The 57,671-nt window shown below is 67.7% G+C and carries 50 protein-coding genes and 3 pseudogenes (1 of these 53 running past the window's edge); 21 read left to right on the top strand and 32 right to left on the bottom strand.

The features are described from left to right. The 4 genes from NN4_RS11765 to pheS all read right to left on the bottom strand — a co-directional run. Nucleotides 1–441, bottom strand: partial view of an alpha/beta hydrolase gene (locus NN4_RS11765; RefSeq protein ID WP_147129954.1) — the 5' portion only. Its footprint begins 327 nt before the window's first position; only the first 441 of its 768 coding nucleotides appear in the window; its start codon is at nt 439–441; its stop codon lies beyond the left edge, outside the window. Nucleotides 442–474: 33 nt separating this feature from the next. Next, entirely contained in the window at nt 475–975 is a 501-nt protein-coding gene (locus NN4_RS11760; RefSeq protein WP_147129953.1) for a MarR family winged helix-turn-helix transcriptional regulator, read from the bottom strand. A 78-nt stretch (nt 976–1,053) separates the two neighbouring features. Beyond that, nucleotides 1,054–3,558, bottom strand: coding sequence for a phenylalanine--tRNA ligase subunit beta (gene pheT, locus NN4_RS11755; protein WP_147129952.1), 2,505 nt, complete (start codon nt 3,556–3,558; stop codon nt 1,054–1,056). A 48-nt stretch (nt 3,559–3,606) separates the two neighbouring features. After that, entirely contained in the window at nt 3,607–4,668 is a 1,062-nt protein-coding gene (gene pheS, locus NN4_RS11750; protein WP_107655320.1) for a phenylalanine--tRNA ligase subunit alpha, read from the bottom strand. Between the two features lie 231 nt (nt 4,669–4,899). On the opposite strand from pheS, the gene NN4_RS11745 reads away from it, so the two are divergent. Next, the gene (locus tag NN4_RS11745; protein ID WP_147129951.1) at nt 4,900–5,088 is read left to right on the top strand and encodes a hypothetical protein; all 189 of its coding nucleotides are present in this window, start codon (nt 4,900–4,902) and stop codon (nt 5,086–5,088) included. A gap of 182 nt (nt 5,089–5,270) precedes the next feature. Here the strand turns inward: NN4_RS11745 and NN4_RS11740 are convergent, their stop codons facing one another. The 4 genes from NN4_RS11740 to infC all read right to left on the bottom strand — a co-directional run bounded on the left by NN4_RS11740 (nt 5,271) and on the right by infC (nt 7,555). Next, nucleotides 5,271–6,068 (bottom strand): TrmH family RNA methyltransferase, encoded by a 798-nt coding sequence (locus NN4_RS11740; protein ID WP_147129950.1) that lies wholly within the window; start codon nt 6,066–6,068, stop codon nt 5,271–5,273. A 38-nt stretch (nt 6,069–6,106) separates the two neighbouring features. Continuing rightward, a complete protein-coding gene (rplT, locus tag NN4_RS11735; protein WP_107655317.1) occupies nt 6,107–6,487 on the bottom strand; it encodes a 50S ribosomal protein L20 in 381 nt (126 codons plus the stop codon). 100 nt (nt 6,488–6,587) lie between these two features. Continuing rightward, entirely contained in the window at nt 6,588–6,782 is a 195-nt protein-coding gene (gene rpmI, locus NN4_RS11730; RefSeq protein WP_135236040.1) for a 50S ribosomal protein L35, read from the bottom strand. Between the two features lie 59 nt (nt 6,783–6,841). After that, nucleotides 6,842–7,555 (bottom strand): translation initiation factor IF-3, encoded by a 714-nt coding sequence (gene infC, locus NN4_RS11725; RefSeq protein WP_186818372.1) that lies wholly within the window; start codon nt 7,553–7,555, stop codon nt 6,842–6,844. A gap of 350 nt (nt 7,556–7,905) precedes the next feature. Between infC and NN4_RS11720 the strand changes: the two genes are divergently transcribed. The 4 genes from NN4_RS11720 (at nt 7,906) to NN4_RS11705 (ending at nt 11,152) form a co-directional block, all read left to right on the top strand. Then, nucleotides 7,906–8,436: a DinB family protein gene (locus NN4_RS11720; RefSeq protein WP_147129949.1), complete on the top strand. Its 531-nt coding sequence runs from the start codon at nt 7,906–7,908 to the stop codon at nt 8,434–8,436. Nucleotides 8,437–8,438: 2 nt separating this feature from the next. Further along, the gene (locus NN4_RS11715; protein ID WP_147129948.1) at nt 8,439–8,780 is read left to right on the top strand and encodes a DUF1844 domain-containing protein; all 342 of its coding nucleotides are present in this window, start codon (nt 8,439–8,441) and stop codon (nt 8,778–8,780) included. Nucleotides 8,781–8,881: 101 nt separating this feature from the next. Further along, nucleotides 8,882–9,496, top strand: a complete 615-nt coding sequence (locus NN4_RS11710; RefSeq protein WP_147129947.1) for a TetR/AcrR family transcriptional regulator — start codon at nt 8,882–8,884, stop codon at nt 9,494–9,496. A 45-nt stretch (nt 9,497–9,541) separates the two neighbouring features. Then, nucleotides 9,542–11,152 carry an FAD-dependent monooxygenase gene (locus NN4_RS11705; RefSeq protein WP_147129946.1) on the top strand — a complete coding sequence of 537 codons (1,611 nt, stop codon included), beginning with the start codon at nt 9,542–9,544 and terminating at the stop codon, nt 11,150–11,152. 43 nt (nt 11,153–11,195) lie between these two features. On the opposite strand, the gene NN4_RS11700 is transcribed toward NN4_RS11705, so the two are convergent. Then, a complete protein-coding gene (locus NN4_RS11700) occupies nt 11,196–12,068 on the bottom strand; it encodes an alpha/beta fold hydrolase (RefSeq protein WP_147129945.1) in 873 nt (290 codons plus the stop codon). After that, entirely contained in the window at nt 12,065–12,496 is a 432-nt protein-coding gene (locus NN4_RS11695; RefSeq protein ID WP_147129944.1) for a helix-turn-helix domain-containing protein, read from the bottom strand. The genes NN4_RS11700 and NN4_RS11695 overlap by 4 nt, the downstream gene beginning before the upstream one ends. Before the next feature lie 108 nt (nt 12,497–12,604). Between NN4_RS11695 and NN4_RS11690 the strand changes: the two genes are divergently transcribed. Beyond that, complete coding sequence (locus NN4_RS11690; RefSeq protein ID WP_147129943.1) at nt 12,605–13,324, top strand: alpha/beta fold hydrolase; 720 nt, start codon at nt 12,605–12,607, stop codon at nt 13,322–13,324. A 407-nt stretch (nt 13,325–13,731) separates the two neighbouring features. On the opposite strand, the gene NN4_RS11685 is transcribed toward NN4_RS11690, so the two are convergent. The 6 genes from NN4_RS11685 to NN4_RS11660 form a co-directional block, all read right to left on the bottom strand. Next, the gene (locus NN4_RS11685; protein WP_147129942.1) at nt 13,732–14,523 is read right to left on the bottom strand and encodes an alpha/beta hydrolase family protein; all 792 of its coding nucleotides are present in this window, start codon (nt 14,521–14,523) and stop codon (nt 13,732–13,734) included. Nucleotides 14,524–14,584: 61 nt separating this feature from the next. Then, the gene (locus NN4_RS11680; RefSeq protein WP_147129941.1) at nt 14,585–15,361 is read right to left on the bottom strand and encodes a hypothetical protein; all 777 of its coding nucleotides are present in this window, start codon (nt 15,359–15,361) and stop codon (nt 14,585–14,587) included. 224 nt (nt 15,362–15,585) lie between these two features. Then, nucleotides 15,586–16,716 carry a helix-turn-helix domain-containing protein gene (locus NN4_RS11675; RefSeq protein ID WP_147129940.1) on the bottom strand — a complete coding sequence of 377 codons (1,131 nt, stop codon included), beginning with the start codon at nt 16,714–16,716 and terminating at the stop codon, nt 15,586–15,588. A gap of 709 nt (nt 16,717–17,425) precedes the next feature. Further along, nucleotides 17,426–20,464 carry an excinuclease ABC subunit UvrA gene (gene uvrA, locus NN4_RS11670; protein WP_147129939.1) on the bottom strand — a complete coding sequence of 1,013 codons (3,039 nt, stop codon included), beginning with the start codon at nt 20,462–20,464 and terminating at the stop codon, nt 17,426–17,428. A gap of 162 nt (nt 20,465–20,626) precedes the next feature. After that, a complete protein-coding gene (locus NN4_RS11665) occupies nt 20,627–22,738 on the bottom strand; it encodes an amylo-alpha-1,6-glucosidase (RefSeq protein ID WP_147129938.1) in 2,112 nt (703 codons plus the stop codon). A 190-nt stretch (nt 22,739–22,928) separates the two neighbouring features. Beyond that, on the bottom strand, nt 22,929–23,978 hold the full coding sequence (locus tag NN4_RS11660; protein ID WP_147129937.1) for a glycosyltransferase: 1,050 nt from the start codon (nt 23,976–23,978) through the stop codon (nt 22,929–22,931). Nucleotides 23,979–24,312: 334 nt separating this feature from the next. Here NN4_RS11660 and NN4_RS11655 point away from each other — a divergent pair, with 334 nt between their 5' ends. Together NN4_RS11655 and NN4_RS11650 are read left to right on the top strand one after the other, a co-directional pair. Next, entirely contained in the window at nt 24,313–24,948 is a 636-nt protein-coding gene (locus tag NN4_RS11655; RefSeq protein WP_107655305.1) for a response regulator, read from the top strand. Between the two features lie 9 nt (nt 24,949–24,957). Continuing rightward, a complete protein-coding gene (locus tag NN4_RS11650; protein ID WP_147129936.1) occupies nt 24,958–26,157 on the top strand; it encodes a sensor histidine kinase in 1,200 nt (399 codons plus the stop codon). A 104-nt stretch (nt 26,158–26,261) separates the two neighbouring features. Here the strand turns inward: NN4_RS11650 and NN4_RS11645 are convergent, their stop codons facing one another. Beyond that, the gene (locus NN4_RS11645) at nt 26,262–27,035 is read right to left on the bottom strand and encodes a sigma 54 modulation/S30EA ribosomal C-terminal domain-containing protein (RefSeq protein ID WP_147129935.1); all 774 of its coding nucleotides are present in this window, start codon (nt 27,033–27,035) and stop codon (nt 26,262–26,264) included. Between the two features lie 143 nt (nt 27,036–27,178). Between NN4_RS11645 and NN4_RS11640 the strand changes: the two genes are divergently transcribed. Next, nucleotides 27,179–28,885, top strand: coding sequence for a sensor histidine kinase (locus NN4_RS11640; protein WP_147129934.1), 1,707 nt, complete (start codon nt 27,179–27,181; stop codon nt 28,883–28,885). A gap of 143 nt (nt 28,886–29,028) precedes the next feature. Here NN4_RS11640 and NN4_RS11635 read toward each other — a convergent pair whose 3' ends face one another. Then, the gene (locus tag NN4_RS11635) at nt 29,029–30,219 is read right to left on the bottom strand and encodes a beta-ketoacyl synthase N-terminal-like domain-containing protein (protein ID WP_246180829.1); all 1,191 of its coding nucleotides are present in this window, start codon (nt 30,217–30,219) and stop codon (nt 29,029–29,031) included. 211 nt (nt 30,220–30,430) lie between these two features. On the opposite strand from NN4_RS11635, the gene NN4_RS11630 reads away from it, so the two are divergent. The 3 genes from NN4_RS11630 (at nt 30,431) to NN4_RS11620 (ending at nt 34,603) form a co-directional block, all read left to right on the top strand. Further along, on the top strand, nt 30,431–31,777 hold the full coding sequence (locus NN4_RS11630) for a diguanylate cyclase domain-containing protein (protein ID WP_147129933.1): 1,347 nt from the start codon (nt 30,431–30,433) through the stop codon (nt 31,775–31,777). A 12-nt stretch (nt 31,778–31,789) separates the two neighbouring features. Further along, nucleotides 31,790–32,107 (top strand): antibiotic biosynthesis monooxygenase family protein, encoded by a 318-nt coding sequence (locus tag NN4_RS11625; RefSeq protein ID WP_147129932.1) that lies wholly within the window; start codon nt 31,790–31,792, stop codon nt 32,105–32,107. A 207-nt stretch (nt 32,108–32,314) separates the two neighbouring features. Next, entirely contained in the window at nt 32,315–34,603 is a 2,289-nt protein-coding gene (locus NN4_RS11620) for a HelD family protein (protein ID WP_371865646.1), read from the top strand. Between the two features lie 125 nt (nt 34,604–34,728). Here NN4_RS11620 and NN4_RS11615 read toward each other — a convergent pair whose 3' ends face one another. From NN4_RS11615 to NN4_RS11605, 3 genes are all read right to left on the bottom strand, one after another. Beyond that, nucleotides 34,729–35,181, bottom strand: coding sequence for a universal stress protein (locus NN4_RS11615; protein ID WP_014983412.1), 453 nt, complete (start codon nt 35,179–35,181; stop codon nt 34,729–34,731). A gap of 483 nt (nt 35,182–35,664) precedes the next feature. Continuing rightward, complete coding sequence (locus NN4_RS11610; RefSeq protein ID WP_308633311.1) at nt 35,665–36,093, bottom strand: DoxX family membrane protein; 429 nt, start codon at nt 36,091–36,093, stop codon at nt 35,665–35,667. A gap of 94 nt (nt 36,094–36,187) precedes the next feature. Beyond that, entirely contained in the window at nt 36,188–37,081 is an 894-nt protein-coding gene (locus NN4_RS11605; protein ID WP_147129931.1) for a helix-turn-helix domain-containing protein, read from the bottom strand. Between the two features lie 73 nt (nt 37,082–37,154). On the opposite strand from NN4_RS11605, the gene NN4_RS11600 reads away from it, so the two are divergent. Beyond that, nucleotides 37,155–37,625 (top strand): VOC family protein, encoded by a 471-nt coding sequence (locus NN4_RS11600; protein ID WP_147129930.1) that lies wholly within the window; start codon nt 37,155–37,157, stop codon nt 37,623–37,625. 17 nt (nt 37,626–37,642) lie between these two features. On the opposite strand, the gene uvrB is transcribed toward NN4_RS11600, so the two are convergent. Continuing rightward, the gene (gene uvrB / locus NN4_RS11595; protein ID WP_246180828.1) at nt 37,643–39,835 is read right to left on the bottom strand and encodes an excinuclease ABC subunit UvrB; all 2,193 of its coding nucleotides are present in this window, start codon (nt 39,833–39,835) and stop codon (nt 37,643–37,645) included. Between the two features lie 474 nt (nt 39,836–40,309). On the opposite strand from uvrB, the gene NN4_RS11590 reads away from it, so the two are divergent. Further along, nucleotides 40,310–40,957 carry a ribonuclease FAU-1 family protein gene (locus NN4_RS11590; protein WP_147129929.1) on the top strand — a complete coding sequence of 216 codons (648 nt, stop codon included), beginning with the start codon at nt 40,310–40,312 and terminating at the stop codon, nt 40,955–40,957. A gap of 47 nt (nt 40,958–41,004) precedes the next feature. Next, nucleotides 41,005–41,529, top strand: a complete 525-nt coding sequence (locus tag NN4_RS11585) for a ribonuclease FAU-1 family protein (RefSeq protein ID WP_147129928.1) — start codon at nt 41,005–41,007, stop codon at nt 41,527–41,529. An 18-nt stretch (nt 41,530–41,547) separates the two neighbouring features. Here the strand turns inward: NN4_RS11585 and coaE are convergent, their stop codons facing one another. Next, complete coding sequence (coaE, locus tag NN4_RS11580; protein ID WP_147129927.1) at nt 41,548–42,750, bottom strand: dephospho-CoA kinase; 1,203 nt, start codon at nt 42,748–42,750, stop codon at nt 41,548–41,550. Between the two features lie 328 nt (nt 42,751–43,078). On the opposite strand from coaE, the gene NN4_RS11575 reads away from it, so the two are divergent. Next, entirely contained in the window at nt 43,079–43,291 is a 213-nt protein-coding gene (locus NN4_RS11575; protein WP_135236016.1) for a hypothetical protein, read from the top strand. 49 nt (nt 43,292–43,340) lie between these two features. Here NN4_RS11575 and NN4_RS46895 read toward each other — a convergent pair. The 6 genes and pseudogenes from NN4_RS46895 to NN4_RS11550 form a co-directional block, all read right to left on the bottom strand. Then, nucleotides 43,341–43,532 (bottom strand): annotated as a pseudogene (locus NN4_RS46895) (phospholipase); the annotation flags it as partial. 108 nt (nt 43,533–43,640) lie between these two features. Beyond that, nucleotides 43,641–43,727 (bottom strand): annotated as a pseudogene (locus NN4_RS46890) (twin-arginine translocation signal domain-containing protein); the annotation flags it as partial. Nucleotides 43,728–43,939: 212 nt separating this feature from the next. Continuing rightward, nucleotides 43,940–45,343, bottom strand: a complete 1,404-nt coding sequence (locus NN4_RS11565) for an MATE family efflux transporter (RefSeq protein ID WP_147129925.1) — start codon at nt 45,341–45,343, stop codon at nt 43,940–43,942. 5 nt (nt 45,344–45,348) lie between these two features. Then, nucleotides 45,349–46,413 carry a PLP-dependent cysteine synthase family protein gene (locus tag NN4_RS11560; RefSeq protein ID WP_147130035.1) on the bottom strand — a complete coding sequence of 355 codons (1,065 nt, stop codon included), beginning with the start codon at nt 46,411–46,413 and terminating at the stop codon, nt 45,349–45,351. Nucleotides 46,414–46,463: 50 nt separating this feature from the next. Then, a complete protein-coding gene (locus NN4_RS11555) occupies nt 46,464–47,813 on the bottom strand; it encodes an alanine racemase (protein ID WP_147129924.1) in 1,350 nt (449 codons plus the stop codon). Next, complete coding sequence (locus NN4_RS11550) at nt 47,804–48,781, bottom strand: ornithine cyclodeaminase (protein ID WP_147129923.1); 978 nt, start codon at nt 48,779–48,781, stop codon at nt 47,804–47,806. The genes NN4_RS11555 and NN4_RS11550 overlap by 10 nt, the downstream gene beginning before the upstream one ends. Nucleotides 48,782–49,051: 270 nt before the next feature. On the opposite strand from NN4_RS11550, the gene NN4_RS11545 reads away from it, so the two are divergent. Further along, nucleotides 49,052–50,185 carry a hypothetical protein gene (locus tag NN4_RS11545; RefSeq protein WP_147129922.1) on the top strand — a complete coding sequence of 378 codons (1,134 nt, stop codon included), beginning with the start codon at nt 49,052–49,054 and terminating at the stop codon, nt 50,183–50,185. A gap of 93 nt (nt 50,186–50,278) precedes the next feature. On the opposite strand, the gene NN4_RS11540 is transcribed toward NN4_RS11545, so the two are convergent. After that, nucleotides 50,279–50,968, bottom strand: coding sequence for a TetR/AcrR family transcriptional regulator (locus NN4_RS11540; RefSeq protein WP_246180826.1), 690 nt, complete (start codon nt 50,966–50,968; stop codon nt 50,279–50,281). A gap of 99 nt (nt 50,969–51,067) precedes the next feature. Here NN4_RS11540 and NN4_RS11535 point away from each other — a divergent pair, with 99 nt between their 5' ends. From NN4_RS11535 to NN4_RS11525, 3 genes are all read left to right on the top strand, one after another. Continuing rightward, nucleotides 51,068–51,754 (top strand): NAD(P)-dependent oxidoreductase, encoded by a 687-nt coding sequence (locus tag NN4_RS11535; protein WP_147129920.1) that lies wholly within the window; start codon nt 51,068–51,070, stop codon nt 51,752–51,754. A gap of 125 nt (nt 51,755–51,879) precedes the next feature. Continuing rightward, nucleotides 51,880–52,455 (top strand): hypothetical protein, encoded by a 576-nt coding sequence (locus tag NN4_RS11530; RefSeq protein WP_147129919.1) that lies wholly within the window; start codon nt 51,880–51,882, stop codon nt 52,453–52,455. A gap of 251 nt (nt 52,456–52,706) precedes the next feature. Beyond that, the gene (locus NN4_RS11525) at nt 52,707–54,908 is read left to right on the top strand and encodes an MMPL family transporter (RefSeq protein WP_147129918.1); all 2,202 of its coding nucleotides are present in this window, start codon (nt 52,707–52,709) and stop codon (nt 54,906–54,908) included. On the opposite strand, the gene NN4_RS11520 is transcribed toward NN4_RS11525, so the two are convergent. After that, the gene (locus NN4_RS11520) at nt 54,909–55,541 is read right to left on the bottom strand and encodes a TetR/AcrR family transcriptional regulator (RefSeq protein WP_186818371.1); all 633 of its coding nucleotides are present in this window, start codon (nt 55,539–55,541) and stop codon (nt 54,909–54,911) included. Between the two features lie 94 nt (nt 55,542–55,635). Then, entirely contained in the window at nt 55,636–57,117 is a 1,482-nt protein-coding gene (gene rpsA, locus NN4_RS11515) for a 30S ribosomal protein S1 (RefSeq protein WP_147129916.1), read from the bottom strand. Between the two features lie 245 nt (nt 57,118–57,362). Between rpsA and NN4_RS11510 the strand changes: the two are divergent. Then, a pseudogene (locus NN4_RS11510) lies at nt 57,363–57,671 on the top strand (SAM-dependent methyltransferase); the annotation flags it as partial.

The raw sequence follows: 57,671 nt of genomic DNA, 5'->3' as shown, positions 1-57,671 counted from the left end.
CGGATGCGCCTGGGCGAGTTCGAGCACGACACCGCCGCCGAGTGACTTCCCCAGGTAGAGAACATGATTCGCGTCGACACCGGGTTGCTCGAGCAGTACCCGGCGGGCCGCGCGGGCGTCCAGATAGGTGCCGTGTTCGGTGGGGCGGCCGGTGCTGCGCCCGTATCCGCGATAGTCGAACGCGAGCACATCGAACCCGGCCTCTACGAGCAGCGCGAACAGCGCGACCCGATCGCCGATATTGCCCGCGTTGCCGTGCGCGAACAGGATGTGGCCGACCGATTTCGGCGCGGGCAACCACCAGCCGTGCAGCGTTTCCCCGTCCGCCGTGCTGATCGACAGGTCGGTGTAGGCCATGCCGAGGATGGCCGGCGTCTGCAGGATCCGCCGATCCGGCAGATAGGTCAGCGCGTTCAGGATCGGACTGGCCGGATGTCGCATGATGTCGTTCTTACTCTCCCCCGACCGTTATGGTCACTCGACCCGCATGACTTTCGTGCTCTGCGGTCCGGCCGCATGGCTCGAGCCCGCGCCACCGATGATGCGCAGCAGCGTGCCGCGCAGCCGGGTGACCTCGTCCGCGCCGACGATCTCGTCCAGGTGCCGATCGAAACGCTCGACCACCGCGATGCCCGCGTCGACGACGGCCCAGCCGCGGGTGGTCAGGCGGACGAGGCGGGCGCGCCGATCGGCCGGGTCCACCTCGACCTCGACGTAGCCGTGCTGTTCGAGATGGCGAATCAGCTCGCCCATCGCCTGTTTGGTCATCCCGGCCCGCTCGGCGAGCGCAGTCTGCCGGGTGCCGTCTGGTTCGATCAGCTGGAAGACCGGCGCGTGCGCGGCACGCACGTCGGTGAAACCGGCGGCGGCGATGCCCGCGTCCAGTTCGGCCGCCAAGGTGCGTGCCGCGGCGGACAGCAGACTTCCCAGTGGTGCGGGGCGGTCGACCAACGGGTTAGTAAGGCGCTTGGCCATGCCTCTCCTTGCTTCCACCCCGGTTCTGCCACGCATGGAACTGCTGGCAACTCCATGCGCGGCAGGACGGTTCGAAGGCTATCCGCGCAGGACCGCGCCGACTGCATCGGCCGCCGCCGCTACCGCGGCGTCGCGGGCGGCGCTGGCCTCGTCCTCGGTGAGGGTGCGGTCGGTGGCCCGGAAACGCAGGGCGTAGGTGAGGGACTTGCGGCCCTCACCCGCTTGCGTGCCCTCGTAGACGTCGAACAGGGCGATGTCCTCGAGCAGGTCGCCGCCGCCGGTGCGCAGCGCCGATTCCACCGACGCGGCGGGAGTGCTCTTCTCGACACTGACCGAGACGTCCTGGAGCACCGCCGGGAACGGGGAAATCGTTGGGGCGGGGCGGGATTCGAGCAGCGGCAGTGCGTCGAGGTCGAGTTCGACGGCGCAGGTCCTCGGCGGCAGACCGGAGCGTTCCAGCACAGCGGGGTGCAGTTCGCCGGCGTGACCGACGACCGTGCCGTCCACCACCAGTTCGGCGCAGCGACCCGGATGCCAGGGCAGCTGCGCAGCCGGACGGCGTTCGATCGTGACACCCGCCGCGTCGGCCACCGCATCGGCGAGGGCGAAGGCGTCGGCGGCTTCGGCCTGACGGCCCTGCCCCCACGCACCGCGCGGCTCGCGGCGACCGGTGAGAACAGCCGCGACGTGCACCGGCTGCGCGGGCAGCGAGTCGATCAGGCCGGCGATCTGCTCGTCGGTGGGGCGACGGTCGACCGGCAGTGCCTCGACCGGGCGCACGTTGTCGCCGGGCAGCACCACCTGCGCGATGCCGTAGATGGTGAGGTCGCGGGCGCCGCGAGAGATGTTGCGGGCGGCCACTTCCAGGAGTCCGGGCAGCAGCGTGGTGGCCAGCTCGGCGCGCTCCACGTCGAGCGGGTTCAGCACCCGAGTGGTCGCGCGGCGCGGGTCGTCGGCGTCCAGACCCCAGGTGTCGAAGACGCCGGCGGGCAGGAACACCGGCGCGGGCACCTCGACGGCACCGGCGAAGGCCAGTGCGCGGCTGACCGCGCGGCGCCGCCGCTGGGTGGCGGTGAGGCCGCGACCGGCCGGCGCGGTGGGCAGCACGGACGGGATCTGCTCGAGCCCCTCCAGCCGCAGCACCTCTTCGACCAGGTCGGCGGGCTGGACCAGGTCGGGCCGCCAGCTCGGCGGGGTGACCGCGAGCTGCCCGTGGCCGGTGGTCTCGTCGACGGCGACCTCGACGGTGCAGCCGATCTGCGCGAGCCTGCGTGCGGACGTACCGGTCGGGTAGACGACACCGGCGACGCGGTCGGCCCGGTCGATGTCCATCCGGATCGGCGCCGCGGGCGGCACCGGGACGCGGACGTCGGTGAGCGCGGATTCGACAGTGCCACCGGCGATTTCGGCGAGCAGCGTAGCGGCCCGGTCGAGCGCGGCCACGTTGATCTCCGGGTCGACCACCCGCTCGTACCGCTTGCCCGCCTCGGACACCAGCTTGTGCCTGCGCGAGGTGCGGTAGACGAGCAGCGGGTTCCAGGTGGCGGCTTCCAGCACGATGTCGGTCGACTCCGCGCCGACCTCGGTGGTCGCGCCGCCCATCACGCCGGCCAGCGAGATGACGCCGGAATCGTCGGCGATCACCACGTCTTCGGCGTCCAAGGTGCGCTCGACCTCGTCGAGGGTGCGCAGCGTCTCGCCCTTGTTGGCGGTGCGCACCACCAGGCCGCCGGTCAGCTTGGCCGCGTCGAAGGCGTGCAGCGGCTGCCCCAGTTCCAGCATGACGTAGTTGGTGACGTCGACCGCGGGCGAGATCGGGCGCACACCGGACAGCAGCAGCCTGCGCTGTAACCACCAGGGGCTCACCGCATTCGGGTCGATACCGGTGACCCGGCGCACCGCGAAACGGGTGCACTGCGAGTCGGGCTCGAGCCGGACCGACCAGGCGTCCTGCTCGTCGTCCGCCAGCGTGCGCACGGCGGGATCGGCGTAGTCGAGGTCGAAGCCGCAGGCGAGTTCGCGGGCCAGGCCGCGCACCGAGAAGCAGTAACCGCGGTCGGGAGTGATGTTGAGCTCGATGACCGTATCGTCCAGGCCGAGCAGCTCGTTCGCGTCCGCGCCGGGCTCGGCGGTGCCCGGTTCCAGCACCAGGATGCCCGCATGATCCTTGCCGATACCGAGTTCGGCGACCGAGCAGATCATGCCGTTGGAGACGTGCCCGTAGGTCTTGCGCGAGGAGATGGCGAAGCCGCCGGGCAGCACACCGCCGGGCAGCACCACCACAACCAGGTCGCCGACGGCGAAGTTGGTTGCCCCGCAGACGATTTCCTGAAGGTCCGGGTTACCGACGTCGACCTTGCAGAAGCGGATCGGCTTCTTGAACTCGGTCAGCTCGGTGATCTCGGCGACGCGGCCGACGACCAGCGGCTTGTCGATATCGCCGCCGATCCGTTCGAGTTTGTCGACTTCTTCGACCTCCAACCCCACCCGGACGAAGCCCGCGTCGAGTTCCTCCGCCGTCACCGACCAGTCGGGGACGGTGCGCTGGATGATGTCGGTCAGCCAGGACTGCGCTACTCGCACTTGACGTTTCGCTCTCTCGATCGAAGGGTGGTCTCGGTGGGGGCCGGCTCAGGACCGGATGCCGAAGGGCAGCGTGAAACGCACATCGCCCTCGACGATGTCGCGCATGTCCGGGATGCCGTTGCGGAACTGCAGTGTCCGCTCCAGGCCCATGCCGAAGGCGAACCCGCTGTACACCTCGGGATCGATCCCGCTGGCGATCAGCACCTTCGGGTTCACCATGCCGCACCCGCCCCACTCGACCCAGCCCGCGCCGCCCTTCTTGTCCGGGAACCAGACGTCGACCTCGGCGGAGGGCTCGGTGAACGGAAAGTAGTTGGGGCGCATCCTGGTTCGGGTGTCCGGCCCGAACAGCGCGCGGGCGAACGCGTCCAGCGTGCCGCGCAGGTGCGCCATGGTCAGGCCCTTGTCCACGGCCAGGCCCTCCACCTGGGAGAACACCGGAGTGTGCGTGGCGTCGAGCTCGTCGGTGCGGAAGGTGCGGCCGGGGCACACCACGTAGATCGGCAGCTCGCGTTCCAGTAGCGAGCGCACCTGCACCGGGGAGGTGTGCGTGCGCAGCACCTGGCGCGAGCCCTCCGGCGCGATGTGGAAGGTGTCCTGCATGGTGCGGGCCGGGTGGTCGGGCAGGAAGTTGAGCGCGTCGAAGTTGAAGTGCTCGGTCTCCACCTCGGGACCCTCGGCGACCTCCCAGCCCATCGCGACGAACACGTCGGCGACCTGCTCGGAGATGACGGTGATCGGATGCCTGGCGCCGAACGGGTGCCTGCGGGCGGGCAGCGTCACGTCGATCGCCTCGGCCACCAGCACCGCGGCGTCCCGCTCTTCGAGCAGCGCCGCGCGGCGCGCCTCGAACGCCTCGGAGATCCGGGCGCGCGCCACGTTGACCCGCTTGCCCGCGTCGGCCTTCTCGGTCTTGGGCAGGCTGCCCAGCGCGCGCTGCGCCAGCGCCAGCGGCGCCTTGCCGCCGAGATGCTCGGTTTTCGCGACCGCGAGCGCGTCCAGGTCGGCGGCAGCGGCGAACGCCTTTTCGGCCGCCGCCGCGGCTGCGGCCAGTGCCTCCTCGGTCAGCGTCGCGTTCTGCTCGACTGCGTCGTTGTCGTCGGCCACGGTGGTTCGACTCTCCCCTGGGGATCGGTTCGCGGGCACGGCTCGTTCCCTACCCACATTGCTGCTGGTGGAATCCTATTGGATGCGTCATATCCGATTCACACGGATTCCCCGCAGCGCCTCCGGAACCCCGATTCACCACCTCGTAGCCGCGAAATTGCGACCATGGTCACAGCAGTACGGAATGTTGCCCGCGCGGGGCACGGCCCGAGAACACGGAGGTCCGGGGACATGAGGAGATCGAAGGCGGCGGTAACGGTCGGAATCACCAGCCTTGCCATGACGGTGAGCCTGCTGGTCATCACCCTGCTCGGCAGCGGGACGGCGGCCGCCAACCCGCCGGGACCGAACCCCTACGCGTGGCTACCGGCGTGGCTGCAGAACGTCATCTTCTGCGTCTTCTACGGCTTCTGCGGCTGAGCTCGCAGGAGGAAGCGCGGCCAGGCGCTCGAGCAGGGGCTTCGACGTCTTCCTGGCCGACGGGGAGATGCTGCAGGTGTTCCTGCACGGCGAGCGCGGACCCGGCGATCGGCGATGACGTGCGCGCTTCCGCAAGGTCTATCCACTGGTGTGCGGGCAATCAGACGTGTGCGGCTCAGTCTCTAGTTCGCGTAGCGCACACGGGAATTGGCGTACAGGCAAATGGCCGCCGCGGTGGCCAGGTTCAGGCTTTCGGCGCGGCCGCGGATCGGGATGCGAATGCGATGGTCGGCGCGCCGCGTCACGGCGGGATCCAAGCCGTGCGCCTCGTTGCCGAACAGCCAGGCGACCGGCCCGGCGAACAGTTCGTCGGCGTCGTCGAGATCGACCTCGCCGTCAGCGGCCGTCGCGAGGATCGTGATGCCTGCCGCCGCAATGGAATCCAGCGTTTCGCCGACGTCGCGATGCCGGGCGATCGGGACGTGGAACAGGCTGCCCGCGCTGGCCCGCACGCACTTGCCGTTGTGCGGGTCGACCGAGTCACCGGCCAGCACCACGCCGTCAGCGCCGACCGAATCGGCCACCCGGATGAGGGTTCCGGCATTGCCGGGTTCAGCCATCTCGACCGGCACGGCGAGCATGCGGGGCTGTGCCGCGAGCACGTCGGCCAGCGGCACATCGATCAGCGCACACACAGCGACGAGCCCCGGCGCGGTGACGGTTTCACCCAGCTGCTGGGCGGCCCGATCGCTGACCAGCGTGGTGCGCACCCCCATGCCCGCAGCACTGGCGACCAGTTCGTGCTCGCGGACCGCGGCACCGGCGGAGTAGAACAGCTCCTGCACCCGCCCGGTGTCCAGCGCGGCCGCCACCGAATTGGCACCCTCGGCCAGGAACAGCCGGGTCTTGCGGCGCTGCGCACCGCGGTGCAGCTTGACAGCGGAAACGACCCGTGGATTGCGCTCGGAGAGCGCGTCCACGGGTCGTTCCGAAAGGTATTCGCTTGTCACCCGGTGACTTACGCGGCGGGCGCGTTGACGTCCTGCGGGAGGGCGGCCTTGGCGATCGCGACGAGACCAGCGAACGCCTCGGCGTCGGAGACGGCGAGCTCGGCGAGGATCTTGCGGTCCACCTCGACACCCGCGGCCTTGAGGCCCTGGATGAAGCGGTTGTAGGTGATGTCGTTCAGGCGCGCCGCGGCATTGATGCGGGCGATCCACAGCTTGCGGAAGTCACCCTTGCGCGCCCGGCGGTCCCGGTAGGCGTAGGTGAGCGAGTGCAGCTGCTGTTCCTTGGCCTTGCGGTACAGCCGCGAACGCTGGCCGCGGTAGCCCTTGGAGGCCTCGAGGATGGAACGACGCTTCTTCTGAGCGTTGACGGCCCTTTTGACGCGTGCCATGGGTCAGTCCTTTGTCGATCTAGGGGGCGCATGCTGGCACCCGGAGATTGTCAGTTCGGTCGGCGTCCGGAATCCGGAACGCGGTCGCTGGCTAGGTCTCTCAGAGACCGAGCAGCCTCTTCACGCGCGGGACGTCGACGGACGCGACGGCCTCCGTGCCATCCAGACGACGAGTCCGGCGGGACGACTTGTGCTCGAGCAGGTGGCGACGGTTCGCCTGCTGGCGAAGCAGCTTGCCTCGGCCCGACACCTTGAATCGCTTCGAGGCGCCGCTGTGGCTCTTCATCTTCGGCATGGATTCCTCTAATCTGTCTCGTCCCGGCGGCCCTTGCGGACCGCCGGCTCTTATCGGTATTACTGCGGCGGGTCGGCCTGCTCGGCCGGAGCCGCGGCGGGCGCGCTGTCTGCGGTGGCGGCCTCGGCGGGCGCGGGGCTCGGCTGCGCAGCGGGCTGCTGCTGCCGCGGAGCTGCGGACTCCTGCTGTGCCTTCACTCGCGTCTTCGCACCCTTGTGGGGCGCGAGGACCATGGTCATGTTGCGACCGTCCTGCTTGGCCGAGGTCTCGACGAACCCCAGGTCCGCCACGTCCGCGGCGAGACGCTGCAGCAGCCGGTAGCCCAGTTCGGGCCTGGACTGCTCGCGTCCGCGGAACATGATGGTGACCTTGACCTTCGACCCCGCCTCGAGGAAGCGCATGACATGGCCCCTCTTGGTCGCGTAGTCGTGGTCGTCGATCTTCGGGCGGAGCTTCTGCTCCTTGATCACGGTCTGCACCTGGTTCTTCCGAGACTCGCGCGCCTTCTGCGCCGTCTCGTACTTGAACTTGCCGTAGTCCATGATCTTGCAGACCGGCGGACGTGCATCCGGAGCGACCTCGACGAGATCGAGATCTGCCTCCATGGCGACGCGTAGTGCATCTTCAACACGCACGATCCCAACCTGCTCGCCGCTGGGTCCGATCAAGCGAACCTCGGGAACACGGATGCGATCGTTGATGCGGGTCTCAGTGCTGATGGGGCCTCCTAGGTCAAGCGGTGTCGTCAAGACGACCGCACGCAATAACTGCAACCCCTTTTCAACACAAAAGCCCCGGAGCGGTATTCCGCATCGGGGCCCGAGGTCGACCGGTCAGCGCACGCCAAAGACTCGCATGCGATCTTGTCCACGCGGTTCTCGCGAGAGAACCGCTGCACAAGAAACCCGCCTCCGAGAAGGCGGGTGACCGGACCGTTTGACCTGACGATCGCTCGTCGGCAACGGTGGGAGTCGGGCTCCACTTATCAGCCCCAGGCTCGAAATCTTGGAAGAAGACACAACCAGGGGCGGTCGTCAGCGGAAAGTCTAACATTGCGTTCGGCTATCGCCGAATCGCGGTAAACCGCTTGCCCGCGCGCACGGGTGCCTGCCACGCTCCCCCGGTGTCTACTTCACGCCGTGACCTGCTCCGATGGCAGTTCGACCTCACCTGGTCGCTCACCGAACTCCATCTCGACGCGCTGCGCGTCGAGGACTTCGGCTGGGCACCCGCCGAACTCCACTGGACAGTACGCCCCGACGCCGACGGGGTGTGGCGGCCGGACTGGGCCGACACCGAGCCGGACCCTATCCCGGTGCCGACCATCGGCTGGCTCAGCTGGCATATCGACTGGTGGTGGAGCGCGGCCATCGATCATCTCGCGGGCCGGACCCCACCCGACCGCGCGGACGTGCACTGGGCGGGCGACGGCGTCGCGGCAATTGCGCAGCTGCGCTGGCTGCGCGACACCTGGGTGCGCACACTGGACGACCTGACCGAGGCCGACCTGGACCGGCCCGCAGTCTTTCCGTGGCCCGCCGACGCGGGTTTGACGGTGGCGCACCTGGCGAGCTGGGTGAACTCGGAGCTGATGAAGAACGTCGCGGAGATCGGCCAGCTCCGACTCCTCCGGGCGGCCTCGCTAGCCTCATAGCCATGACTGAAGAGCTCGACAACTCCGTGCGCGAACTGGCTGACATCCCGGCGGTGGAGGTGATCAGCCGGGCCGCGGTGATGCTGATGAGCTCGGCGGCGGAGAAGCTCGGGCTCGCGGACGACGATCCGGAGACCAGCACGCGGCGCGATCTGGACGAGGCGCGCCGGGTGATCACGGCGCTGGCCGGGCTGGTCACGGCGTCGGTGGAGTACCTCGGGCCGCACGCGGGGCCGATTCGTGAGGGGTTGCAGTCGTTGCAGCGTGCGTTCCGGGAAGCGTCGGCGCATCCGGACGAGCCGGGTAAGGGGCCGGGCGAGAAGTACACGGGGCCCGTTTACTGATTCGGCCCAGCGTCGGCGGCATCTCAGGTTCGCCGCAGTCGATAATTTTGCCCGGCGGGAAATTTTGCCCGCCGGGAAAGTTTTTGCCGTAGGCTGGTGGCATGCCCGATGAAGAAGTGCTCGGCCTGCGCGAACGCAAGAAGCTCGATACCCGGATGGCGCTCAGCGACGCGGCGCTGGAGCTCGCCTTCGAGCGCGGCCTGGACAACGTCACCCGCGAGGACATCGCAAAGCGGGCCGGTGTCTCGGTGCGCACCTTCAACAACTACTTCACCGGTAAGTACGACGCGATCATCTACCGGCAGACGGTCCGGATCCGGCGCAGCCTGGCCGCATTTCGCGAACGCCCGGCAGCCGAGCCGCTCTGGAGCGCGCTCACCGCGGCGCTGCTCGAGCCGCTCGAAGCCGAACAGGCCGAGTTCCGCGTCCCCACCGCCGCCCAGCTGGCCGAGATCCGGAAACTGTTCCGGGCGCCCGAATTACGCTCCGCGCTGTTCGCCGGGGTGTCCGAGGACTGGCTCGAACTGATCGCGGAGCGCACCGGGACCGACCCACTACGCGATGTCTATCCGCGGCTGGTGACCGGCATGATCGGCACCGTCATCGACGCGGCCATGGTGGCGTACGCACACGCGGACCCGCCGGTCCCCATCGCCCCGCTGCTGCGCCGCGCCCTCGACCAAGTCACCGCGGGGCTGCCCGAACCGCCGCACTGACCGCACCACCAGAAAACTCATCATCGAACAAGAGGTGTATTTGTCATGCCTGAAAACTCTGCCGCCGTAGTCATTTCCGGTGCCGGACCGAACGGGCTGATGCTCGCCGGCGAGCTCGCGTTGGCCGGCGTGCGGGCGATCGTGCTGGAGGAGTTGCCCGCGCCGAGTGTCGCGCCGAAGGCGAATGGCCTTGTCGGTCAGGTGATTCGGCTGCTGGACATGCGCGGGCTGTATCACGAGTTCGGCGGTGCGCCCGGTGCGCCGCAACCGCTGCCCGGGTACTTCTTCGCCGGGCTGCGGCTGTCGTTCGCCGAGCTGCCGGACAATCCGATGGCCATACTCGCCATTCCGCAGCCGAAACTCGTTCGCCTACTGGAGAAGTGGGTGCGCGGGTTGGGTGTCGAGGTCCGGTGGGGGCATCGGCTCACCGAGTCGATCCAGCAGGACGGGGGTGTCGTCGTCACGGTGGCCGGGCCCGAGGGCGAGTATCGACTCGACACCACCTTCCTGGTCGGTGCCGACGGCGGCAAGAGCCTGGTCCGTAAACAGGCCGGTATCGAATTCCCCGGGCACACCGCGACGGACAGCGTCGTGCGGATGGGGCACGTCTGGCTGCCCGACGAGCTGCGGACCGCCGACGGTGGCGTCGAGGTGCCCGGTTTCGGGCGACTTCCGTTCGGACACAACCGACTCGAACGCGGCGGGTTCGTCTTCGCCGAACTCGAACCGGGACGGCCGCTCGTCGCGAGCATGGAGTTCGGTGTCGAGCCGGTGCCCGCCGGCACGCCGATGACCATCGAGGAACTGCGCGCGGGAGTGCGACGAGTACTCGGCGTCGACCTGCCGATCGAGGCGCCGCGCGGGCCGGGGCCACATGCGTTGCGGCGCATCGACAATCAGAACACCCGGCAGGCCGAGCGGTACCGGTCGGGCAATGTGTTCCTGGTCGGCGACGCGGCACACGTGCACTCCGGAATCGGCGGGCCCGGACTCAATCTCGGACTACAGGATGCCGCCAACCTCGGCTGGAAGCTCGCCGCCGAGATCAACGGGTGGGCGCCCGACGGCCTGCTGGACACCTACCACGCCGAACGGCATCCGGTCGGGGTCCGCGTCATGATGAGTTCGCTGGCCCAAACCGCGCTCTTCGCACCGGGTCCCGAGATCACCGCGCTACGCGCACTGTTCGACGAGCTGCTGCGGGAGCCGGAGAACACCGCCCATATTGCGCGGTTGATGTCCGGGTCGGACACCCGCTACGAGGTGGGCGACAACCACCCGCTGGCCGGGCGGATGGTGCCCGATCTCGCCCTCGAAACCGCCGGTGGCACACGGCGGGTCGCGGAGGTGCTGCGGAAGGCGCGCCCCGTTTTGCTCACGCTCAACGATGCTCGTGTAGGTGGGAGTGCCGGTGCCGATAACAGCGCCGGGTTCAGAGCCCGGGACCGTCACGGGATCGGGGCTTACGCCGATGTCGCGGCAGGTTGGCGCGACCGGGTCGACCCCATGGTCGCGACGACTTCCGACGCACCCGCCGCGGCAATGCTGATCCGGCCGGACGGGTACGTGGCGTGGGCGGCCGACGGTGATGCGCAGTCCGACGCGGAACGCTTGCGCGAAGCGTTGACTCGTTGGTTCGGTTCGCCCGCGAATTGACCCCTAGCGGCAAGAACAGCGTGCCCCAAGCCGCCGACGTGCGTCAGGAGGGAGTGGGCTGGGGTGCGCGCCTTTCGAGGAGGAAATCGGCTACCGCCTCGGTCTGGCCGAGGATGGCGTGGCCGACGTCAGGGAGCACGTGCACCGTCGCGTTCGGGACGCACCGGCGCACGCGTTCGGCGGTGGCCGCGGAGTCGATCATGACGTCGCGGGCACCGACCAGCACCAGCATCGGCATGGTCAGTCCGCGCAATGCGTCGTCGGAGAAGATGGGGAGTCGCTCGGTGCGCGGCTTGAACTGGGTGAAGGTCAGCACGATCTCGTCCAGGGTTTCTTCGGTCAGCGGCGCGTCCAGGCCGGTCATGATGCGGGCGGTCCGCCGCACACCGCGGTGTCCGAAGAGGCTCAGGAACAAGGCTTTCGGTAGCCAGCCCATCTTCTGCGCGCCGATGCCGCCGGGGCACAGCAAGGCGAGCCGGGTTATCCGTTCCGGTCGGCGAATGGCGTAGTCGAGCGCCACCCAGCCGCCGAGCGACGTCGCCACGACCGAAATCGTGCTGAGCCCAAGGCCTTCCAGCACATCGTCGAGCCATTGCGCGAGCCGATCGGAGTCGAGCGGCGGGCGCGACGGCGCACTGCCGCCGGGCTCACCGATGATGTCGATCGCGTAGGTGCGGAAATGTGTTGCCCAGGACGCGATGTCGCCGCGCCACATCGTCGTGTTCGCCCCTGACCCGTGCAGCAGCAGAAGCGGTGGCGCGACCTGCGGGCCGGACGCCACGACGAAGGTCTCCCCCTCACGGGTCGGCACGCGCAGGTGCTCGGCCGGTACCGGCCAGGTCTTCAGTAGTTCCGCGTAGCGCTGCTGGATCTCGCTCGCGCCTTTCTCGGATTTGTAGATCTTTTGCTCGCTCATGATGCGAGCACCCCTTCCATGTAGTCGAACAGCCGTGCCGTATCCGCAAGTCCGCCCAGGACAATGACTTTCAGCCGCGCCCGCTCCGCGTCGTACATCGTCTCGATGCGCAGCGGCTCGTCACCAGAGGACCGGGTGTTGGCCGCGCCCATCAGCAACGTGCTCAGTCGATCGGCCATACCTGGATCGACAGCGTCGACCTGAACGATGCTCGACACCTCGACGTGCCGCTGCCGCTCGACCGTCTCCCGCAGCGGCGCGGGCACCGGACGGCCGGTGAAGGCTTCCAGATCCTCGTGCGCGATCCGGTACTGCTTACCGATGCGGACCGCGGTGAGCCGCCCGTCGCGCACGTAATTGCGGATGGTGCGGACGTGCAGGCCGAGGCGTTCGGCGACCTGTTCCACGGAGTAGAGGCGATCATTCACTCAACTACCTTAAACATCCTTATGTTTCTGCACAATAGGGGTGTTTAAGGAAAATAGGGAAGCATAGGCCGCCTCGCGGATGCCGACGCGGTAGGGCAAGGTAAGCCCATGGCTACACGGATAGTTCTTGTCCCCGGATTCTGGCTCGGCGCTTGGGCCTGGGACGAGGTCGCCGCCGACCTGAGCGGGCGCGGCAACGAAGTACGAGCACTCACCCTGCCGGGCCTGGATCCCGCCGACCCCGAACGGCTTTCGGCCACACTGGAAACGCAAGCACAGGCGATCATCGACGCCGTCCCGGCCGCGGAAACCGCCGTGCTCGTCGCGCACTCCGGCGGTGCCGCCCCCGCCTACCTCGCCACCGACCGCGCGCCGGACCGCTTCCACCGCGCGATCTACGTCGACTCCGCTCCCCTGCCCGCCGGCTTCGCCATCAACCCCGCACTCGCCGAACTCGGCCCCGAATGGTTGCTCCCCGACTGGCCGCAACTGGAAGAGACCGGCAACAGCCTCGACGGCTTGGACGAGGCCGCGCTGGATCGCTTCCGCGAACGAGCCCTCGGCGAACCGACCACCATCGCCGCCGGCCCCCTGGAACTCAGCGACTCCCCCGCGCGCCTCTCGATACCGACCACCATCATCTGCAACAGCATCACCGCCGAACTCGCCAAGAAGTTCCGCGACAGCGGCGAAGTCCCCGACTTCGCCGAACTCACCCGCATCGATGCCGAATACATCGACCTCCCCACCGGCCACTGGCCCATGTGGTCCAAGCCGAAAGAACTAGCCGACCTCCTCCACACGGTGGCCAACCGAACAGCGGAATAGCCGCACCCTCACTCGGGATCCGCACCGATCAGGGCCCCTGAAGTCAGTGCGGATCCCGAGAACTGGTGCGGGAGTCAGCAACCGGCGCGCCTACATTCAGACCCCGAGAACCGGCGCGGCGCCAGAGGATCCGCGCAACCTGCGAACCCGAGAACCGGCGCGCTTCCCCGACAACCGGCGTCTACCTGCGAACCCCGACAACCGCCACGGCACCCAAACCCGCCCGACCTGCGAACCCGAGCACGGGCGCGCGGACCGACAGCTGGTACTACGCGGGTCCCGGGAACCGGCGCGCGGGCCGACAGCTGATGCCTACCCGCAGTTCCCGAGAACGGGCGCAGGGCCCGATAGCCGGTGCCTACCTGCGGTCCCGAGAACCGGGGGCGCTTCCAGATAGCCGGTGCGGTTCAGCCGCCGAGCTGGCGTCGGAACCATTCGGTCAGGCCTGCGTCCACCGCGCGGGCCGTCGGCAGCTGGGGTGCGGGTTCGATGCCGGGCTCTTCGGCGAGTGGGTGCGCCAAACCGGGGATCGACAGCAGTTCGGCCCCGTCGCCGACCGCGTCGACGAGCTGCAACGCATCGGCACGCAACGCGGGATGATCCTCCTCGCCACTGACCACCAGCAGCGGTGCGCGGCCGGCGAGGAGACCCGCCTTGGCGATGAAATCCAAACTGTCGACGGCTTTCTCGGACTCGGCGTCGTACGGATAGTCGCCGGGGAACAGGTCCACGACGGACCGCATCCGGATGGCGGCGTTCACGACGGCGCCCGCGAAGATCGGCGTCTCGGTTTCGGCGAGGACCCGCAGCGCGACGGCGCCACCCAGGGAGCCACCGAGCACGCCGATCGGGCCGTCGCCGACCGGCAGCTGCTCCCGGATCGACGCCAGCGCGGCCGGGAACTCCTCGGTCGCCTGCTGGACGAACGCGTGCAGAAACGACATCAGCACGTCCTCGCGTATCAATGCCAGCCCGGCGTCCATGCTGCCGTCGACCATCCGTGCCCCGCACATCGGCATACCGAGATGCACCCGCCACGCGGGCAGACCGTCCATCGGCAACGCGGCGGCGAACGCCGCGTCCGACCTCGGCGCGTCCAGCATGTGCCAGGTGACGATCAGCGGCGCGGGGGCGTCGCCGGTCGGCGGCAGCGCGGTGAACGGCACGCCTGCGGCGGTGCCCGTGATCGGTGAATGCATGCCGTCACGGTAGAGCCGCACCCCCGCGGGCGGGAACCGATTTCGCCACCAGCAGAAGCGGTTAGGCCGCACTCCTCGGGACGTTGACGGTGACGGTGTCGATGTGGCAGCGGCGCCCGTCGACGGTCGGCGGGGAGATGGTGCCGCCCGTTCCGGTGTAGGTGAGTTCCGGGTTCAGGCAGCTCTGCGCGGCTTCGTCACGGAAGGTGAGCGTGGTGTCGGAGAACACCAGCCGATTGGCGAGTCGCGCGTTGTCCCACGGTTCGATCGCGAACAACGCCATATTCTGGGCTTGCTTGCGCAGATTGATCGAGTAGCGCACCGAACCCGCTTGTCCCGTAATGGTTTGCGTCCACAGGCCGGTCGACTGGTCCAGGGCGATGTCCATCTCCAGCACCTCCCCCACCTGTACCGACATCGCGCGCCCCGAGTGGCACCCGCGGTAGCGCGGATCATTCGAATACACGTTGACGTACTGCCCGGAAATCCACCACGTCGAGTACGTCGGCGGCTGCTGCACCGGCGCGCAGGCCGGACCCCACGTCAGCACCGGCTGCAGCACACCCAGCCCGATCGGGTAGTAATTCCTCCCCCCTTCCCGAGGCTCGAGCCCGGGCCACAAAAACATCGTCCCCACCCGCGCCGGTTTCGGCGGAACCGTGAACCGCGTCTGCATCCGCACGAATTCATTGGCCACCGGAATTTTGAAATACACCCGCGACTGCTGATCCGGCTCCAGCGGTACCGGTTGCGTACTCGGCGCACCCGGCGGAGCCGTCACCCCCGGCGGCCCCGGCTCCGCGAAAGAACTCGGCAACGCAACGAAACCCATTGCCACCGTAGCGATTACACCCGAAACAAGATACCGAGCCGCAGCCCGACGAATAAGATTCATACTTCCCCATGAAAACACAACAATCACCCCCAGCGAACGCCCCCAACTGGGGACTCCAAAACCCCCAGCCCACCCCTCCCCAATCCCCCTGACACAGAAAGCAATTCCCCGACAAATAGTACTGCTAAATCATTGTAGTAACTGCCATTGCGCCACAAATCGTTTCATCACACGGCGGTGTCGCTACCGGCGATCTCGTCCATCAGCATGCGCAGCGTCAGTGAATGTTTTTCTGGCGGTAGGGCATTCAAGGCCGCGCGGGCCAGGCGGACACCTTCGGGTTTGTCGCCGGCACGAACCAGCATCAAGCCGCGATGCATCGCGAGGTGGGTGGCGAAGCGGGGCAAGGTCGCGGGGAGTTCGGCGTGCGCGTCATCTTGGGCGCGTACTGCGGTGCGTTCGTCACCGAGACGCGCGGCGAGAAGGGACAGAAAGACATTCACACGCCACCAGGGCACCGCATAGTCGGATGTCTGCTCATCGGATCCGGACCGATCAAATGCTCTGCGGCCGTCCGCGATCAATCGGCGGGCGGTACCGGTGTCGCCCTGCACTGCCGCCGCGTGCGATTTGCCCCAGGTGGCATTGAGCCTGCCCAGGCTCGGCCGGTCGGTGATGCCGAGGGCCTGGTCGGCGAACATATGCGCCGTGGGTAAGGCGGCACCTTCATAGCCGAGCGCGATGGCGGCGCGACCGCGTACCCAGACGCGCATAGCCGTATCCCCCGATCGGTCGGCGGCTTCGGCAGCCATCCGATACCAGTTCACGGCCTTATTGCCATCCGAACCCGGGTAGGTCTTCGCGTAGAGCGTCATCAGCCGCGCGGCGACCGCCCAGAGGCGCGGTGTGTCCAGTTGTTGCTGCAGGACAACGAGATCGGCGGCCAACCGGCGTTGGATGTCGGCCGCGCCCATGCTCATGTAGTCGGTCCCGTAGGTGACCAGCCGGTCTTCCCATGCCTCGACATCAGGCCCGGTGGCGTGCAGCCGCGCCGAAAACCCTTGCGCCAAAAGCTCGGACGCCACCACTGGTGCGACCGCCGTCGCCCCGAGATGAGACAGGAATTCGCGCCGATCCACATCGGCCGCCAACAGTTCGGTCGGACAATCCAGCACAGCGGCCAAGTGCGCCAGCCAGAATGGCGACGGTTCGGTCGCACCAGATTCCCAACGGCGAGAAATGTATTCACGACTTATGTTGGCTCCAGAGCGGTGACATAGTTCATCGGCGAGCCTGCCTTGTGACCAGCCCTTGGCCAGACGAAGTTCCCGGATGAGATGTCCGGTACTGCTGCTCATAGATCGATCATTCCAGGGACGCGCGGCGTGCGGCGTGATCGTCGCCCTGATGCCACTACCGATGCCACTACCCCTGGCGCGGGCGAAGCGGCGGGCGGCGGCACAGGCGCGCCAGAATCCGATGCCACCACCGTTGCCACTGCGATCGGCACAGCCCGACGACCAAGCTTTACCGCAGGACACCCGCACCTGCCAAAGCCCGATCCTTGGGGCCAGCCGTGCATTCGCCAGGTGCAGGACGTGTCCCGACTCGACGACAGGGGTGGCAGCGGTGGGGTTCAACTGGTGGCGGGAGGCCGAGCCGGACGGCATGTCCGTGCAAGAGATCGTGGACCGCGTTCAGGCCGAATGGAGAGCTGAGCGTCGGCGTGTCGAGTCCCACGGCACCGGACCCGGTCCGCACGACGCGCCTGACCAGCCGCTGACCGTGTCCGATGCGCATTGGACTATGCAGCGGCATCGCGGATGCCGGATACAGGACTGCCCACGGAAGGCGGCCGCCCGGCAGGTGTTGATAGCTGCCGGGCGGATGAGCCCGGATCCGGCGCGGGAGTACTGAGAAAGCAGTTCCGGCACAACGTGATTCGCGCACGGCCGGGCCAGCGTTGCGAGCGTTTCCGGACACCGACGAGTACCGGGCGCCGACCGACGGATGGGCGTAAACAACGGTCGCGCCCCGGCTATTCGTCGGGGCGCGATCGCGGTGTACTCAGCGCAGCGCGGCCGCTTTGCGCGCCAAACGCTTGGTGGCGGTCTTCGCCGCCGCTTGTGCCTCGGTCGGCTTGTCGGCCGCTTTGGTGGCTTTCTTTGCGGGGGCCTTTTTGGCGGCCGCCTTGGTGGGCGAGGCCTTGGTGGCCGACGCCTTCTTCGCGGGCGCCTTCTTGGGGGCTTCGGCTTGTTCCAGCGCTTCGCGGAGGAACTGCCCGGTGTAGCTTTCGGCTACGGCGGCAACGTCTTCCGGGCTGCCTTCGGCGACTACCATGCCGCCGCCGGAGCCACCTTCGGGTCCCATGTCGATCACCCAGTCGGCGGTCTTGATGACGTCGAGGTTGTGTTCGATGACGATGACGGTGTTGCCCTTGTCGACGAGGCCGTTGATCACCTTGAGCAGCTTGCGGATGTCTTCGAAGTGCAGGCCGGTGGTCGGTTCGTCGAGGATGTAGACGGTGCGGCCGGTGGAGCGCTTCTGGAGTTCGGCGGACAGTTTCACGCGCTGGGCTTCGCCACCGGACAGGGTGGGGGCGCTCTGGCCGAGGCGGACGTAGCCGAGGCCGACGTCCACCAGGGTCTTGAGGTAGCGGTGGATGGAGCTGATGGGCTCGAAGAACTCCGCGCCCTCCTCGATCGACATGTCGAGGACCTCGGCGATGGTCTTGCCCTTGTAGTGCACCTCGAGGGTTTCCCGGTTGTAGCGGGCACCGTGGCAGACCTCGCACGGGACGTACACGTCCGGCAGGAAGTTCATCTCGATCTTCAGGGTGCCGTCGCCGGAGCACGCCTCGCAGCGACCGCCCTTGACGTTGAAGGAGAATCGGCCCGGCTGGTAGCCGCGCACCTTCGCCTCGGTGGTCGACGCGAACAGGGTGCGGATCTTGTCGAACACCCCGGTGTAGGTGGCCGGATTGGAGCGCGGGGTGCGGCCGATCGGCGACTGGTCCACCTGGACCAGCTTGTCCAGGTCGTCCAGCCCCTTGATCCTGGTGTGCCGGCCCGGCACCTGCCGCGCACCGTTGAGCTTGTTCGCCAGCACGGTCGCCAGAATGTCGTTGACCAGCGTCGACTTGCCGGAACCGGAGACGCCGGTGACCGCGGTGAGCACACCGAGCGGGAAGTTGACGTCGATACCGCGCAGGTTGTGCTCGGTCGCGCCGACCACGGTGAGCAGGCGCTTCTTGTCGATCGGGCGGCGAACCAGCGGCAGCTCGATCCGCTCACGGCCGGAAAGGTAAGCGCCGGTGAGGGATTCGGGCTCGGTGAGCAACTCCTGGTAGGGGCCGCTGTGCACCACGCGCCCACCGTGCTCACCGGCCAGCGGGCCGATGTCGACCACCCAGTCGGAGGCCCGGATGGTGTCCTCGTCGTGTTCGACGACGATCAGCGTGTTGCCGAGATTGCGCAGGCGGGTGAGGGTTTCGATGAGCCGCCGGTTGTCCCGCTGGTGCAGGCCGATGGACGGCTCGTCGAGCACGTAGAGCACGCCGACCAGTCCGGAGCCGATCTGGGTGGCGAGCCGGATACGTTGCGCCTCACCGCCGGACAGCGTCGCCGCGGCCCGGGAGAGCGACAGGTATTCCAGGCCGACGTCGAGCAGGAACCCGAGCCGCGCCTGCACTTCCTTGAGCACCTGCCCGGCGATCGCGGCCTCCCGCTCGCCCAGCGTGAGCGAGTTCAGGAACTTCGAGCACTCCCCGATGGACAGGTCGCTGACCTCGGCGATGGACTTGTTGTCGCCACCGGCGTTGATGGTGACCGCGAGGATCTCCGGGCGCAGCCGGGCACCGTCACAGACCGGGCACGGCACGTCGCGCATGTACCCGTCGTAGTGCTCCTTCATCTGCTCGGACTCGGTGCTCTCCATGCGCCGCTGCAGGAACGGCATCACGCCCTCGAAATCGGCGTAGTAGGAACGCTTCCGGCCGTAGCGGTTGGTGTAGGAGACGTGCACCTGGTCGGAGCTGCCCTCGAGCACGGCCTTGCGCGCCTTGAGCGGCAGCTTCTCCCACGGGGTGTCCATCGAGAAACCGACGGCCTCGGCCAAGCCGGACAGCAGCCGGGTGAAGTACTCGGCGGTCTGGCCGCGCGACCAGGGCGCGATGGCACCATCGTTCAAGCTGAGCGCCGGGTCGGGCACCACCAGATCGGGGTCGACCTCTTTGCGGATGCCGAGTCCGGTGCAGTCCGGGCAGGCGCCGTAGGGCGAGTTGAACGAGAACGACCGGGGTTCCAGATCTTCGATGTCGAGCGGGTGCCCGTTCGGGCAGGCCAGCCGCTCGGAGAAGCGACGCTCCCGGTCGTGCGCGTGCTCGTCCCGGTCGACGAAGTCGAGCACGACGATGCCGTCGGCCAGCCGCAGCGCGGTCTCGATCGAGTCGGTGAGGCGCTGTTTGGAGTTGTGCTTGACGGACAGTCGGTCGACGACCACCTCGACGTCGTGCTTCTCCTGCTTCTTCAGCTTCGGCGGATCGGTCAGCGGATACACCACGCCGTCGACCCGGACCCGGGAGTAGCCCTGGGTGTTCAGCTGGTCGAACAGGTCGACGAACTCACCCTTGCGGGTGCGCACCACCGGCGCGAGCACCTGGAATTTGATGCCCTCCTCCATGGCGAGCACCTGGTCGACGATCTGCTGCGGGGTCTGCTTGGCGATCAGCTCGCCACACACCGGGCAGTGCGGGGTGCCCGCGCGCGCATAGAGCAGGCGCAGGTAGTCGTACACCTCGGTGATGGTGCCGACGGTCGAGCGCGGGTTGCGGTTGGTCGACTTCTGGTCGATCGACACCGCGGGCGAGAGCCCCTCGATGAAGTCGACGTCGGGCTTGTCCATCTGCCCGAGGAATTGCCGCGCGTACGCCGACAGCGACTCCACGTACCGCCGCTGACCCTCGGCGAAGATCGTGTCGAACGCCAGACTCGACTTGCCGGAGCCGGACAGTCCGGTGAACACGATGAGACTGTCGCGGGGCAGGTCGAGGTCGACCCCCTTCAGGTTGTGCTCCCGAGCTCCGCGCACAGTGAGGCGTTCCGCCACCAGGTGTTTCCCTTCTCGATCGTGTTCAGATGAACCGACAAACGGCGTCCAGACGTATCCGGCCGTCATGCTAAACGCGCCCACCGACAAGTTTCGCTCGCGCGAGGTGTACCAGCTACAACGGCGCTCGCGCCGGCGATATCGCGGTGGGTTCCGCCAGGCTCAGTGCTCGGTCCGCCGCAGGTCGCCGGACAAACCGCAGACCTGCCAGCCCTCAGCGTCGACCGTGACCGACAGCACATTCGAGCCGACCCGCAGTCCGCCCACGCGTAGCGGCAGATAGCGAGCGGGGACCACCGGTGCGACCGACAGCACCCCCTCCGGAACACTCGGTTCCAGTCTCAACAGGGTACGCAAAAACAGCAACGGTGCGGCAGCCGCCCAGGCCTGCGGCGAACACGACGTCGGATAGGGCACGGGGATGTCGAACTCGGCGCGATCGAATCCGCAGAAGAGTTCGGGCAGCCGGTAGCCGAAGCGGGTCGAGGCGTCGAGCACGGCGGAGACCACCCGGTTCGCGTGGTCGGTGAAGCCGTAGCGCATCAGACCGGCGGCGCAGATCGCGTTGTCGTGCGGCCACACCGAGCCGTTGTGATAGCTGACCGGGTTGTAGGCGCCCATCGAGGTGGCGAGCGTGCGGATCCCCCAGCCGCTGAACATCTCCGGCGAGAGCAGGTGGTCGGCGACCCGCGCGGCCTTGTCGTCGTCGATGATGCCGGTCCACAGGCAGTGCCCGATATTGGAACTGAGCGCGTCGATCGGTCGCTTGTCCCGGTCCAGGCCGATCGCGTACCAGCCTTTGTCGGGCAGCCAGAACGCCTCGTTGAACGCGGTTTTCAACTGTGCGGCCTTGCCTCGCCAGCGCTCCGCGGCTTGGTGGTCGCCGCTACCCGCGGCGAGCGTGGCCCGTGCGAGATACGCCGCGTAGACGTAACCCTGCACCTCGGCCAGCGCGATGGGCGCCTCGGGCAGCGTGCCGTCGGCGAAGTTCACCCCGTCCCAGGAGTCCTTCCAGCCCTGGTTGGCCAGGCCGTGTTCGGCGGCGCACTGGTATTCGACGAAACCGTCGCCGTCCGCGTCGCCGTAGCGCTCGATCCATTCCAGCGCGCGATCGGCGTGCGGCAGCAGTTCGTCGCGGATCCGCGCGTCCAGCCCCCACCGGTACAACTCGCCGAGCAGCATGACGAACAGCGGCGTGGCGTCGGCGGTGCCGTAATAGGCGGTGCCGCCACCGAGCAGCAGCGTGGCCGCCCGGCCGAAGCGCACCTCGTGCGGGATCCGGCCCGGCTGCTCCTCGGTTGTCGCGTGCAGTTTCTTGCCCTGGAGATCGGCCAGGCTCTGCAGCGTGCCGACGGCCAGCCTGCGATCCAGCGGCAGCACCATCCAGGAGGTGAGGAGCGAGTCCCGGCCGAACAGCGCCATGAACCAGGGCGCGCCCGCGGCCACCACCGCGCGTTCGGGGTGGTCCGGGTCGAAGATGCGCAGCGCGCCGAGGTCGGTCAGGGTGCGTTGCAGCACGGAGGCGAGGGTTTCGTCCTCGGTGTGCACGGTCGGCGAGTTGGCGTACCACTCGCGCAACCGCTGTGCCGGCGCGCTGCGGTTCACCGGCGTGCCGCAGGGGTAGCGCGGCGGTGCGATATCGGTGCCGAGGGCGGGCAGGTACTCGATGCAGGTGGACCATTCCCCACGTCCGGGAAGGCTTACCTGCCAGCACAGTTCGCGGCCCGTCGCGGTGGCCGAGCTGCCACTGACGGTCACCGCCATGCCGAGCTCTTCGCGGCTGATCTGGATAGCGCCGTCCGTCGCCCGCGCCGCCGTGACCATCACCTGTTCGCGGCCGGTGCGCCCCTCCTTCACCTCGAACAGATCGGCGAAATCGGCGTCCAGTTCCAACCTGATCGTGCAGTCGAACGGCACGCTGGACAGGTTGCGCACCACCAGGTCCTCACGCATGCCGTCGCCGACATGCCTGCCGATGATCACCAGCGCGGTGCTGTCGGCGGTGCCCGCCCGCGGCGCGGTCCGGGCCAGCAACGTCGCGCTGTACGGCTCGTCGTAGCGCACGGTGAGCGGTTGCGGTTCCAGTCCGTCGACAGTGAGCCGCCAGTACGACAGCACCCTGGTGTCGCGAACGAACAAGCCCGCCGCGCGATTCGGCGTGATCGCGCCGTTGACGTCGCTGATGCAGAAGGTCGAGCCCTCGACGAGGGTGACCCCAGCGTTGATTGCCGTCGGCGCCTCCGTATCCGAGCCGTCGCCCCAGGGATGGGTCACGCGCTAGGCCCTGTGTCGAAGTCCGGCCGGATGCATCCGGTGGCTGGATCGTCGCCTGGCAAGGCGGAGGAGTTGCCGATACCGGGTTTGTATCGGCGACGACGACAACGCGGCCAGGCGGCGATCCAGCCACCGGAGGCACCGGATGGGACTTCGACACAGGGCCTCGCCCCGGGGGCGCTCGGCGAACTCACGCCACCGGAGTGGGCACCATGACCCGGGTCGTCCGCTCGGCCACGATGCGGCGGTAGAGCCGTTCGTGGTCGCGCGCCATCCGCAGCCTGCCGAACCGCTGCTCGGCCGCCGTGCGGCAAGCCCGGCGATCCAGCGTGTGCACCTTGTCCAGGGCGTCCACCATTTCGTTGACGTCGCGGCAGAGGAATCCGGTCCTGCCGTGGTCGACGATCTCCGGGGCCGCGCCGTTGGGGAACGCGAGAACCGGTGTGCCGCAAGCCAACGACTCGGCCATCACCAGCCCGAAGGGTTCGGGCCATTCGATCGGATTGATCAACGCGTCGGCGTGGCGCACCAGTTCGACCCGGCGCGCGGTCGGTTCCTCGCGCGGTTCGGGGTCGTCGGGGCCCATCAGTGGACGCACCCGCTCAGTGTAGTAGCGGCGCTCCTCGGGTTCGCGCATCTTGGTGATCATGAGCAGTTTGCGCCGGGCCAGCCGGGCGATCTGCACCGCGCGGTGCACGCCCTTCTCCTCGTTCATCCGGCCCACGAACACCACATATCCCCCGCCACCGGGGCCGTATTTGTAAGTGTTGAGGTCGATTCCGTGATGGATCACCTCGGCGATCGGCACGCTGCCCGCCATCCGCCGCTGCGACTCGGAGATCGCGACGATGTGCGCGTGGCGCGCCATCGAGCGGAACAGTTCCTGGCGCATCTCCGAGAACGGGCCGTGGTTGGTGACCACGACCGGCGGTCCGTCCTGGATGGCGCCGACGAACGGACCGAGTGAGGTGTGATCGTGGATGATGTCGACGTCGGCCAGCGTCTCGTAGGCGGCGAGCACGTGCATCAGCTCGGCCTCACCGACGCCGATCTGGCTGGTCGGCTGCTCGTACAGCGAGTAGCGGCGCACCGGGCAGGTGGATTCACCCACCGTGAAAAGGTGCACGTCGTGGCCGAGCATGTCGAGGCCGACGGAAAGATTGGCGACTACCGATTCGGTGCCGCCATAGGCGGGCGGTGGTACCGGTACCCATGGCGGAACTATCTGCCCGATTCTCATGGGAGCCTGCGTTCTTCGACGCCTCGGCCTTCCTCGGCGGAACCCCACTGCGCGCCGCAGCCACCGCAGCGCACCGAAATATCGGGTAGTTCATCAAAGGCATCGACTGCGTTGGATCCGCATCCCGGACAGGTGCGCGGCGATCCGAAGATCGCGCTGAAATCTAGTGTCGCTGAATATGTCATCTCGAGTTCCCACGTACATATGAGCCTTATGGCTCCGCTGCCCACGGCCCCTCTGGTTGACTTCATTGCAAGCTTACCCGGAACCTCGTTATCTACTCGAGGAATTCGCGCAGGCTCGTTTCGGCGAAAACGACGACAGGGAGGCCGCCGTGCTCGAGGTATTTCTCGTAGACGACCACGAAATCGTCCGGCGCGGCCTGGTCGATCTGCTGGAGGGCGACCCGGAGCTGACGGTGATCGGCGAGGCGGGTGATGTCGCGCAGGCGATGGCGCGAATCCCGGTGCTGCGCCCCGCGGTCGCGGTGCTCGACGTGCGACTGCCCGACGGCAACGGCATCGAACTGTGCCGCGATCTGCTGGCCGAGGTCGAGGGGCTGCGCTGCCTGATTCTCACCTCCTACACCGACGACCAGGCGATGCTCGACGCCATCCTGGCCGGGGCCAGCGGCTACGTCGTGAAGAACATCAAGGGCATGGAACTGGCCGCCGCGATCAAAGCGGTCGGCGCGGGCCGCTCGTTGCTGGACAACCGAGCCGCCGCCGCGTTGCGGGCCCGGCTGCGCGACGGCGCCCCCGACGACGACGGCCCGCTGGCCGGGCTCACCGAACAGGAACGGCGGCTGCTCGCTTTGCTCGGCGAGGGCCTCACCAACCGGCAGATCGCGGCGCGAATGTTCCTGGCCGAGAAGACGGTGAAGAACTACGTGTCGCGGCTGCTCGCCAAGCTCGGCATGGAGCGGCGGACCCAGGCGGCGGTGCTGGCCAGCAAGCTCGGCGAGCGCTGAACCCGCGACATGACGGACGCCGTGCCGAACTCCGTGATCGACACCCTGCGCGCCATCGTGGACACGGCCACCCGCATCGCCGTCGACCACGCCAGGCTCTACGAGTGGGCCCGCACCCGGCAGGCGTGGATCGAGGCGACCAGGGACATCGCCACCGAGTTCCTGGCCGGTACCGAATCGCAGCGGGTGCTCGCGCAGGTGGTCGAGCACGCGCGCACGTTGACCGAGTCGGCGCAGGCGATCCTCGCGGTGGTCGAGCCGGGCATCCCACCCGAAGAGGCCACCGAACTCGTTGTCGCGCAATGGTCGCGGGCGGCCGCGCCGGACGCGGAGCGCATCGTGCGGCTCACCGACACCGCCACGGGCAAGGCCTTCGCGGAGCGAACGACGGTGCACCTGGCCGATGCGCAGGGCATCGATCTGGGGGTGCCGGTCGGCGCGGCCGGGCCCGCGCTGATCCTGCCGCTGCACACGGCCGGAGTTGTGCTCGGCGTGCTCATTGTGGTGCGTGCGGCCGACGCCGCGCCGTACTCCGACGAGCTCGTCGCGCTCACCGCGGCGTTCACCGACCAGGCCGCCCTGGCCATGCAGCTCGCCGAGGCGCAGCGCCGGGCCCGTGAACTCGACGTGCTCGCCGATCGCGACCGGATCGCACGCGACCTGCACGATCACGTCATCCAGCGGGTCTTCGCGGTCGGGCTCGGACTACAGGGCCTGGCCGCGCGGGTCGACGATCCGCAAGTCCGGCAACGGCTTTCGGACGAGATCGACCGGCTACAGGAGATCGTGCACGAAATACGCACGACGATCTTCGATCTGCACGGCGGTACGGGTGCCTCGCTGCGGCGGCGCCTGGAGGATGCGATCCGGCAGCAGACCGCGGCGACCGCGATCCGGGCGCGGCTGCGCGTCGACGGGCCGCTGTCGGTGGTCGGGTCCGCGCTGGCCGACCACGCGGAAGCCGTTGTGCGCGAATCGGTCAGCAACGCCGTGCGGCATTCCGGTGGCGACGTGGTGACGATCGAGATCACCGTCGGCGACGAGTTGACCATCCTGGTGCAGGACAACGGTTCCGGCGTGCCCGGCGACGTAACCGCCAGTGGGCTGGCCAATCTCGCGCAGCGGGCCGGCGAATCGGAGGGGCGATGCAGTGTGGAGCGCGGTGCCGACGGTGGTACGCGGGTGCACTGGTCTGCCCCGCTGAGCTGACCGGGAGGCCGTGGCTGCGCCCCACCGGTAAACCGTTGACTGTCAGGCCGGTTGCTTCAGACGCCCCTCACCGTCAGACCGGTTCGTACGGACACCGGGAGCCGTCAGGCCGGTTCTACGAGGCTCAGATCGCCGTCGTAACGGCGGTACAGCAGCCGGCCGCGGCCGTCGATCGAGTCGGTGAAGAACAGGAACGGCAGGCCGTGATGACACAGAATCTGCGCGGCCCGGTCCTCGTCCAGGACGGGCGCCGGTTCCGGATCCACCGCGATCGGTAGCGAATTCACCCGGTGCGGGCTGTTCGTCACCGCATCCTGACGGGACAGCCGGACGCCGAGCGGGTCACCCCAGGCCACCACCGCGTCCACGCCGGTCTCGCTGTCGGTGAAGAGGTAAGCGTCGTAGTCCATCGCGTCCATCACCGCCGTCGCCTCGCCGGGGGTGCCGGTGAGTAGCTCGAACGGCTTGCGGCGCACGATCGGGCGCGGCTCGGTGACCTGCGCCAGCGGCGGGCGGGCCGGATCGGGCCAATCCCGGCCCTTGGTCGTCGCGAGCCGGGCCAGCTGCCGGTCCAGCCGTTCGGCGGCGAAGGTGACCGCGAACCCACCGGGGCCGGTCACCTGCACCCGGGTGGCGACGCCGCGGCAACGAATATTGGCCTGCACCACGGTCACCGCGTCGGTCTCCGGCGGCGCGGTGACCCGGACCCTGGTCGCCGCGTCGAGATGGTGGCGGCGCAGCACCCGGCCGATCGCCCGGACCGCCCGCGTCACGTCCACGTCCGGCACCGCGCCGAACGTGGTCACCGCCAAATCGAGATCACTCGCGGTCAGCCAATGTTGTGGTGCGGACGGATGCAGCAATCCCGACGACTTCATGTGACACGCCCTGACTTCGAATTCGATCCCGTCGCCCCATATCACCATCGCAATGCCCCGGCGAACAGGGCCGAAAGTCCCCCAAGGGCGAACTAGACTGGCGCGAGGCGCAGTTCACGCGCGCACCACAAGGGGAAACCGAGATGACCGAGGACCGCGGCACCGACCCCTACTCCGTGCGCGACACCCTCTCGCAACTGCGGCTGCGCGAGTTGCTCAGCGAGGTCAAGGAGCGTGTCGAACTCATTCTGGACTCGCGCGACCGGATGGACGGCCTGGTCGAGGCGATGCTCGCCGTCACCTCCGGGCTCGACCTGGACGAGACGCTGCGCACCATTGTGCGCACCGCGACCAGCCTGGTCGACGCCCGCTACGGCGCGCTCGCCGTGCGCGGCCACGACCAGCAGGTGGTGCAGTTCATCGACGAGGGCATGGACGACGAAACCCGCAGTGCCATCGGGCGTTTGCCCGCAGGCCACGGCGTACTCGGCGTCGTGTTCAACCAGTCGAAACCGCTCCGGCTCGATGAACTCACCAATCACCCTGCCTCCGTTGGCCTTCCACCGCACCACCCGCCGATGCACACCTTCCTCGGGGTGCCGGTGCGGATCCGCGGCGAGGTGTTCGGCAGCCTCTATCTGACCGAAAAGGCAGGCGGGCAACCCTTCACCGACGATGACGACGTACTCGTACAGGCCCTCGCGGCGGCCGCGGGCATCGCGGTGGACAACGCGCGGCTCTACGAATCGGCGCGCACCAGGCAGGCGTGGATCGCGGCGACCCGCGACATCGCCACCGAATTCCTGGCGGGTAACCGGTCCGCCAATGTGCTGGCGCACGTGGTCGAGCACGCCCGCACGCTGACCGGCTCGCACCAGTCCTTCCTCACCGGCCCCGACGAGGCCGGCGAGCTCGCGGTCACCCAATGGTGCGGTCCCGGTGCGGGATACGCGGACAAGGCCGTGCAGACCGAGGGCACCGCGCTCGGCGAGGCGTTCACCCGGCGCACCCCGCTGCGCTTCGACGACGCGAGCGCGATCAGCGTCGGCCTCGCGCTACCCGACGCCGGGCCGCTGCTGATCCTGCCGCTGTGTACCCCCGACAGCACGCTCGGTGTGCTCACCACGGTGCGCCCCGTCGGCGCCGCGCCGTACTCCGACGAGCTGGTCGAGCTGACCGCCGCGTTCACCGATCAGGCCGCGCTGGCCATGCAATTGGCCGACGCACAGCTGCGGATGCGCGAGATGGATCTGCTGGCCGACCGTGATCGGATCGCACGCGACCTGCACGACCACGTCATCCAGCGCCTGTTCGCGGTCGGCATCACCCTGCAGGGCGCCGTCGCCCGGGCTACCGTTCCCGAAGTGCGGCAGCGCCTTTCGACCGTGGTCAACGATCTGCAAGAGGTGGTGCAGGAGATCCGTACCTCGATCTTCGACCTGCACGGCGGCCACGGCAATCCGCTGCAGCAGCGGCTCGAGCAGGCGATCCGTCAGCAGACCACCGAAACCCCACTGCGGTCGACCTTTTCGGTGACCGGCCCACTGTCGGTGCTGGAAGCCGAACTGGCCGATCACGCCGAAGCCGTGGTGCGCGAGGCCGTCAGTAATGCGGTCCGGCACTCGGGGGCGGATACTGTCGCGGTGGAGATCAGTGTCGACGACGATCTGACCATCGCGGTGACCGACAACGGCTGGGGCATCCCGAATCACGTGGTGCGCAGCGGACTACGCAACTTGGAGCAGCGCGCGGAGAAGGCCGACGGACAGTTCAGCGTCGGCCCCGCGGGCAACACGACGGACGACGCCATGCCGGGGACCCGGCTGTGCTGGTCGGTGCCGCTGCCGTGAACCAGTGCATGCCGCGAAGACTCAGCGCACCGTCATGCGACCGAGCCGAGCATCAACGGGACGGAGTCGTGCGCCGACGCGTCGGCGCGGAACGTCGACGAGACGAGGTCGTGCGTCGACGAGGCCGAGTTGTGCCGCCAACCTCAATCGGCAGGCCCGAGCACCACGACAGAGTTGTTGCCGCCCATCCCCAGCGACAGTTTCGCGGTGATGCCACCCTCGAACGGCTGTGGTCCATCCAGCAGCCGCGGATGCGGTGCCGCGACGATCGGCGCCGCTGGCACGATGCCGCGGTCGTACCCGAGCGCGGCCACGGCCACCTCGACACCGGCTGCCGCACCCTGGCAGTGACCCGCCAGCGGTTTGAGCGCGTAGATGTGCGGCCGATCGTCGAACAGATTGGTCATCAGGTCCCGCTCCGCCATCTCGCATTGCCGCGTACCGGTGCCGTGCGCGTTGAAATAGCGCACGTCCTGCGCGGCCACCCCGGCATTGTCGAGGGCACGGCGGGTGCACTCGAAGATCTGCTCGTGGGTGGGGTCCACCGACACCACGTGATAGGCGTCGTTGGTCATCCCGCCACCGAGCATCGCCGCGTAGGGCCGATCCACCGAGCGGCTCAGCACGAACGCCACCGACGCCTCGCCGAAGCTGAAACCGCGGCTGCCCTCCTGGAACGGACGGCACCCGTCCAGCGGTTCGGTGTCGGTCACCGCGGCGCCGAGGCCGACGAAGTGCTCGACCATGTCGGGGGTGGCGGACATGTCGGTGGCGATACACACCACGTCGTCGGCGATGCCCGCGTCGAGCCAGAGCTGCGCGGTGATCAGCGCGACATTGGCCGAACTGCACGCCGCGGACACATTCATGGCGGGTCCGTGGAAGCCGTATTCCTGCATGAGCACCGAGATCGGCGTGGACGGGATCAACCGCATGTAGTCGCGGGATCGGCGATGGCCGTGATCGACGAGGTAGAAGTCACGCCAGTTGACCACGTCACCGAGCACGATCGCGTGCAGCAGACCGACCGTCCGGCCGGGCTGCCATCCCCGCGCCAGCGCATCGGTGATCGCCTCGCGGGCCGACTCGTGCATGGCTCGCCCGTACCGGCTGGTGCTGACCGCGTGGTCGCCACCGTCGGGCACCAGCGACACCCACGCATCCTGATCACGACCCGGGCCGTAGCCCGACTGCACCGAGGCGGCCGACTTCCCGCTCAGCAGGCCGTGCCACAAAGCCTCACGACCCCAGCCGTATGCCGTGACGGCACCGATCCCGGCGAACGTCATATGATCTTGATGCTGTTGTCGGTTGTTCGGGATGGTGTCCGGCATAGCATCGCTCCTTCACCGATTCCTGGGCCGATCTGCGGTCGGCCAGAAGTTTCTTACAGAACCGGTTCTGTAATGATCACCAGACAGAGCCCGATCAAGTGCTCGAACTGTGATCGAAGCAATAGCGTCGACGCTGTGATCTCCTGCACGTCGATACCAGAATAATCCCATGTTCCAATGGCCATAATCGGGTCGACGATCGGGGGTTCGAGTGGGTGAGGACAAGGTAGCCGCTGCGGTCGACGCCGCCGAGCAGCTAGCTGAGCGCTACCGTTCTCTGGTCGAGCACACGCCCGACGGCATCTGCGTGCACGAGCGCGGTGTCGTTGTCTACGTCAACCCTGCCACCGTGCGTTTACTCGCCGCCGACAGCGCCGACGACGTGATCGGCAAGCCACTCACCCAGTTCGTCCACCCCGGCTCGATCCCCGGCATGCTGGAGCGGATCAGCCACCTCACCACCAAGGGCGCCGCCTCGGTACCGACCGAGATGACGCTGGTCCGGGTGGACGGTGTCCCGGTGCCGGTGGAGACCGTGTCGGTGCTCACCGCCTGGCACGACCACCTCGCCTATCAGGTGGTCATCCACGACCTCACCGCCCAGCGCCACGCCGAAGCCGCGCAGCACCTGGCCGAGCAGCACTTCACCACGGTCGTCTCCCAGCTGGAGGAGGGCGTGGTGGTGATCGATCCGGAGGGTCGCATCGAGTCGGCCAACCCGGCGGCCATGCGCATCTTCGGCAGCGAGAACGCCCGTGACGAGCTCATCGGCAAAACCATCCAGTCCCTGCCGATGACCCTGCTCGACGCGAACGCGCAACCACTCCCGCCGACCCGCCACCCCATCGCCCGCACGCTGGCCACCGGCGAGACCATCACCGGCTACGTCTTCGGCGTCGACCGCGCCGACGGGCAGCGGCGCTGGCTCTCCGGCAGCAGCCGCCTGCTCAACCCCGACGATCCGCGCTCCTCGGCGGTGTCCTCGTTCGCCGACATCACCGAATTCCGGGCCAGCAGAAGGCAATTGGAATACCAAGCCACCCACGACTCGCTCACCGGGCTGGCGAACCGGTCGCTGATCCTGTCCCAGCTGGCGGGCGCGCTCGCCACCAGCGAGGACCTGCCGGTGTCCACCGTGCTGTTCATCGACCTGGACGGGTTCAAGGCGATCAACGACACGCTCGGGCACGCCATCGGCGACACCGTGCTGCAGATCGTCGCGCAACGGTTGCAGCGCGCGCTGCGCGGTGACGACCTGGTCGGCAGGCTCGGCGGCGACGAATTCCTGGTGCTGCTGTCCGGACGCACCCGGCGAGTCGATATCGACGCGCTGGTGGCCCGGCTGCGCTCGACGATGGCCGAGCCGATCATCGCGCGCGGGCACCGGATCGAGGTGAACGCCTCGATCGGCGTCACCCCGCTCACCGTGGGCGACCGCCGCACCCCCGAGGCCGTCCTGCACGACGCGGATCTGGCGATGTACCGGGCCAAGCCGACCGGGCACCGCGAGGGCGCGGTCAGCAAGGGACGCAGGCCGAACAGCACGCACGCGTCCTGACATGCTCCACCCATGATTCTCGAACACGCGCTGCTGCCTGTCCGGCCGGAATTGGCCGATGATTTCGAAGCCGCCTTCGCCCGCGCGCGGCCGATCATCGCGAGCATGCCCGGGTTCCGGTCGCTGTCGCTCAGCCGCTGTGTCGAGACGCCCGGCACCTACCTGCTGCTGGTGGAATGGGAGCGGCTCAGCGATCACGTCGAAGGTTTTCGCGGCTCGCCGGAATACCGGAAGTGGAAGGAGCTGTTGCATCACTTCTATGAGCCATTTCCGGTGGTCGAGCACTTCTCGCCGGTGATTGATCAACACAGCACGCCAGTGATCGACTGACACAGCATCCGTACACAACCCCACAGAGCGCGCCGACGGCCGTCGCACACCACGGCGAGCCGGCGACGCGATCACCGGTACACCAGCGGTTACGGCGAGCCCGCCGCAATCGCAGTAGACTCGACAACCTTGTTTTCCGAGCGTTCGCGTGCGCATTGCCATGCGTGTGTAGCGTTCGCTCGGCTCATCGCGGTGAAGGAGTTCAGTTTGCCCGACCTCACTCAGGATCGTGCCGCCAATGACGGCGCGCCGGAGCTGACCCGCGAGACCGAGCAGGAACAGGCGTACCTCTCGGTGCTGTACGACCGGCTCGACGAAATGCGCGAGTACGCGCGCAACCGGTTGCGCACCGTGCTGCTGGAATCCGGCGGCACCCCGCAGGCGCGTAGCGAGCGTGAATCGTTCAGCCAGCTCTACACCGAGGATCTGGCCAAATACGATGCCGCCGAACACGGTCTGTGTTTCGGCCGGATCGATCTGGCCGACGAGTACCGCTACATCGGCAGGCTCGGCATCCTCGACGAGAAGGACGACTACGAGACGCTGCTGCTGGACTGGCGCGCCCCGCTGGCCCGCCCGTTCTACCTGGCCACCACCGCCGCACCGGACGGCGTGACCCGGCGCAGGCACATCCGCTCGCGCAACCGCAGCGTCACCGCGATCAACGACGAGTACCTGGACCTGGATGCCGCCCGCCGGGCAGGCGCGACCGACGACGACGGCGGGGTCGGCAGCGAGAGCGCGCTGCTCGCCGCGCTCAACGCGGCCCGCACCGGGCACATGAACGACATCGTCGAGACCATCCAGCACGAGCAGGACGCGATCATCCGCTCGGAGCACAAGAGCGTGCTGGTCGTGCAGGGCGGGCCGGGCACCGGCAAGACGGCCGTCGCGCTGCACCGCGCCGCCTACCTGCTCTACACCTACCGCCAGCAGCTGGCCAAAAGCGGTGTGCTGATCATCGGGCCGAACGCCACCTTCCTGGACTACATCGGTCAGGTGCTGCCCTCGCTCGGTGAGACCGGCGTGCTGCTGTCCACCATCGGCGACCTCTACCCGGGTGTGAAAGCCGCCAGGGAGGATTCGTTGCGGGCCGGCGAGATCAAGGGCTCGCTGGACATGCTGGAGGTGCTCAAGCAGGCGGTCCGCGACCGGCAGGAAGTACCGGCCGAACCGATCCGGCTCAGCTTCGACGGCTACCCGGTGACGCTGGACCGCAAGATCGCCACCAAGGCCCGCGGCCGGGCGCGCTCCTCGCGCAGGCCGCACAACCTGGCCAGGCCGATCTTCACCAGCGCGGTGATCGACGCGCTCACCGATCAGCTGGCCGAGACCATGGGCGGCGACCTGTCCGGCGGACCGAGCCTGTTGAGCCGCACCGACATCGCCGAGATCCGCGACGAGATGCGGGCCGATCAGGAGATCCAGCAGGCCATCGGCACGTTGTGGCCGCTGCTGTCCCCGCAGGACGTGCTCGCCGATCTGCTCGCCGATCCCAAGCGGCTCGATCGAGTCGCGAGCACGCTGTCCGCCGAGGACCGCGCCGAGCTGGTGCGGCCGGACAACGGCGAGTTCAGCGCCGCCGACGCCCCGCTGCTCGACGAGCTGGCCGAGTTGCTCGGCGTGGACGACACCGAGGAGCGCGAACGTTCCCGGCGCCGCTGGCGGGCGCAGCTGGCCGAGGCGCAGGACGCGCTCGACATCCTGACCGGTTCGGCGCCACAGGATCTGGAAGACGACCTCGATCCGGAAATCCTGATGGCCTACGACCTGATCGACGCCAGCCAGCTGGCCGAGCGCCAGGATGTGCGCACCAGGCAGACCACCGCCGAGCGCGCCGCGGGCGACCGCACCTGGACCTACGGGCACGTCATCGTGGATGAGGCGCAGGAGCTCTCGGAGATGGCCTGGCGAATGGTGATGCGGCGCATCCCGAATCGCTGGATCACCGTGGTCGGCGATGTCGCGCAGACCGGTGACCCGGCCGGCGCCTCGTCCTGGCAGCGGGTGCTGGAACCGTATGTGGCCAAACGGTGGAAGCTCACCGAGCTGACCGTCAACTACCGGACCCCGGCCGAGATCATGGACGTCGCCGCGGACGTGCTCGCCGCGATCGATCCGGCGGCGTCGGCGCCGCGCTCGGTGCGCGACAGCGGAAATCCGCCGCGCGGATACCGAGTCGCCGCGAGCGACGTGCGCGACCAGATCGCGAAGCTGGTCGCCGGGGAGACCGGGCCGGGCACCACCGCGGTGATCGCGCCGCACGCGCTGGTCGAGGAGCTGGCCGAGCTGGCCGGTGAATCGGTGCGGGTGCTGACCGTGCACGATGTGAAGGGGCTGGAGTTCGACGCGGTGTATCTGGTGGAGCCGCAAGCGATCCTGGACGAATCACCGCGTGGGCTCAACGACCTGTACGTCGCACTGACCCGTGCGACGCAGCGGCTGGGTGTGGTGCACAGCGAGGAACTGCCGGAGGTGTTGCGCGCGCTGCGCTGAAAGGTGCGCTCTGCGTTGCGAACGGTCGTACGTCTGCCGCGCACCCTACGTCGGAAACAACTGGCTGAAACGAGAGAACTCCGCATCACACCAATGGGTGCAATGCGGAGTTCTCCGAAGTTCCGTCAGCGAACGGTGTGCACGATCAGCACATCCGAGCGCGACTTGCGGGCGACGTCCGACGGGACGGAGCCGAGCAGGCGACCGGTCAGCGTGTTCAGCCCACGGTTACCGACCACGAGCAGATCGGCGTCCACTTCCTTGGTCAGCGTGAGCAGCGACTCGACCGGCTCGCCGACCACGGCGCGCTCGACGATGTCCACCGCGCCCGCGGCCGCGGCCTTGTCCCGCGCGGTGCGCAGGATCTCGTTGGTCGGGGCAGACCCGCGCACCTGGTAGGCCTCTTCCTTGAGCACATCGGCGGCGGCGGCCACGTCGCGATCGTCGGTCGGGTAGTAGGCACACGCGATGACCAGGGTCGCGGCGGACACTCCAGCCAGCGCGGCGGCCTTCTCGACGGCGACGTATGACGAGTCCGAGCCATCAGTACCGACAACAATGGTCCGGTAGGCGGTCATTCTCTCCTCCAACTGTGCGGTTTAAGGGGTGCCCACGTCCGGGTTCCACACCAAGACGTGCCCCGGCGCAGCGACTTGGATCGACCCTAGCGGCAAACAGACCGGAAGTAACAGCAATCGCGACACATCACATCAGGGGTGTCCGGGTATTGGCGCCACACGTTCGCCAGGAAATGCGGGAAGGGCATCGGCAACCAGCGCGGACACAATTGCCCGGCCGGTAAACTGTGATCGAGCACAACCCCCGTGAACGATCTTGTCCCCCTGGGATATTCGTCACATACCTGGGTCGATCGAACAGACATCAGCCCGCCTCGGCGCGCGAATCTCGCACCGGGACGGGCCCGTCCGAGCCTGGGACTAGCGTGCCATTACGGCCACTGCCGATAGTTCGCCCAGAATAAGCCCAGAATCGCTCCGATGATGTCCATGTGTTCCTCTCCTGCAGTAAAAGGACGCGCAATATTAGCGCGGCAAGCAAGATCAGAGGTCGAAAAGCGGTCCGGTGATGGTCAATCCGAGGTCATCGACGTGGGCGAAGAACGCGAACAGCATCAACGCGGCGCCGGCGAGCGCGACGTTCTTGTTGAAGTTGACCATCTCGCCCTGCTTGGCCTGCGGATCGGTTTCCTTCCAGAACGGGTGCATCAGCACCGCGGTCACCAGCAACAGCACCGCGAGCAGCAGCGAACCGAGATCGGCCCACACGCCGAGCAGCACGCTCAGCCCGCCGAGGCCGAACAGCGCGCCCGAGCCGAGCACCGAGAGCTTCGCCATCGGCACCCCCTTGCTCGCCGCGTAACCCGCCATCGCCTCGGTCTGCATGACGTGACCGAGCGCGGAGCTCAGGAACAACACCGAGAACAACACCCGTCCGATCAACACCACGACATCCATGTCCAGCTCCCTCAATTGGCTGACAGTAGGTAGTGCAACATTCAACTAAGAGTTCCGGGAGGTATTCCCGAGCCCGTGGTCGAATGGTCGAATACGGTCGGCCCGGCAACTATGTCCTGGTCGGCAAGACCTTTGCGGTGACCTCGTTGCGCGAGCGTAGCGAATTCTTGGCGTATTCCAGTGGAGCCATTCCGACTTCCGCGGTGAACTCCCGCGAGAAGTGCGCCTGATCGAAGTATCCCAGTTCGGCGGCCAATGCGGCGAGATCTTCGGTCCGGCCGCGCGCGAGGAGTTCGGCGCCGTCTTGCAGCCGGTAACGGCGCAGCACCCACTTCGGGCCGGCGCCGACGTAGCGCCGGAACATCCGCTGCAAGGTGCGGGTGGGTATGCCGAATCGGTCGGTGATCTGATCGACCCTGGTCAGCTCCGCATCCCCGGCCATCGCGTCGATGATGCGCAGCACCGAGTGGTAGGTCGGATCGTCGGCGGCGGGCCGGGCCGCGAGGAACTCGTCGAGCATGGCGCTGCGCTGCTCGTCGGTGGGCGCGGCCAGGACGCGGTCGGTCAGTCCGCGGGCCTCGGGCATGACGTCGGTCAGGTCGACGGTGGTGTCGCGGAACGAACCGACGTCGAGTCCGGTGTAGGCGCCGAAGCCGCCCGCGCGGAAGCGCACGCCGAACACCTCGCCCGTTCCGTCGAGTTCCCGGATGAATTTCGTCGTGCACACGCCGGTGACGAAACCGCCTGTGCGGGTTGCGGATCGCTCGAAGGTGACGTTGACGCTCGGGTAGGAGAGCACCTCCGCCCGGTACGGCGGCCGGCCGCGCAGATCCCAGCGCACCGACCAATACCACTCGACGAAACGGTCCACCGCGGGGCCGGCCGGTAGTCGGGCCAGGGAGCGGTACTTGGCCTGTTCGTCCGGGTGCAGGATGCCGGTGGTGTCCGCGGGCGCGACCGGGTTCCGGGGCAGCCCCGACGCGGAATCAGTGCTGCCCGGCATGGTTTCGCTCCTGTCTGGCACCGTGTCGCTTTCTTACAAGACCGGCGCCACCCGCTCGACCAGGATTGTTGTCATGACGAACACCGTGAACCCCATCGCCGACGGCTACCACTCCATCACCTGTTTCCTCGCGGTCGGCGACGGCAACAAGGCCATTGATTTCTACTCCGCTGTCTTCGGCGCCGAGGTGATCACCCGCAGCGATCTGCCGGACGGTCAGCCCGCGCACGCCGAACTGAAGATCGGCGACTCCACTCTCCAAATGGGCATGCCCATCCCGGACAACAATGTGCTCGCCCCGAACGGCGAGTGGGTGCACACCTCGATCGTGCACTACTGCCCCGACGTCGACGCGGTGATCAAGCGCGCCATCGAACACGGCGCCCGCAGTGCCGAGGAACCCCAAACCTTCGTCACCGGAGACCGTTTCGGCGTAGTCATCGATCCGTTCGGCCACCGCTGGGCCGTCATCACCAAGGTCGAAGAGGTCTCCCGCGAGGAAGCCGAACGCCGCGTCAACGAGTGGATGGCTACTCAGGGCTGACGCGCCGCCACCGGCACTCAACTCAGTCCGGCGGCGTCCATGCCGCGCAGTTCCTTCTTCAGGTCGGCGATCTCATCGCGCAGCCGGCCTGCGAGCTCGAATTGCAGCTCGCGGGCCGCGTTCATCATCTGCGCGGTGAGTTCCTTGACCAGGTCGGCGAGTTCGGCGCGCGGCATCGACTTGATGTCGCGGCCCTCGTAGACGCCCGCACTGACCGCGCGGCCCGGCTCGCCCTGAGCACGGCGACCGCGACTGGAGTTGCGGCCGGAGCCGCCGACCTCCACCTCGGTCTCCTCGGCCTCCCGGTACACCTGGTCGAGGATGTCGGCGATCTTCTTGCGCAACGGTTTCGGGTCGATGCCCTTCTCCGTGTTGTAGGCGACCTGCTTGGCCCGGCGCCGATCGGTCTCGTCGATGGCGTGCCGCATCGAGTCGGTGATCTTGTCGGCGTACATGTGCACCTCGCCCGACACGTTGCGCGCCGCGCGGCCGATGGTCTGGATCAGGCTGGTGCTGCTGCGCAGGAAGCCTTCCTTATCCGCGTCGAGGATCGCCACCAGCGACACCTCGGGCAGGTCGAGGCCCTCGCGCAGCAGGTTGATGCCGACGAGCACGTCGTATTCGCCGAGCCGCAGCTGCCGCAGCAGTTCGACGCGGCGCAGCGTATCGATCTCCGAGTGCAGGTACCGCACCCGCACGCCGAGCCCGAGCAGATAGTCGGTGAGGTCTTCGGCCATCTTCTTGGTGAGCGTGGTGACCAGCACCCGCTCGTCCTTCTCGGTGCGCAGCCGGATCTCGTGCACCAGATCGTCGATCTGACCCTTGGTCGGCTTGACCACGACCTGCGGATCGACCAGGCCGGTCGGGCGGATGACCTGCTCGACCACCTCGCCGCCGACCTGGCCCAGCTCGTACGGGCCGGGGGTGGCCGACAGATACACCGCCTGGCCGATGCGTTCGGCGAACTCCTCCCAGGTGAGCGGCCGGTTGTCCACCGCGGACGGCAGCCGGAAACCGAACTCCACCAGGTTGCGCTTGCGCGACATGTCGCCCTCGTACATGCCGCCGATCTGCGGCACCGTCACGTGCGACTCGTCGATGACGAGCAGGAAGTCGTCGGGGAAGTAGTCGAGCAGCGTCGCGGGCGCCGAGCCGGCCGGGCGGCCGTCGATGTGGCGCGAGTAGTTCTCGATGCCGGAACAGAAGCCGACCTGCCGGATCATCTCCAGGTCGTACTGGGTGCGCATGCGCAGCCGCTGCGCTTCGAGCAGTTTGCCCTGCCGCTCCAGCTCGGCCAGCCGCTGCTCCAGCTCGGTCTCGATGTCACGGACCGCGCGCTCCATCCGATCCGGGCCCGCCACGTAGTGGGTGGCCGGGAAGATGCGCAGCATGTCCACCTGGCGCACCACATCGCCCGTGAGCGGGTGCAGGTAGTACAGCGCCTCGATCTCGTCGCCGAAGAACTCGATGCGGACCGCGAGCTCCTCGTAGGACGGGATGATCTCGACGGTGTCGCCGCGCACTCGGAACGAGCCGCGGGTGAACGCCATGTCGTTGCGGGTGTACTGCACATCGACCAGCAGGCGAAGCAGTGCGTCGCGGTCCACCTCGGTGCCGACCTCGAGCTGCACCGAACGATCGAGGTAGGACTGCGGGGTGCCGAGGCCGTAGATGCACGACACCGACGCGACCACCACCACGTCGCGGCGCGACAGCAGGCTCGACGTCGCCGAGTGCCGCAGCCGCTCGACGTCGTCGTTGACCGAGCTGTCCTTCTCGATGTAGGTGTCGGTCTGGGCGATGTACGCCTCGGGTTGGTAGTAGTCGTAGTACGAGACGAAGTACTCGACGGCGTTGTTCGGCAGCATCTCCCGCAGCTCGTTGGCCAGCTGGGCGGCGAGCGTCTTGTTCGGGGCCATCACCAGCGTCGGGCGCTGGAGCCGTTCGATGAGCCACGCGGTGGTCGCCGACTTACCGGTGCCGGTGGCGCCGAGCAGCACGACGTCGCGCTCCCCCGCCTTGATCCGGCGTTCCAGCTCCTCGATGGCGGCGGGCTGGTCGCCGGCGGGCACGTGCTCACTGACTACCTGGAAGCGCCCGTCGGTGCGCTCGATCTCGCCGACGGGCCGGTGCTCGGAGTGCGCGAGCGGCGTCTCGGCCGCCGCCCTCTCCGCGTAGCCTTCCGTCGGAATCTCGGTTGCAAATGCCATGTTCACCAGCCTAAGCCCAGCCACCGACAGATTTCGCGGTCGCGCGGGCGGTGGCTGCCGCGGACCTCGGCCTGTCGCAAATCCAGCCCCCCGGAGGCGCCGGATGGGACTTCGCGACAGTCCCTTGGTTAGCGGGTTCGGTCAGTGTCGCCGTAGCGTCCTCGCGCCGAGTCCCGAGTTATTGAACGACGGTCGGTGCTCGCGCATTCCCAGCAATCCATTCCTGGCAGCCCGGGCGCTGGCCGCATGCGCGCGGCCGCCATTGTTCACAGTTCCGCCGCACATAGCGAGACAACGCGGGCGCACCAATGCCGTTTCACTTTCAGCCACCGTTATGTGTCCGAATTGTCCCTTGCTGCAACACAATTCGTAGCCAAAAACATATCGCGTCATTGCGCCCACCCACCATTCCCCAGGTGTACGCTGATTTGGTTGTTCGGACAACGCGTTCGGATGTGGCGAAGAACAAGAGCCATGAGAGGTCTGATTCCATTGCTCAATACCGTGCCGACCACCGGCTTCGCAGGAACTATCGCCCGGCACCTCCGCGCAGCGGTCCCCGGACTGAATCAGAACGCCAATGCCGCCGCAACGAACACCGTGTTACCGCCCGGGCACCCACCGCACCGGCCGCGCGTCGAGTTCTTCAACCTCGCGGAACTCACCAGCACCGACTGCAAGGGCTTCGTCCGTCAGGTCGAGCGCTACCACCACGAACCGTGGGGCGTGTACATGGCCCGCATCGTGCCCGTCCCGCACCGCCACTACCTGGAGTGCTGGCTGCTGCCCGCGCTCTCGCTGCGCGTGACGCTGACCCGCCGCAACCCGGCGCATCACGTGGATCACGATTTCCACCTGGATATCGGTGAGTTCACCGAGATCGAGCCGAAGCACTGGAAGGCCGTCGACCACTACCTCGACATCGAGGTGCACCGCGGCCACAATGTCGAACTGCTCGGCGTCGACGAGCTGCTGGCCGCCCACGCGGCCGGATTGGTGGACACCGCACAGGCGCACCGGGCCTTCGAGTGCGCGACGGCGGCGCTGGACGGCCTCGCCGCCAACGACCACTGCGTCGAGGACTGGCTGGCCACCCACGGCATTTCCCTCACCTGGATGTAACCGCCGGGTCACTCGACTCCGGCGGGGCGGCGGTAGATTCTGAATGCATGACCCAGGCACCTTCCGTCGACGTACATCGGCCCAAGGTCGAGTACTTCGACCTCGCGGCGCTGACCAACACCGATCCCAAGGGATTCGTGCGGCCGGTCGAGCGGTACCAGGTGGAGCCGTGGGGCCTGTACATGGCACGCACCTCGGACCACGAGCAGTTCCACTACATCGAATCGTGGCTGCTGCCCGACCTGGCGCTGCGGGCCAGCGTCTTCCACTACAACCCTGAGCACCAGCGCGACCAGGACTTCTACCTGGACCTCGGCGAGTTCCGCCAGCTGGAGCCGGACCGCTGGAAGTCGGTGGACCACTACCTCGACATCGTCGTACGCACGGGCCGCGACACCGAACTCCTCGACGTCGACGAACTGCTCGCCGCGCACACGGCCGGGCTACTCACCGCCGCCGAGGCCCAGGCCGCCATCGAGACCGCGACCACCGCCATCGACGGCATCGCCGCGCACGACTACAGCCTGGACCGCTGGCTGCAATCCCGCGGCGTCACCCTCACCTGGCTCTAGTTCCCGGTCGGCAAGGCGCTAGCGATCCCGCCAAGCCTGCATGCGGGGGTAGGCGGCGGCGAACCAGGGCTCTTTGACGTCGAGGTAGGCGATCGTCGCCGCCTCGCCGGTCAGGCCGGTCGCCTTCGCCTTCGCCGCGCGCTTGACCTCGAGGTACTCGGCGCGTGCGTCGGCGTCGGCGCGCAGCCAGTCACGGAACAGCAGCGCGTACTCCTGCCCGGGCGTACCGGCCACGCGCACATGCACATTGGCGAGGCGGCCGGGGTCGGCGTTCTGGTGGTAGCGCTTGGTCCACAACGTGACGTCCGTGCCCGCCGGATCCTGCGCCGTCGGCCTCGGGCAGTCTTCCGTGATCTCCGGTCGAACCGGAAATCCCGCCGCCCCCAACGCATCCCGCAGGCCGTCGGCCGCCGCGAGGTCCGCCACGGTGATCTGTAGATCGAGCACGTCCTTGGCGGGCAGCTCCGGCACGGCGGTCGAGCCGATGTGATCGATGCGCGATGCAGCCGCCCCGCACGCCACCCACAGCCTGGCGATGAGCCGCTGCGCCTGTACGGCCCAGTCCGGGTTCGCCGGCACCAGCCGGATGTCTTTCTTGCGCGCGGGCGTCCCGGCACGGAGGTTGCGCTCGAACGGCACCAGCCGGTCCTGCCACAGCCGCCGCACCTCGTCCTCGATCGCCGCGGGCGCGCCACTGTTGTCGAGCAACACGTCGGCGACCGCGCGGCGCTGTTCGTCGGTGGCCTGCGCGGCAATACGCGCCCGCGCATCGGCTTCGGCGATGCCGCGGAATTCGACCAGCCTGCGCAGCCGAGTTTCCGCGTCGACATCGACGACAACAACCAAGTTCATCAATGGTGCGAGACCATTTTCGACCAGCAGCGGAATATCCTGCACAACAATGGCGTCGGGCGCGGCCGCGGAAATGAGTTCGGCGGTACGTTTGCCCACCAGCGGATGCGTAATCGAATTCAGCGTCGCGCGCGATTCGTCGTCCGCGAAAGCCTTGGCCGCCAGGGCGGGCCGGTCCAGGCTGCCGTCGGCCGCCAGGATCTCGGCGCCGAACGCGGCCACGAGCGCCGCCAGGCCCTCGGTACCCGGCGCGACGACCTCCCTGGCAATCAGGTCGGAATCGATGATCACCGCGCCGAGATCGGCGAGAATTCGCGCCACCGTCGACTTGCCCGCTCCCATGCCTCCGGTGAGGCCGATCCGCAACATCGGACCAGTCTCGCATCCCGGGGCCGGGGCGGCCTGCGCGCCCACACCGCCGGGCAGTGCCGCAAGGACCGACGTTCGACTTCGGCGACACAATCAGCCGGATTACCCATCCGGCCCGCGCTTTCCACCTGCCGCCGCCGTAATTGCCCGATCCGTGACGAGGCCGAGACCATTTCGCAACAATTCCGGCCGGACCCGGTACTCGGGCGACAACTTTCCGACACGCCGACCCAATTACTTGCGCAAAATACTCTGCACGGCACTTTCGTTCGGCTAATCTTCGCCGTGGCGATCCAGGGCGCCAGCACCAGCAAGCAAAGGAACATCATTGGGCACCAGATACAACCAGACGGCTCGCCACCGCCTGGGCATGGCGGGTGGTGTGCACTGCACCCAGATCCCCGCCGTCGCGGCCGCGTTAGCCGAACACCGCCGCACATGGTTCAGCGCGTTGATCAGCCCGGCCCGGCACAGCTTCGCCGCTATGCGAAAACGCTCCGCCGTCCCGTCGGTCCGGTGGGTGCCCGCCACCGCGAGCTGAGGCGTACACGTCGAGAAGTGGCCCAGCCCCCGCCAGGGCTGGGCCACTCTCATGCCCGAATCAACCCGCTCGGCTCGCGCCGGGTACCGGGTTGTTGTGTCGGCATCGAATTCGGCGGCACCGGATAAGGGATCCCGGTCTCCGCCGTACCCAACGCGATATTCGGGCCGCATTGGGCGACCGCGGCATCCATTTTCGGTTTCGGGTCCGGCAGCACCGGTTTTGCGATATTCGGTGCCGAGCGGTCGAAGGAGCGACTCTTCTGCATGAGCGAGACGAGGTGCTCGATATCGCCCAGGCCGGCGGGGTCGGCGGCGTAGGCCCGTTCGATGATCGGGTCGGCCAAGGAAGCCGACGCGCCCACCGCACCGGCCGCCGCCGCCTTCGCTAGGAATTGTCTGCGATTGAGCCCGCTGAACGGCCCCGCTGCGCACATCTCTTCGGCCGACCTTTCCGCCAGGGCTGTCGAGCAGAATTTCGCGATCCGCGCCGACCCTACCCGACGTGCTGCGACACCGCAGAGAAAGATCGTTTAGCCGGCTCGCGAGGTGGGCGAAAGCACGGTGCGAGAGGGTGATTCCGCCTGGTTGCCGGAGGGCTGCCCGAATTATCCCGCCGTTCTGCGTGTTTCACACCTTTTGCCCGCTTTCACCGGTTCGCGGGCACGGATTCCCGCGTGGGCGTGGCCATGTCGGCGGCACCGCGCAGAAATTTCCGCCACACCAGCGCGGCGGTGGCGCCGAAGCCGAGGCAGAGCCCGAGCCAGATGCCGGGTCCGTCCCAGCCGAGCCCGAACCCGAAGACGGCCATGGCGGGTACCCCGATGGCGAAGTAGCCGATCAGCGTGCTCTGCATCCCCGCCTTGGTGTTTCCGATGCCGCGCAGCAGGCCGATGGACAGGTTCTGCGAGCCCTTGCAGTACTGCTGGATGATCGCGAACCACAGCAGCGTCGAAGCGGCGGCGATGACGGCGGTGTCGTCGTGGTGCGAGCCGAGGAACGGCGCGAGAACGGCGCCGGGGAACAGCACGTAGCCGAGGCCGACGAGGGTCATGAAGGCGAAGCCCAGCAGCACAGTGCGCCGCGCGATGGCCGCCACCGCATGCCGGTCGCCTTGCCCGACCGTGCGGCTCACCAGGATCGAAGAGCCCTGGGACAGACCGATATTGACCTGGTAGACGATGTAGGCCAGCTGGTTGACGATGTTGCTCGCGGCCAGCGCCACCGGTCCGAAGCTGCCCATCAGCACTGCGGCGATGGAGGTGATCGCCGCTTCCGCGCCGTAGGTCAACGAGATCGGCGTACCCATCCGGACGATGCGCGTCACGGTGGCCCGGTCCGCCTGCCACGCGCGCAGGGACAGCAGGTCGCCGAGCAGCGGGTCGCGCCGGACGGTACGCAGGTAGATGCCGAACGTCCAGAGCTGAACGAGCGTGGTGGACAGGCCGATTCCGGCAAGGCCGAGTTTCGGCACGCCGAACCAGCCGTAGATGAACAGCGCGTTGAGCAGTGCGTTGACGCCGATCGACAGCAGCGTCACCCGCAACAGTGAGCCCGCCCGGCGCATGCCGACGGCGAACTGCCGCAACACGTTCAGCCAGAGCATGGGTATCAGGCCGGGCGCGAGCGTCCACATGATGGGGCGGGCCAGCTCGAGCACGTCCGGGGCCTGGCCGAGCCAGCGCAACGCGTAGCCCAGCGCGATCAGCAGCAGCGCGCCCGCCGTCGACGTCACCGTCGCCACGAAGGCCGCCGCGCGCACGAACCCACGGATCTCGGCGCGCGCTTGCTCGTCGAGATCACCTCGCCCGGTGCGTTTTTCGCTACCGCCGACGACCTCGGCGATCATGTTCCCGACGCCGGTGATCATGCCGACGCACATGGTGCGCAGCTGGTTGTACAGCAGCAGCGCGAGCCCGCCAGCGGCGACGGCGGCGACGCCGAGCAGCCCCATCATCGCCAGATCGACCGTGGTCAGCGCCACCTGGGCCAGCTGGATACCCGCGATCGGCGCGGCCAGCGCGACGATGGCTCGATACTCTCGAAACGCCATGTGGCCTAAGCTCCCGTCCGAACGCTGTATGCCGCCAGCCGCACCGATTCGTCGTACGCCCGGCAGAGCCTGATGATGCGCTGTTGCGCCGCCCGGTCCAGCAGGCCGCGTTCGCGCAGCCAGTCGTCGTCGTACACGGTGTCGAGGTACTTTTCCCCCGCGTCACACACCAGCACGATGACCGTGCTGCCCGCGGGCACATGCACGAGACGGCGCAACGCCACATGGATTGCGGCGCCGCCGGTTCCGCCGACGAGGATGCCGGTGCGCCGCGCGACCACCCGGGCGGTGGCGAACGCATCGATGTCGCCGACTCGGCAGTCCTCGTCGATGGCGTCGTATTTGACGTTGCCGCCCACCGGGAATCCGGCGGGGCTGCCCGCGCCGGTCTGCCAGTAGCCGCCGGCCGCACCGCCGAAGATGATGGAGCCCATCGGTTCGACACCGAGGGCATGGACCCGCGAGCCGAGCCTGCGGAGTTCTTCGACCGTGCCGCAGAGGGATCCGCCGGTCCCGACGGCGCCGATCAGATAGTCGACGTCGGTGTCGATATCGGCGAGCAGTTCGTGGGCGAGTTCGCGGTAGCCCGCGTTGTTGTGTGGATTGTTGTGCTGGTCGGGGCGGTACGCGCCGGTGCGGGCGGCGATCTCCGCGGCGATCCGCCTGCGCTCGACGGTGCTCGGGCCGCCGCCGGTGCCGCTGTCCACCGAAACCAGCTGCGCGCCCATCGCTTTCATCGCGCGCAGCTTGTCCACGGCGGCGTGGCCGTCGACCACGGCGGTGAAGGTGTAGCCGCGTTCCAGTGCCATGAGCGCGAGTCCGGTGCCGGTGTTGCCGGAGGTCGGTTCGACGATGTGCCCGCCTGGGCGTAATTCGCCGCTGCGTTCGGCCTGCAGCACCATCTCCCGCGCCATGCGTACCTTCGCGGAGCCGGTCGGGTTGAACTGCTCCAGCTTCAGCAGCAGGCGGGTACCGGTGCCGGTGCGGATGAGTTCGAGCAGCGGGGTGGAGCCGATGAGCTCGGAGGCCGAGCGGACGACGTTCTCCCGACGCCGTGGGAGATGCGCCACCGCGTCGCGCGCAGCCGCTCGCGGGTGCGCGTTCACGTATTCCTGCGTGTCTACCTGTCCAAGCGCCACAGGAACCGGCCTTCCTGATGTGTGACGACTACCTTCGGCGGCAACGGGAGCTGGTGGAATTCGCTCTCGTTCTTGTCCATCTGGTAGCCCGCCGTATTCGGATACAGCAGCAGGTCACCGTGTGCGGGCCGTTGCGGCAGCGGCACTTTGCGCCAGGTGAGGACGTCGTACTCCATGCAGCTCGCGCCGCCGACGCAGCTGGCGATCGGTTGCGCGGCCGGGTCCGTGCGCCGGGGCACCAGGATCGGATCCAGCAGGAACTCGCTGCCTTTCCACTGCTCGGACACGCTCATGCTGAGCCCGTGCACGGTGGTGATGCCGTAGTCGGCGTTCTGTTTGAAGCCGAGGACGGGGAACACGGTGAAGCCCGCATCGATGAGCAGCGCCCGGCCGGGTTCGATGAACAGCTGGATGTCGTTGTCGCGCAAGTGACTTGCCAGTGTGCGACCGTCGAAGCCCATAGTAAGGATGGCGTCCAGCATGTCGGCGCCGGTCGGCTCCTGCGCGTACGGATAGAACTTCTCGAATCGCTTGCCCGCGTGGAACCAGTCGTCGCGCCGATGGGCCAGGAAAGCCTGCCAATCGTCGTCTCCGACATAGCGGCAGGCAAAGCCGCCGCCGATAGAGAGGGCGGTGATCGGCAAGCCTTGCGCTTTCGTCTTGGCGCACAGCTGGATCAAGTCGTAGGCCAATTCGGCCCGCGGTGCGACGGCGTAACCATCGAGGTGGAACGAGAACCCGATCAACTCGAGCTGCGGCCGCCATTGCGCACACAGCGTGATCGCGGTCTCGAGATCTGTTGCCGACAAACCGAATCGACTGTGCGGGGCGTTCGGCGGCAACCGCCGCAACAGGATCCGCACCGGACCCGCAGTCCGCGCGATCTCCGCCACCCGGGCCAGCTCGTCGAGGGCATCGATGGCGACCACGCAGTCGTGCCTGGCGGCCAGCCGCAGCAGCGCATCGGTTTTGGCCGCCCCGGTCACCCCGATGTCGCGGCCGCGGATGCCGTGCGCCAGCGCGTGCACCAGTTCGGGCTCGCTGGCGACATCGACGGCACCGTCGAGATCGGCGATGGTGGGCAGCCAGCAGCCCGCCTTGTTCGCCTTCTTGCCGTAGTAGACCTGGCCGCGCACACCGTGTCCGGCGAGGGTTTTCTGGAAGGAGCGCAGATTTCGCGCGAACTGCTCCGGATAGACGACGTGGAACGGGCCACCGACGGCGTGGTGGATGTCGAAGAGCAGCTGCGGGTCCGTGCGCACCCGGTGCTGCCATTCCTGTTCCAGCGCAGGCAGTGCGGGCAGATCGAGGAGTGCGGCGTTCAGGACCACAGTTCCACCCGCTGTCCACGTCCGGCCGCCACCGCGCGCGTCGCCAGTGCGTGCGCTACCGGGATGTCGGTGATGATCATGCCGCTGGCGAACGCGAACACCCGATCGTCGGCGCCGGACCGTCCCGGCACCCGCCCCGCCACGATGTCGGGCAGTTCGGCATCGATCACCGGCTGCCCCTCCGGTCCCGCAAGCCGGGTACCGGTGACGCCCAGTTGCCCTGTGCTGGTGGCGATCGCGTAGTCGGCCGCGCGTAAGGCGCCACTCTCGACACCCTTGCTGGCTACCGAGATCAGCAGCCCACCCGGCGGCAGCCATTCGGTGCGCACCTTCGGATGCGCCGCCCGGCCGGAGGCCACCACGACGATGTCGGACTCGGCGACTGCCGCGGGCACATCGTCGACCAGTTCGATGTCCCGGTCTGGGAACCAGCGGCGCAGTGCCGCAATGCTTTCCGCGATACCGTCCGGATGGGTACCGAACAACCGCAGCCGCTCCAGGTTCGGCTGGGCGGTCAGCAAGTACGGCAACGTGTTACGGCCTTGGATACCGGTGCCGATCATCAGCGCGCTCGTAGCGCCCTCGCGGGCACAGTGTTTCGCGATGATCGCGGTGGTGGCCGGCGTGCGGGAGGCACCGACGCGCTGGCAGTCCATGAACGCGAACGGGAGGCCGGTGGTGTCGTCGTAGAGGCTGATCGTCGTGTAGTACTTGTCCGCGCTCTCGCTGCCCTGCCGGTAGGAGGTCTTGAAACCGAGCTGCTCGAGCGAACCGTCGTAGCCGAGCATGGAATACGACACCGCGTCGCGTTCGGTCTTCGGGATCGGCATCATCAGCTTCACCGGGCAGCGGGAATCGCCCTGCGCGTACGCCAGGTAGCCGTCCTCGACCAGGTCGATGACCTCGGCAGGCGGGATGTCGATATCGGCCAGATCGGTGCGCGTGAGGATGTGCAGTGCGTTGCTCATAGAACTCCGATGTCGTTGGGCGAATCGAGCAGCCGCCCGGACGGCGGCACCCCGTCCACCGGGCTACGGGCCGGCGCGCTCGCCACGAATGCCGTTGGGGCAGCACACATCCCGATCCGAGAAAAAGCCATGTCAGCATCGTAGACTATCGGTAATGATTTTCATTAGCATTATAAGTGAATTCAGACACATGCACCGAGTCGGGCGCGACATCCCCGCCGTTCCGGCGGATCCCGCTCCGATGGCTAACCTCGAGCTAACCTCCTGGCTGTGTCGATCAGGGAGGTGGTCTCGCGCTGCGCGCCGAAGGCGAAGCTGTGGTTGTGGCTCGCCTCCGCCGTCGTGTCCCTGACACTGGCCGCAGGCACCGTGTACTCCTGGACCCACGCCGGAAGCAGGCACGCGCCGGTCGCGGAGAAGGGCGTCACGGTGTCGAGCTACGCCGAGGCGGAAGCCGCGGTGACGCCACATCTCCCCCAGGATCGCGTCGTGCCCCGGGTATCCACCGGCGTGCTGTTGAACGCGCTGCAATTCATCAATGCCCACAACGTGAAAGCCACCGGACATATCTGGCAGCACATCCCGCCAGGATTTCCGGACGACATCGAGTCAGGCGTCCTGCTACTCGAGGCCGAGGACCCGCACTGCCCCAAAAAGGTGTTCGAGTATCCGCTCGGGGAGAACCGCGTGATCGTCTGGTCGTTCTCTACGGTCATCCGGCAGCAATTCAACTATGAGGACTATCCGCTAGATCACCAGGACATCTGGCTGCGGATGCGCCCAGTCGACATGATCCATCCGGTCCAGCTGGTGCCCTCGTTCGAATCGTTCCCGCCGTGGGATGGCAAGGCCCTCAACGGCTTGGACCCCGACCTCGTATTCGGCGACTGGACACCGGACTACACGGTGTGGAGCCTGAACCGTCAGGAATACAGCATGCTGTCCCATCCCGGGCTGTCCAATACCGACGAGCTGTATTTCAACGTCGGCGTCAGCCGGGGCCTGCTCGGACCGATGCTCGGCCGGATCGTGCCGGTGCTACTGCTCGCCGTCCTGATGTTCCTGTCGCTGTTCGTGATCACCACCGACCCCGACCGCCGACCCATTTCGGGTTTCACCGCCTTCGCAATCATCACCTTCTCGGTGTCCACCGTGCTCGTCGTGGCGGTCAACGACAACGCCGCCCGCACCGAAATCGGCTCCGCGGGCATCTCCTACATCGAGTACTGGTATTTCACCCTCTATGTGATGACCCTGCTCGTCGCACTCAACGCCACCATGTTGCTGCACGGCGCCTTCAGCAAAGCCCTCGCCTGGCGCGACAACCTGCTCCCGAAGATCCTGTTCTGGCCACTGTTCACCGGCATCATGTTCGCCGCGACCCTCGGCTACCTCGGGGTCTGACGGACCCGGTCCGCGCGCAGCGAGCAACCATCCAGAAAACAATTACCACGAGGTCTTCACGACGACCGTTCCCCTCAGCAGCCCATATACCGGCTACAGGCCGAGCGAGCGGACCAGATCGAGCATCTCGAGGTGGAAAAGCTTTGCGGGGTCCAGTGATTGGGGAACCAGGTGCCCGTAGACCTCCAACGCGATCAGCCCGTGCATACGGCCCCACATGCGTAGCGCGAGACCGAGTGCGGCAGGCGGCAACTCGGGGAAGTCGGCGCGGACGTGGGCGACGAGACCCGCGTCGAAGTCGGACCATGTTGTGTCGCCGAGGTTTTGGTGCTTCGCCGCGCTGGGCCACGCGGCGGCGGTCAGACCGACGAGGCCGGTGCACGCCCGCAATGCGGCGGTGGCGGCGGGGCCACCCGGCGGCGGCTGGTAGCCGGGCACCGGGTCGCCGTAGATGAGCCGGAACTCGGCGGGATGCTCGATTGCCCAGTCGCGCACGGCCTCACCCCACGCCACGATGCGCCCGGCGGGGTCGTCGACGGGGACCGCGTCGCGCGCGGCCTCGACCCGGTCGACCAGGGCGGTGTACACGTCGGAGATCAGGGTGGAGATCAGGTCGTCGCGGGTGGCGTAGTAGCCGTAGATGGCGCCGGCCGTCATGCCCATCTCGCGGGCGATGGCGCGCAACGAGACCGCATCGGGGCCGCCCTCGGCCAATAACCGCAGAGCAATGGCCTTGATCTCCCCGGACGCCTGCTCACGCATGCGCTCTCTGCGACTCTTCACGGCCTCCACCACGGTTGACACTCTACAGCGTTTGGCTACTATCACCCGTGTCGTTACTGAACGGCGTGTAGTAACTGGACAGCGTTTAGGGAGTGGATCGTGGACATCGGGATTTTCGGCGCGACGGGCGTCATCGGCAGCCGCGCCGTCGACGAGGCAACGCGGCGCGGGCATCGGGTGACCGCGTTCAGCCGGGATGCCGGTCGCTTCCCCACCGAGCGCGGCACCGTGACCTGGCAGGTCGCCGACTGGCTCGACGCCGACAGCGTGGCGGCCGCCATCTCCGGCCTCGACGTGGTGATCAGCGCGGTCAACGCCGGGCACGGCATCGCCGATACCATCGCGCGCGCAGGCGATTTCGTGGTCGGAGCGCAGGCGATGGTTCGGGCGCTCGAACGGCAGCCGCGGGTCCGGGTGATCGCCGTCGGCGGCGCGGGCAGCCTGGAGATCGCACCCGGCCTGCAACTGGTCGACACCGGCGCGGACTTCGTGCGCACCCTCACCGAGGATCTCGGCGTGCCCGCCGAGTACGCCGAGGTGGTGCGGGCGTTGCGGGACGCGTTGAACGTCTACCGATTGTCCAATCGCAACTGGACCTATCTCAGCCCTTCGGCTGGCCGGATCAACCCCGGCACTCGAACGGGTCGCTTCCGCGTCGGCGGCGACCAGTTGCTCATCGCCGCGGACGGGGCGCCCGATCTTTCCGCCGAGGATCTCGCCGTCGCCCTGTTGGACGAAGTCGAACAGCCGCGCTACCTCCAGCGCCGCTTCACCGTCGGTTACTGAAGCAGCCGACCGCCCGCGGCACGGCTAGCCGAAACCTGTCGTACCCCTCTGCCACAATAGAAACCAGGTCGGACGTCGATCGAGTTGTTGCCCAACGTAATTGGCAACTCGACCGAGGAGGCGCAATGCCTGACGTTCCAGCTTCGATGCCCGACCCGCGTGAACCGATGTTTGTCGATGTCGAGCGGCTGGTCGAGCTGGCGGCTGAGATCGAACGGCATCGGTACCTGTTGCGCGCCGCCGCCGATGGCTATCGGTGGCGGGTCGCGCGGCAGGTGGAACACCTGGATCCGCCGGATCGGGACATGCGCCTCGCGCACGCCGAGCGGTTGATCGACGCCTTGATGATCGATCCGGTCCGGCACAACGACCTGGACCTCGACGCCTATCGCGCTGTGCGCGATGGCGCGCCGATCGACTTCGACGCCGAACACAGGACCTACGTGCTGCGCAGGCCCGGCCAGGACCCCCTGCCGATTCGACCGGGCCTGCCGGAACATCGCCTCGGCGTGATCGCCCGGCTCGCCGGACTCGGCCTGCGATTGGAGCAGATCCAGGTCGTCGCCCTCACCACCGCCCAGGCGGTCGGCCCGCTGCGGGCGCCGACCACCACGCCGCAGGTGCAGCGTGGGACCACGAAGCCCTCGCGGCGAACCGGTGTCACCCATCAAGGTGAGCGGAAGCGCCGCGCCGACAACTGACTTCGACGCGTGGCGCCTGCCCGCTAGTCGACCGATCGGCGGCATCACCCCGGCGTACCCCGGCCTGCCGCCGCCATGCCGATGCGGTGCGGCGGTCCCCGACACACCCGGGCCGCCGCACCGCATGTGAGACGAGGACCTTGCCGGACCGACTCCTCTCATGACAGTCCCTTGCTAATTTTCCCTCGCTGTTCCTATGCTGACAGGCAGTACCTGATAGTGACTGTCAGATAGCGATCCCTGGAGGGGCGATGGCACAACCCACCATCCTCGATCGGCCGGAACCGCCCGCTCCGACTCAGCGGTGGGGTGCGGCCGGGCGGTGGGGAGTCGCGATGGCCAGGCATCGCAAGGTCGTGCTCGGCGTCTGGCTGCTGTTGGTCGTGGTGTGCGGCGCGGCGTATCCCGCGCTGCACGCCCGGCTCGGCACCCCCGACTATTCGGTGCCGGGCTCCGACTCGGTCGCGGTCGATCATCTTGTCGCGGAACACTTCTCCCGGTTCGGCATCGAGCAGGACCTGATCGTCTTCCACTCCGCCGAGGGCACCGTCGACACACCGGCATACCGCGCGACGATCGATCGGGCGATCAGTGTCGCCAGGCAGACCTCGGGCGTGGCCGGGGCCATCGGCCCGTTCGACGGCAATGCCGCCCAAATATCCGCCGACCGGCACACCGCCTTCGGCATCATCGGCGTCGACGGTGACATCTCGGCCCGAGTGCGGGTCGTGCAGGATTTGCGGGCGGCCATCGAGACCGGACCTGGTGCAGGCACCCAGGTCATGCTCACCGGGTACGCGCCGATCCAGTCCGAGATGATGCAGATCGAGACGGCCGACCTGCAACGCGCGGAAACCCTCGGCATCCCCGTGGCGACGGTGCTGCTGGTGCTGGCACTCGGGGCATTGACCGCGGCTCTGCTACCGATCACGGTGACCGCGGCAGGCATCGCGGTAGCCGTCGGCGCGCTCTTCGGCCTGACGACCTTCCTCGCCTTCGACTCCCTGGTGCTCTCGGTGGCGACGATGATCGCCACCGGCACCGCGATCGACTACGCGATGTTCATCGTCAGCCGCTTCAACGAGGAGCTGACCCGCCGTGGCGTCCGAAACCGCCGCGACCGCAACGCCATTCACGAGGCCGTCGGCGCGGCGATGGACACCACCGGCCGGACGGTGCTCGCCTCCGGACTCATCGTGATGATCTCGCTGTGTTCGCTGGCCGTCGTCGGACTGCCGATGCTGAACGGCATCGCCGTCGGCGTGGTCACCGCGGTAATCGCCACCATGACTGCCGCGTTCACGCTGCTGCCCGCACTGCTCGCGACGTTGGGCCCGGCGGTGAATCGCGGAGCGCTGCCCGAGCGGATGCGTCCCGCCGAGGTGCGATCCGCGGCGGCGTCGAGCGCATGGGCGCGGTGGGCGCACACCGTGATGGCACGGCCGGTGCTGTTCGGCACGGTCGGCGTCGCGCTCTTGGTCGTGGCGGCGGCGCCGCTCACCGGCCTGCGCTACGGCGTCGACGTGGGCACCGACGCCCTCACCGATCGCCCCGCCGGGCAGGCGATCGCCCTGGTCGAAAAGAACTTCACCCCTGGGCTGCTCGCCCCCATCGAGGTGGTCGCGACGGGCGCGGACGCAGCACCGCTGACCAGTGCGGCACGCGAGCAAGCCGACCGGTTCATCAATGAACTCTCCCATGACCCCCGCATCGCCACCGTGCTGCCGCAGTACGCGGACGGCCGGATGTTCGCGGCCGTCGTCCCGCGCGCCGCGTTCGGGTCCACCGCCGCGTCCGACCTGGTCACCGATATGCGTTCCCGCGCAGCGTCTCTCGGTGATGCCGAGGTGCGCATCGGCGGCACCACCGCGCTGTTCGTCGATGTGTCCGAACGGATCACCGGTCGATTTCCCTGGGTGATCGCGCTGGTGCTGGCCGTCTCCTTCGCCTTCCTCGTCGCCGCGTTCCGCAGCATCGTGCTGGCGGTGAAGGCGATCGTGTTGAATCTGCTGGCCACCGGTGCGGCACTGGGCATTACGGTCGCGGTCTTCCAGCACGGCATCGGCGAGTCCGCGCTCGGCTTCCACAGCACCGGGTTCCTCCAGATCTATCTGCCGATGCTGGTGTTCGCGGTGTTGTTCGGCCTGTCAATGGATTACGAGGTATTCCTCATCCGCCGGATGAAGGAACACTGGGATGTCCACCACGACAACGCCGCGGCGGTCGCCGATGGGCTGCAACGCACGGCCAGGCCGATCACCGCGGCCGCCGCGATCATGGTCGCCGTCTTCGCCAGCTTCGTGACCGCGAATGTATTGGAGCTCAAGCAGATCGGGTTCGCGCTTGCGGTCGCCATCGCGATCGACGCGGTGCTCGTGCGGCTGGTGCTGGTGCCCGCGTTCATGCGGCTGTTCGGGCGCTGGAACTGGTGGCTGCCGAAGCGGAAGACGTGACTAGCGGAACATGGTCTCGATCTGATCGATGATCGATCCGATGGCCTCGGTGTAGACGTCCTTCAGCCGCCCCGCGAAACCCGTTCCGGCCCAATGGTCCAACGCGGCGACACAACCCCAGACCGCGGTGGCCGCGGCCATCCGTACCCGTAAGTCGTTGGGCGCGAAACCGGTTCGTTCGGCGAACAGGGTCCGGAACTGGTCCTCCAGCTCGCGCATCTGCTTGGTCTGGCCGACCTTGATCTCGGGGATCGCCGCCGTGTATTGCAGCCGCTGGCGGATACGCCGCTCCGACTCCTCGGTCAGCAGCGATTCGATCAACAACGGGACGAGCATCCGCGCGACGGCGATCAGGCCGGCGGGTTCGACGGTGGTGCCGCCGCCGGCGGTGCGGATCGCCTCCAGCACCTTCGGGTCCGCCTCGTCGTGCAGCACGAGCATCTCTTTGGTGCCGAAGTAGCGGTACACCGAGCTCGGCGAGACCCCGGCCGCAGCGGCGACCCGTTCGATGGTGACATTGCGATACCCGTGCTCGTCGAACAGATCCAGCGCGACCCGCTGGATCCGGCTCATCGCCTCGATCTTCCTGCGCTCCCAGGCAGTGGACGGGAGCTCAACAGCGGCATCGGACATCATCGTTCAGAATACCGGGCGGATGGGCCGCCACGGCCCCGACATGGGCGAAGGCCCCGGTCCAGTGGACCGGGGCCTTCGTCACAGGTGTCTATCAGGCGTTGCCGGAGAGCTTCTCCCGCAGTGCCGCCAGCTGCGCGTCGCTGGCCAGCGAACCGCCGGCCGACTCGGTCGAGCTGGACGACGAGGAGGACGCCTGCGCGGTGCCGCCGCTCTCGGAGGAGTAGTTGGACGAACCGCCACCGTTCGCGGCCTCGGCCGCGGCGTCGGCCGCCATCTTCTCCATCTGAGCGGTGTGCATCTTGTGGCGACGCTCCGCCTCGGCGTAGCGGCCTTCCCACTCTTCGCGCTGCTTGTCGAAGCCCTCGAGCCACTCGTTGGTGTCGGGATCGAAGCCCTCGGGGAAGATGTAGTTGCCCTGGTCGTCGTAGCTGTCGGCCATGCCGTACTTCGACGGGTCGAACTCGGCGTGGTAGTCCTCGTTCGCCTGCTTCAGCGACAGCGAGATCCGGCGACGCTCCAGGTCGATGTCGATGACCTTGACCATCGCGTCGTCGCCGACGGCGACAACCTGGTCCGGGACCTCCACGTGGCGCTCGGCCAGCTCGGAGATGTGCACCAGGCCCTCGATGCCCTCTTCGACGCGCACGAACGCACCGAACGGGACCAGCTTGGTGACCTTTCCGGGCACGATCTGGCCGATCGCGTGGGTCCGGGCGAACTGACGCCACGGGTCTTCCTGGGTCGCCTTGAGCGAGAGCGAAACCCGCTCGCGGTCCAGGTCGACGTCGAGGACCTCGACGGTGACCTCGGTGCCGACCTCGACGACCTCGGACGGGTGGTCGATGTGCTTCCAGGACAGCTCGGAGACGTGCACCAGGCCGTCGACGCCACCCAGGTCCACGAAGGCACCGAAGTTGACGATCGAGGAGACCACACCCTTGCGGACCTGGCCCTTCTGCAGCTGGTGCAGGAACTCGCTGCGGACCTCGGACTGGGTCTGCTCGAGCCATGCGCGGCGGGAAAGAACGACGTTGTTGCGGTTCTTGTCCAGCTCGATGATCTTGGCCTCGATCTCCTTGCCGACGTACGGCTGGAGGTCGCGGACACGACGCATCTCGACGAGCGAGGCGGGCAGGAAGCCACGGAGACCGATGTCGAGGATCAGGCCGCCCTTGACGACCTCGATGACGGTGCCCTTGACGGCCTCGTCCTTCTCCTTGAGCTCCTCGATCGTGCCCCACGCGCGCTCGTACTGAGCCCGCTTCTTCGACAGGATCAGGCGGCCTTCCTTGTCCTCCTTGGTGAGAACAAGAGCCTCGACCTCATCACCCACGGAAACGACCTCATTCGGGTCGACATCGTGCTTGATGGAGAGTTCGCGGGAAGGGATGACGCCTTCGGTCTTGTAACCGATGTCGAGCAGGACCTCGTCGCGGTCGACCTTGACGATGGTTCCTTCGACGATATCGCCGTCATTGAAGTACTTGATCGTGGCGTCGATGGCGGCGAGGAAATCCTCGGCGGAGCCGATGTCGTTGACGGCTACCTGCGGCGAGGTGACGGTGGTGGGCATATGTCGGTTTGCTCCGGACGGATTGTGGTCGGTTGCGGACATTGGAACTTTCGGTACGCTGGCGAATTCACCGCGGTGGTGTGAAGACGGACACTAGGAACGTACCGCACGTAACGCACGTGAAACTCAGCGCGGGTGGTTTACTCCGGTACGGCTGTACAGAAGGCACTCGCGCGTTCAGCGTACGCGACCTTGGTCCAGGCGGGCAAACCGGTCCGGCCGCCACGCCGGGATACGCTGACGGCGTGTCGGAAGATCGCCATGCAGAGGCAAACACACTGCTCGGAACCGCGGGAACCGCGCGCACCCGGATCGGCTCGGCCGCCAGTCAACAGGCCAGTCGCCGCTGGTGGGACGCCGACGCAGGCCAGTATCACGAGACGCACGCCGATTTCCTCGGCGTGGATTCCCCAGACGGCGAATTCGTCTGGTGCCCGGAGGGGCTGCACGAAGGCGACATGCGCTTCCTCGGGGAGATAACCGGCAAGCGAGTCCTGGAGATCGGCTGCGGTTCGGCGCCGTGCGCACGCTGGCTGGCCGGGCAGGGGGCGCAC

Source organism: Nocardia ninae NBRC 108245, assembly GCF_007990755.1.
Taxonomy (GTDB): domain Bacteria; phylum Actinomycetota; class Actinomycetes; order Mycobacteriales; family Mycobacteriaceae; genus Nocardia; species Nocardia ninae.
Note: the sequence above shows the minus strand (reverse complement) of the source record. Positions and strands in the feature narration are given on the sequence as shown.

Bases quoted from the DNA above. Each gene is read 5' to 3' on its own strand.
- NN4_RS11600 (WP_147129930.1), top strand. From the start codon at position 37,155: ATGACGAACACCGTGAACCCCATCGCCGACGGCTACCACTCCATCACC.
- NN4_RS11645 (WP_147129935.1), bottom strand. From the start codon at position 27,035: ATGAAGTCGTCGGGATTGCTGCATCCGTCCGCACCACAACATTGGCTG.
- NN4_RS11625 (WP_147129932.1), top strand. From the start codon at position 31,790: ATGATTCTCGAACACGCGCTGCTGCCTGTCCGGCCGGAATTGGCCGAT.
- rplT (WP_107655317.1), bottom strand. From the start codon at position 6,487: ATGGCACGCGTCAAAAGGGCCGTCAACGCTCAGAAGAAGCGTCGTTCC.
- NN4_RS11650 (WP_147129936.1), top strand. From the start codon at position 24,958: ATGACGGACGCCGTGCCGAACTCCGTGATCGACACCCTGCGCGCCATC.
- coaE (WP_147129927.1), bottom strand. From the start codon at position 42,750: ATGTTGCGGATCGGCCTCACCGGAGGCATGGGAGCGGGCAAGTCGACG.
- NN4_RS11690 (WP_147129943.1), top strand. From the start codon at position 12,605: ATGGCTACACGGATAGTTCTTGTCCCCGGATTCTGGCTCGGCGCTTGG.
- NN4_RS11685 (WP_147129942.1), bottom strand. From the start codon at position 14,523: ATGCATTCACCGATCACGGGCACCGCCGCAGGCGTGCCGTTCACCGCG.
- NN4_RS11760 (WP_147129953.1), bottom strand. From the start codon at position 975: ATGGCCAAGCGCCTTACTAACCCGTTGGTCGACCGCCCCGCACCACTG.
- NN4_RS11640 (WP_147129934.1), top strand. From the start codon at position 27,179: ATGACCGAGGACCGCGGCACCGACCCCTACTCCGTGCGCGACACCCTC.
- NN4_RS11605 (WP_147129931.1), bottom strand. From the start codon at position 37,081: ATGCCGGGCAGCACTGATTCCGCGTCGGGGCTGCCCCGGAACCCGGTC.
- rpmI (WP_135236040.1), bottom strand. From the start codon at position 6,782: ATGCCGAAGATGAAGAGCCACAGCGGCGCCTCGAAGCGATTCAAGGTG.
- NN4_RS11675 (WP_147129940.1), bottom strand. From the start codon at position 16,716: ATGAGCAGCAGTACCGGACATCTCATCCGGGAACTTCGTCTGGCCAAG.
- NN4_RS11585 (WP_147129928.1), top strand. From the start codon at position 41,005: ATGACCCAGGCACCTTCCGTCGACGTACATCGGCCCAAGGTCGAGTAC.
- NN4_RS11520 (WP_186818371.1), bottom strand. From the start codon at position 55,541: ATGTCCGATGCCGCTGTTGAGCTCCCGTCCACTGCCTGGGAGCGCAGG.
- NN4_RS11615 (WP_014983412.1), bottom strand. From the start codon at position 35,181: ATGACCGCCTACCGGACCATTGTTGTCGGTACTGATGGCTCGGACTCG.
- NN4_RS11700 (WP_147129945.1), bottom strand. From the start codon at position 12,068: ATGAGCGAGCAAAAGATCTACAAATCCGAGAAAGGCGCGAGCGAGATC.
- NN4_RS11565 (WP_147129925.1), bottom strand. From the start codon at position 45,343: ATGGCGTTTCGAGAGTATCGAGCCATCGTCGCGCTGGCCGCGCCGATC.
- NN4_RS11635 (WP_246180829.1), bottom strand. From the start codon at position 30,219: ATGCCGGACACCATCCCGAACAACCGACAACAGCATCAAGATCATATG.
- rpsA (WP_147129916.1), bottom strand. From the start codon at position 57,117: ATGCCCACCACCGTCACCTCGCCGCAGGTAGCCGTCAACGACATCGGC.
- NN4_RS11550 (WP_147129923.1), bottom strand. From the start codon at position 48,781: ATGAGCAACGCACTGCACATCCTCACGCGCACCGATCTGGCCGATATC.
- NN4_RS11525 (WP_147129918.1), top strand. From the start codon at position 52,707: ATGGCACAACCCACCATCCTCGATCGGCCGGAACCGCCCGCTCCGACT.
- NN4_RS11660 (WP_147129937.1), bottom strand. From the start codon at position 23,978: ATGAGAATCGGGCAGATAGTTCCGCCATGGGTACCGGTACCACCGCCC.
- NN4_RS11590 (WP_147129929.1), top strand. From the start codon at position 40,310: ATGAGAGGTCTGATTCCATTGCTCAATACCGTGCCGACCACCGGCTTC.
- NN4_RS11530 (WP_147129919.1), top strand. From the start codon at position 51,880: ATGCCTGACGTTCCAGCTTCGATGCCCGACCCGCGTGAACCGATGTTT.
- NN4_RS11745 (WP_147129951.1), top strand. From the start codon at position 4,900: ATGAGGAGATCGAAGGCGGCGGTAACGGTCGGAATCACCAGCCTTGCC.
- NN4_RS11710 (WP_147129947.1), top strand. From the start codon at position 8,882: ATGCCCGATGAAGAAGTGCTCGGCCTGCGCGAACGCAAGAAGCTCGAT.
- NN4_RS11705 (WP_147129946.1), top strand. From the start codon at position 9,542: ATGCCTGAAAACTCTGCCGCCGTAGTCATTTCCGGTGCCGGACCGAAC.
- uvrB (WP_246180828.1), bottom strand. From the start codon at position 39,835: ATGGCATTTGCAACCGAGATTCCGACGGAAGGCTACGCGGAGAGGGCG.
- NN4_RS11715 (WP_147129948.1), top strand. From the start codon at position 8,439: ATGACTGAAGAGCTCGACAACTCCGTGCGCGAACTGGCTGACATCCCG.